We start from the raw sequence: 57102 nt of genomic DNA on the forward strand, positions 1-57102 counted from the left end.
CGCCTCGCCCCCCTCCTGGACAACGACCGCAACCAGATCGAGCTGTTCACCGCCCTCCTGCTCTCCCTGCCCGGCAGCCCGATCCTCTACTACGGCGACGAGATCGGCATGGGCGACAACATCTGGCTCGGCGACCGCGACGCCGTGCGCACCCCCATGCAGTGGACCCCCGACCGCAACGCCGGATTCTCCTCCTGCGACCCCGGCCGCCTCTACCTGCCCACCATCATGGACCCCGTCCACGGCTACCAGGTCACCAACGTCGAGGCGTCCATGTCCTCGCCCTCCTCGCTGCTGCACTGGACCCGCCGCATGATCGAGATCCGCAAGCAGAACCCCGCCTTCGGACTCGGCTCCTACACCGAACTCCCCTCCTCCAACCCCGCCGTCATCGCCTTCCTGCGCGAACACGAAGACGACCTCGTCCTCTGCGTCCACAACTTCTCCCGCTTCGCCCAGCCCACCGAACTCGACCTCAGCGACTTCCAGGGGCGAAACCCGGTGGAACTGATCGGCGGCGTCCGCTTCCCCGCCGTCGGCGAACTCCCCTACCTCCTCACCCTGGCCGGACACGGCTTCTACTGGTTCCGGCTGCGCGACGACGCCGTCGGGTAGCAGTCCGTGGTGGGGCGGTTTCCCCGCCCCACCACTGGGCACGCGAGAGTCACACCCGACTAGCGGATTGGACGCGACGCCATGTCGGACGCCATGTCCCAAGCAGTCACACGCTCTGTCCCCGCCGCCGGCTCCGGACTCCTCGCGTCGCTGGATCCGCTGCTGCGCGAGTGGCTGCCCCGCCAGCGCTGGTTCGCGGGCAAGGGACGGCCGGTCACCGGATTCTCGCTGGTCTCGGCCACCGAGCTGCTGCCCGGCGACGGGAAGCTGGGCCTCTACCACCTGCTCGTCCGCGCCCATCAGCCGCTCGCGCCCGCGCAGGGCGGCGTCCCCCACCCGGGGGACTGCTACCAACTGCTCATAGGCGTGCGCGAGGCGTTGCCGCCGAGGCTGGCGCCCGCGCTGATCGGCCATGTGCACGAGGGCCCGCTCGCCGGGCGCACCGTGTACGAGGCGCTGCACGACCCCCGTCCCGCCGAGGTGATCCTGGAGGCGATGCGCGGCCGGGCCCGCATCGGCGGACTGCGCTTCGAGCGGCGCGAGGAGATACGTCCCGACCTGGCGCCGCGCCTGGTGACCGCGGAGCAGTCCAACTCGTCGGTCGTCTACGGCGACACGTTCATTCTCAAACTGCTGCGCCGGGTGCTGCCCGGCGTCAACCCCGATCTGGAGCTGCCGCTCGCCCTGGCCCGGGAGGGCTGCCCGCGCGTGCCGCCGCCGACCGCCTGGATGACGGCCGACGTCCCGGACGCCGGGGCCGACGACCCCTACGTGCTGGGCGTGCTCCAGCCGTTCGTGCAGGGGGCGACCGACGGCTGGGAGCTGGCGCTGCGCGAGCTGGCCAAGGGCGAGGACTTCACCGCCGAGGCGCGCGCGCTGGGCCGCGCCACCGCCGAGGTGCACACCGCGCTCGCCCACGCGCTGCCCACCGTCACCCTGGCCCACCTCCAGCTCCAGTCGCTGGTCGACGGCATGACCGAGCGGCTGGACGCGGCGGCGCAGGCGGTCCCGGCGCTGCGGCCGTACGCCCCCGGGCTGCGCTCCGCCTTCGAGGCGCTGGCCGATCTGGCCGCCGAGGGGCACACCTGGACCGCCCAGCGCGTGCACGGCGACCTGCACCTCGGGCAGTGCCTGCGCTCGCCCTCCGGCGAGTGGTCGCTGATCGACTTCGAGGGCGAGCCGGCCAAGCCGCTGGCCGAGCGGCGGATGCCCCAGCCCGCGGTCCGGGACGTCGCCGGGATGCTGCGCTCCTTCGACTACGCCGCGCACGCGGCCGGCGGCCCGCCCGCGCCCGGCTGGGCGGCGGCCTGCCGGGCCGCCTACTGCGCCGGGTACGCGGAGGCCGCCGGGAGCGACCCGCGCACCGACCCGGTGCTGCTGCGCGCCTACGAGACCGACAAGGCGGTCTACGAGGTCCTCTACGAGGCCCGGCACCGCCCCGACTGGCTCGCCGTCCCGCTCTCCGCGGTCCGGCGGCTGGCCGGTCCGGACCCGGTCTGACCCGCGGCCGCCGCTCCTGTCCCCCCACTCCGACCTGTCTCGTCCTGCGCCGAGGAGGCTGCACCCGTGACTGACCGCCCCCCGACCAGCGGTTCGGATCCGCACGCGACGGCCGCGGCCGCCCGCGCCGAGCAGCCGGCGGCCGCGAAGAAGACCGCGAGGAAGGCCCCCGCGAAGAAGGCCGCGGCCGAGAAGACGGCGACGAAGAAGACGGCCGCCACGAAGACGGCGAAGACGGCCGCGAAGAAGACGACGACGGCCGCCAAGGCGGCGAACCCGGAGAAGGCGGCGAAGAAGACGGCCACGGCGAAGAAGACAGCGGTGGCGAAGAAGGCTGTGGCGAAGAAGGCTGTGGCGAAGAAGGCGGTGGCGAAGAAGGCGGTGGCGAAGAAGGCGGTGGCGAAGAAGACCGCCGCGAAGACGGCCGGCGCCGCGGGGAAGGCGGCGGCCGAGACGGCCAAGGCCGCCAAGGGCGCGAAGGCCGCGCCCGAGAAGGCCGCCGCGAAGAAGGCCCCGGCACGGCAGACGCCCACGCGGCAGCCCACCGCCCGCACGACCGCCACGGCCACGACCGCCGCGGCCACGACCGCCGCGAAGAAGACAGCGGCGAAGAAGTCGGCCGTGAAGAAAACGGCGGTGAAGAAAACGGCGGTGAAGAAGACAGCCGCCCCCAAGACGGCCGCGCGGAAGACCGCGGTGGCGAAGACGGCGGTCACGGCTCCCGCCGCGGCCCCGTCGCCCGCCGCCGCGCCCGCTCCGGCGGCGCCCGCGGCGGCGCCCGTCTCCCCCGCCGTCGACGCCGCGGACCGGTACCGTCTGCTCGACGGGACGCATCACGACCCGCACGCGGTGCTCGGCGCGCATCCCGTGCCCGGCGGGGTCGCCGTACGGGCGTACCGGCCCTACGCGCTGGGCGTCGCCGTGGTCGCCGGGGACCGGCAGGTGGAGCTGCGGCACGACGGGGAGGGGTTCTTCTCGGGGCTGCTGCCGCTGGCGGACGTGCCCGAGTACCGGCTGGAAGTGGCCTACGAGGGGACCGTGCAGGTCGTCGAGGACGCCTACCGGTTCCTGCCCGCGCTCGGCGAGCTGGACCTGCACCTGATCGGCGAGGGACGGCACGAGGAGCTGTGGCGCGCGCTCGGGGCGCAGCCGATGACGCACGAGGGCGTGGAGGGGACCCGGTTCACGGTGTGGGCGCCCAACGCCCGGGGCGTGCGCGTGGCGGGCGACTTCAACCTCTGGGACGGCGCCGCGTGTCCGATGCGGTCGCTGGGCGGCACGGGCGTGTGGGAGCTGTTCGTGCCCGGGGTCGGCGAGGGCGAGCTGTACAAGTTCGAGATCACCCGGCCGGACGGGTCGAAGACGCTGCGCGCCGACCCGATGGCCCGCCGGACCGAGACGCCGCCCGCCACCTCGTCCGTCGTGCACGCCTCGCACCACGCGTGGGAGGACGGGGAGTGGATGGCCCGCCGGGCGGAACGGCCCGCCCACGAGGCGCCGTTCTCCGTGTACGAGGTGCACCTCGCCTCATGGCGGCCCGGACTGACGTACCGTCAGCTCGCCGAGCAACTGCCCGCCTATGTCAAGGACCTGGGCTTCACGCACGTGGAGCTGATGCCGGTCGCCGAGCACCCCTTCGGCGGCTCCTGGGGCTACCAGGTCACCGGGTTCTACGCGCCGACGGCCCGCCTGGGCACGCCGGACGACTTCAAGTACCTGGTGGACGCGCTGCACCAGGCGGGCATCGGCGTGATCATGGACTGGGTGCCGGCGCACTTCCCGCGCGACGCGTGGGCGTTGGCCGAGTTCGACGGGCGCCCGCTGTACGAGCACGCGGACCCGCTGCGCGCGGCCCACCCGGACTGGGGGACGCTGGAGTTCGACTTCGGCCGCCGCGAGGTGCGCAACTTCCTGGTCGCCAACGCCGTCTTCTGGTGCGAGGAGTTCCACATCGACGGCCTGCGGGTGGACGCCGTGGCCTCCATGCTCTACCTGGACTACTCGCGCGAGCCGGGCCAGTGGACGCCCAACGAGCACGGCGGCCGGGAGAACCTGGACGCGGTGGCGTTCCTCCAGGAGATGAACGCGACGGTGTACCGCAGGGCGCCGGGCGTGGTGACCGTCGCCGAGGAGTCGACCGCGTGGGACGGCGTCACCCGGTCCACCCACCACCGGGGGCCGTCCGGCTTCGGCGGCCTGGGGTTCGGCCTGAAGTGGAACATGGGCTGGATGCACGACTCGCTGGACTACATGAGCCACGAGCCCGTGCACCGCAGGTACCACCACGGCGAGATGACGTTCTCGATGGTGTACGCCTACAGCGAGAACTACGTGCTGCCGATCTCCCACGACGAGGTGGTGCACGGCAAGGGCTCGCTGGTGTCGAAGATGCCCGGCGACTGGTGGCAGCAGCGGGCCAACCTGCGCGCCTACCTGGCCTTCATGTGGTCCCACCCGGGCAAGCAACTGCTGTTCATGGGACAGGAGTTCGCGCAGGGGGCCGAGTGGTCCGAGATGCGCGGCCCGGACTGGTGGCTGCTCGACCCGAACTGGGGCGCGGCGGCCGACCACCGGGGCGTGCTGGACCTGGTGCGCGACCTCAACGCCGTCTACCGCGACACTCCCGCGCTGTGGGAACGGGACGTGCACCCCGACGGCTTCCAGTGGGTGGTCGCGGACGGGGCGGAGGACAACGTCCTGGCCTACCTCCGCTACGACGCGGACGGCGCCCCGCTGCTGGCGGTGTCCAACTTCGCCTCGGCGCCCCGCCACGACTACCGTCTCGGCGTCCCCGACGACGTGCCCGCCTGGGTGGAAGTGCTCAACACCGACGCGGGCCGGTACGGCGGCAGCGACGTGGTCCACCCGGACCCGGTCAAGCCGGAGCCGCAGGGCTGGCACGGCCGCCCCGCGAGCATCCGGCTGACGCTGCCGCCCCTGGCGACGGTCTGGCTGCGCCCGGCGTAAGTTCGCAACCGGCCCGGACGCGGATCAGGCGGTCGGCGCCAGGGCGTCCGCGAGGGCCTCGGGCAGCGGCTCGGAGTGCAGCACGCCGAGCCGCTGCGTGGCCCGGGTCAGGGCGACGTACAGGTCACTGGCGCCGTACCGGCCGGGCTCGACGACCAGCACGGAGTCGAACTCCAGGCCCTTGGCCTGACGCGGGTCGAGCAGGACGACCGGGCGCGTCAGGTCGGGCTCGGCGCCGGCGCGCACGCCGTCCAGCCGGGCGGCCAGCCCGCCGTGCAGCTCGCGCGGGGCGATGACCGCGAGCCTGCCCTCGCGCGGGGCGAGGTCGGCGACGGCCTGCTCCAGCGCGCCGGGCAGGTCGTCGGCGGCGCGGGCCCAGGGCCGCACACCGGTGGAGCGCACGGAGCTGGGCGGCTCGAAGCCGGGGCGCTCGGCGCGCACCACGGCCGCCGCCACGTCCATCACCTCGGCCGGGGTGCGGTAGTTCACGCCGAGCCGGGTGTGCTCCCAGCGGTCCTCCACGTACGGCCGCAGGATGTCCTCCCAGGCGCCGACGCCCGCCGCCTCCGCGGTCTGCGCGGGGTCGCCCACCAGGGTCATGGAGCGGGTGGGGCTGCGCCGCATCAGCATCCGCCAGGCCATCGGGGACAGCTCCTGCGCCTCGTCGACGATGATGTGCCCGAACGCCCAGGTGCGGTCGGCCGCCGCGCGCTCGGCGGCGCCGCGATGGTCGTCCTCCTCGTGGCGTTCGGCGAACCGCTCGGCGTCGATGACGTCGTGCGCCGACAGGATCTCGGAGTCCTCCTCGTCCTTGTCCTCGAACTCGTAGGTCCGCGAGGCGTAGGACACGTCCAGCACGCCCTGCGCGTACGCCACCTGGGACGCGCGCTCGCGTGCGGCGCGGGCGCGGGCGAGCCGGTCGTCCTCGCCCAGCAGTTCGGCGGCCTCGTCGAGCAGGGGGACGTCCGCGACGGTCCACGCTCGGGTGACCGGGCGGCGGACGGCGGCGGCGTCCTCGTCGGACAGGTGACTCCCGGGGGCGGCGAGGAAGTCCGCGACCAGCCGCTGCGGGGTCAGGCGCGGCCACAGCCGGTCGATCGCCGCCCAGACCTCGGGGTTCTCGGCCAGTTCGTCGCGGATCTGGGTGATGTCGCTCGGGTCCAGCAGGTTCGAGCCGTCGAAGGGGTCGGTGCCGACGCGCTCGGCGACCATGTCGGTGAGCGTGTTCAGGATGTGGCCCTCGAAGTGCTCGCGGGCCGCGTTGTGCGGCAGCTTCGCGGCGCGGGTGCGCTCCCGGGCGACGTCCACCAGGCCGTCGTCGAGCATCAGCACCTCGCGGTCGTGCTCCACGGCGATCACCGGTTCGGGCAGCGCCTGGCGGTCCCGGACGGCGGCGGCGAGCACGTCGGCCATGTCCGCGCGGCCCTTCACGGCGGCGGCCTCCGGGGTGTCGGCGGCCGTCGCCTTCACCCCGGGGAACAGCTCCCCGACCGTGGCGAGCAGCACGCCGGTCTCGCCGAGAGAGGGCAGCACCTCGCCGATGTAGCCGAGGAACGCCGGATTGGGGCCGACGATGAGCACGGCCCGGCGGGCGAGCAGTTCCCGGTGCTCGTAGAGGAGATAGGCGGCGCGGTGCAGCGCCACCGCCGTCTTCCCGGTGCCCGGACCGCCCTCCACGACCATCACGCCGCGGTGCGGGGCGCGGATGACGCGGTCCTGGTCGGCCTGGATGGTGCGCACGATGTCGCCCATCCGGCCGGTGCGCGCGGAGTTCAGCGCGGCCAGCAGCACGGCGTCGCCGGACGGGTCCTCGTGGCCGGTGCGCGTGGCGTCTGCGAGGTCGAGGATCTCGTCGTGCAGCGCGGCGACCCGGCGGCCCTCGGCGGAGATGTGCCGGCGGCGGCGCAGGCCCATCGGCGTGTGGCCGGTGGCCAGGTAGAAGGGGCGGGCGACGTCGGCGCGCCAGTCGATCAGGAGCGGGGTGCGCTCGGCGTCGTCGGCGCGCAGGCCGATGCGGCCGATGTGGTGGGCGGCGCCGTCGGCGCGGTCGATCCGGCCGAAGCAGAGCGAGCCGTCCACGGCGTTCAGCGCGGCCAGCAGCCCGGAGCGCTCGGCGACCAGGATGTCCCGCTCCAGCCGGGCCTGCATGGGCGTGTCGCCCTGGGCGAGCGCGTCCTGGACGGAGTCCTCGGCGGCGGCGCGCAGCGCGTCGACGCGTGCGTACAGTCCGTCGATGAATTCCTGTTCCCGCCGCAATTCATCGTCTGGAAAACCGGTGTTTGACAATTCCGCTCCCGCCCGCATATACTGTGCTCAGTGAAATTCGCTGCGACCTTTTTATTCGCAAGTCGCGAACCACTCAATATACCGAAAGAAATCCCCCGGGCACAATTGCCCGGGGGATTTCTTCATGGCCGCCGTCCGCGACCTGGGCGGACGCCCGCTGGATCACAGCACGTCGGACAGTTCCTCAAGCAGCCGCCGCTTGGCCCGTGCGCCCACCATCGACGTCACCGGCTCGCCGTCCCGGAACACCATGAGCGTCGGAGTCGCCATCACCCGGTACGCGAGCGTAGTCCCGGGACTGCGGTCCACGTCCAGTCGCACCACCTTCAGCTTCTCGCCGTGCTCGGCGGCGAGATCGCGCAGCACAGGCGCCAGTTGCCGGCACGGCCCGCACCACTCGGCCGTGAACTGCACCAGCACCGGACGCTCCGCTGCGAGCACCTCGACCTCGAAGTCCTCGTCGGTCACCTCGGCCACCCCGGCCGCCCGTTCGGTCATCGCTTCCGCCCTCCCAGTTCGCACACCGGTTCCGGACCCCCCGGAACCAGCGCCTCGGCGGCCAGCCCGTCCCGCGCCCGCTCGGCCCGCGCCAACTGCGCGCGCACCTCGGCGCGCACCGCCCGCAACTCGTCGATCAGCGCGTCCAGCGCGTCCAGCTTGCGCCGGTAGACCGCGAGCGACGCCGGGCAGGAGTCGCCCTGGGGATGCCCGGCCCGCAGGCACTCCACGAAGGGCCGGGTCTCCTCCAGGTCGAACCCGAAGTCCTGGAGCGTCCTGATCTGCCGCAGCAGTTCCAGGTCGCGCTCGTCGTACGCGCGATGCCCCTTCGCGTCGCGCCGCGCGGGCAGCAGCCCCCGCGCCTCGTAGTAGCGCAGTGCGCGCGTCGTGGTCCCGGCCCGCGCGGCCAGCTCGCCGATTCGCATGGGGACGAACGTAAGCCTTGACGTCGGGGTCAAGGCAACGCCTGACCGCTCCCGTGTCTCACACCAGCGCGCCGGCCGACTCCTCGACCTCCAGCAGGGAGGCGCCGCGGCGCTCCTCCTCGAACGCCCGGCGCCCGCCGCGCAGGCCGAACAGCCGCTTGGCGAGGGCGATGTAGACGACGGCGAGGACGTTGAGGACCAGGGTGGCGATCTTCACCGCGCTGACGTGCTCGGTGAGTTCGTAGACCTCCAGCGGCAGGAACGCCGCGGTGGCGACCACCGTCAGATACTCCGCCCAGCGCTTCGCGTACCAGAGGCCGACCGCCTCGACCAGTTCGATCAGCGCGTAGGCCAGCAGCAGCGAGGCGACCAGGAGCAGCGTGGAGTGCCGGTAGCCGAACGTCTTCTGGACGGTGCCGACCACCGGCGAGTGGTCGAGGTCGTAGTGGAAGTGCTGGAAGACGGGCCGGAACACGTTCAGGTACTCGTCGAACAGCCGTCGTACCGCGTCCTGGCTGTTGCTGAACTTCCACACCGCCACCGCGACCAGCACGATGAACACCCCGCGCAGCGCCCGTTCGATCGCCAGGAACCGCAGGATGAACAGGTCCCGGAGGACCTTGCCGCGCGGCGTCAGCGGCGCGTCGGCGGCCGGTCCCGAGCCGCGCGGCGCCCCGAGCACGAAGTCGCCGCAGCGCAGGCAGCGCCACGCCTCGCCCACGGCGGTGTCGGCGCGCAGCCGGACGCGCAGCCGGGGGTCGTCCGGCGCGTAGGTCACATGGCCCTTGCGCGCGCAGGTGCGCCGGTCCCAGTCGATCTTCATTCCCCCGTGCCTCTCTGCCGTGCCGTCTGACGGGACGCCGTGCCGTTCCCTGCCGCTGTGCCGTTCCCGACCACCGTGCCGTGCCGGTCGGCTCCCGGCACGGCACGGTAGTCCATCACGAGGACGGAGACGACGCGGGGACGGTCTCAGTTCGCCCGGCTGTCCACGGGCTCGGCAAGATCGGCGGGCTTGGCGGCGCTCTCGGTCGCCGGGCCGTCCACCGGCTCGGCGGCGGCGCCGGACTCGCTAGCGGTTTCCTCCAGGGCGTGCGGGGGTTCGGGCTGGGGGGCGGCGTCCGGCTCCTCCGCCGTTTCCGGCTTCTCCGCCGCTTGCGGGGCCTTCGCGGGCTCGGGCCTCGTCGCCTCCGTCGGCTTCTCCGCCGTTTCCGGCTTCTCCGCCGCTCGCGGGGCCTCCGGCGACGTGGCCGGCGCCGCGTGCCGGGCGGCGCCGCGCGGGAGCAGCAGGGCCACGGCGAGCGTGCCCACGCCGAGGATCACCGCGCCGACCAGGCTGGTGTGGGCGACGGCGTGGGCGAACGAGGAGGCCACCGCGTCCTTCATCTGCCCGGCCCCGTGCCCCAGCCGGCCGGCCTGCGCCCTGAGCTGGGCGGCCTGGTGGGGGTCGGTGGCGTGGGCGGCCTGCTGGGCGAGTCGCCGGGCCTTCCCGCCGATGCCCTGGGCGACCGCGTATCCGGCGCCGACCGAGTCCTGCGCGGCGGACAGGGCGCTCGCCGGGAGTCCGCTGCCTGCGGTGGCATGGGCCAGGCGGTCGGAGTACGAGGTGGACAGCAGCGAGCCGAGGATCGCGATGCCCAGGGAGCCGCCCAGCTCCAGCGAGGTGTCGTTGACGGCGCCGCCGACGCCCAGTTCGGACTCCGGGAAGGCGCCCATGATCGCGTCGGTGCAGGGCGAGAGGGCGAGGCCGATGGCAAGGCCCAGGATCACCAGGGGCGCCACGAGGTCGCCGTAGGTCGACGCGCCGTCCACCCGGGTGAGCAGCGCCAGCGCCGCCGTGCCGCCGACCATGCCCGCGCTCACGGTCCACTTCATGCCGACGCGCGGAGTGAGGTAGCCGGTCAGCCCCGAGCCGACGAAGACCGCGCCGGCCAGCGGCAGCATGCGCACGCCGGTGCCCAGGGCGTCGTAGCCGAGGACGAACTGGAGGTGCTGGGTGAGGTAGTAGAACGCGCCGAAGACGGCGAGGAAGAACAGGGCGACGGCGAGGTTGGATCCGGCGAAGCGGCGGTCGGCGAAGCGGCGCACGTCGAGCAGGGGGCGCGGGCAGCGCAGCTCCCACACGACGAACGCGACGAGGCCCGCGCCCGCCACGACGGCCGCGGTGACCGCCTTGGCGTCCCAGCCGAAGTGCGGTCCCTCGATGATCATGTAGACCAGGGCGCCGACCCAGACCACGGACAGCAGTCCGCCGGCGTAGTCGACGCGGTCGTGGTGGCCGGCCCGGGACGGCGGCACCAGGACGAAGGCCGCGACCAGGGCGACCGCGGCGATCGGCACGTTGATCAGGAACGTCGAGGCCCAGCCGTGGCCGCGCAGCAGCACGCCCGCGACGACCGGGCCGGCCGCGATGGCGAGTCCGGCGGTGGCGGTCCACAGGGTGATCGCCTTGGCGCGTTCGGCGCGCGGGAAGGTCGCGGCGAGCAGGGAGAGGGTGGCGGGCATGATCAGCGCCGCGCCGACGCCCATCACGGCGCGGGCCGCGATGACGGTCGCCGCGCCGCCGGCCAGCGAGCCGAAGACGGCGCCGCCGCCGAAGACGACCAGGCCGAGGACGAGCGCGCCGCGCCGGCTGTACTTGTCGCCGATCGCGCCGAGCAGCAGCATCAGCGCCGCGTAGGGGACGGTGTAGCCGTCGATCACCCACTGGAGGTCGGCGCTGGACAGGCCGAGGTCCCGGGTCATGTCGGGCGCGGCGACGGTGAGGGCCGTGTTGGCCATCACGATGATCAGCAGGCTCAGGCAGAGCACCAGGAGGGCCTGCCAGCGCCGGGCGTAGGGGCGGTCCGTCCTCTCGACCGGTTCGTTCACGACGAGTCGCATGACAGGGGTCGCCTTCCTCGGATGCGCGACGGGATGTGCACGGATGGACTTGCACAGCCATGTGCAGTTGCACAACGATGTGCAATGTACGTCCCTGCACACCTCTGTGCAAATCGCGAGGGGGGCAGAATGGCGGGCATGACCACGGGTAACACCAGCCGCGCCGACGCCAACCGGCGCCACCTCATCGACGTCGCCCACGCCGAGCTGCTGCGCGATCCCGACGCGTCCATGGACCAGATCGCCCGCGCGGCGGGCGTCGTACGGCGCACCGTGTACGGCCACTTCCCCAGCCGCGAGGCGCTGATCGGCACGCTCGTCGACGAGGCGGTGCGGACGCTGTCCGCGGCGCACGCGGCGGGGCGCGCGGGGGTCGCGGACCCCGCGGAGGCGCTGGCCCGCTCGGTGCTGGCCATCTGGCCCATCGCCGACCGCTACCGGCTGCTGGTGGCGCTCGCCCAGCGCACGGTCACCATGACGGGCATCCGCGAGCGGCTGGCGCCGGTCCGCGACGACTGCGCCGAGCTGATCGAGCGCGGTCTCGCCGCGGGCGCGTTCAGCTCCGCGCTGCCCGCGCCGGCGCTCGCCCACGTGCACGAGCAGATGCTGTTCGCTCTCATGGAGGCCGTGAACGACGGCCTGCTCCCGGCCCACGAGGCGGGCCGCTCGGCCGCGCTCACGGTCCTGGCGGCCTCGGGCGTCCCAGCCGCCCGAGCCGAGACGCTGGTGGCCAGGGCGAGCGCCTGAGCGGCCGTCGTCGCGGGGGGGCGTGGGAGTGCGTCCGGCGGACGTGGCGCGAAGACGTGAAAAGCGGACGTGGCGCGAAGACGCGAAAAGGAGCGCCCGGCTCGGGTTCAGGTCGAGCCGGGCGCCCTGTCGGGGGGGGACGCCGGGGCGCGGCCTCTAGGCCGCGGTGGGAGCGGACGCCAAGGTACGGCCGCTAGTCCCGGTGGGAGCGGACGCCGGGGTGCGGCCGCTGAGGCCGCGGGCGGTCGGCGGAACCCCGGAGCAGAGCCGGAGGCGGCCACCGGGGGCGCGGTCCCGGCGCCTGGCCACTGCGCCCAGCCGCCGCAGACCGGACGAGGTGCGGGCGGCGGACGTCAGGCTGAGGTCAGCTCCTTCTCGCCGTCCCCGCCCTCGGGGCCGTCGGGCCCTTCCGTCGCGGCGCCGTTCCCGGCGTCGCCTTCGGCGTCGTCCAGCAGCGTGGTCTCGTCGAAGGGCAGCCGCCCGGACAGCACCCGTTCGACCCGCTCCCGGTCGATCTCCTTGGTCCAGGCGCCGATCATCACGGTGGCCACCGCGTTGCCCGCGAAGTTCGTCAGGGCGCGGGCCTCGCTCATGAAGCGGTCGATGCCGACGATCAGCCCGACGCCGTCGACCAGAGCGGGCCGGTGCGACTGGAGAGCGCCCGCGAGGGTGGCCAGCCCGGCGCCGGACACTCCCGCGGCGCCCTTGGAGGCGACCATCATGAACAGCAGCAGCGTGATCTGCTCGCCCAGGCGCAGCGGCTCGCCCAGGGCCTCGGCGATGAAGAGGGAGGCCATGGTCAGGTAGATCATGGTGCCGTCGAGGTTGAAGGAGTATCCGGTCGGCACGGTGACGCCGACGACCGGCCGGCTCACGCCCAGGTGCTCCATCTTCGCGATCAGGCGGGGCAGGGCGGTGTCCGACGACGACGTGGACAGGATCAGCAGGAACTCCCGGCCGAGGTAGCGCAGCAGCCGGAGGATGTTCACGCGGGCGACGAACCACAGCAGCGGGCCCAGCACCAGGCCGATGAAGAGCACGCAGGTGAGGTAGAAGCCGAGCATGATCGTGCCGAGCGCCTTCAGCGCGTCCGCGCCGGTCTCGCCGACAACCGCGGCCATCGCGCCGAACGCGCCCGCGGGCGCCGCCCACATGATCATGGACAGCACCCGGAACACCAGCTTCTGGAGATGTCCGACGCCCCGCAGCACCGGCTCCCCGGACCGGCCCATGGCCTGCACCGCGAACCCGACCAGCAGCGCCACGAGCAGCGTCTGGAGCACCACCCCGGAGGTGAACGCCGAGACGAGGGTGGTCGGGATGACGCTCAGCAGGAAGTCGACCGGGCCCTCGCCGCCCGCCTTCGCCTGGGTGTGGCCGACCTGCCGGACCGACTCGCTCAGGTGCATGCCCGCGCCGGGGTGCAGGACGTTGCCGACGACCAGGCCGATCGCCAGCGCGACGAACGACATGGCGACGAAGTAGCCGAGCGCCAGACCGCCCAGCTTGCCGACCCGGGCGGCGCTGCGGATCGAGCCGACCCCGGTCACGATGGTGCAGAAGATGATCGGTGTGATCATCATCTTGATCAGGTTCACGAACCCCGTGCCCAGCGGCTTCAGCTCCCGGGCGAAGCCCGGCGCCGCGAAGCCCACCGCGATGCCGAGGACCACCGCGGCGATCACCGCCAGATAGAGCAGGTGGGTGCGGTCCCTCCTGGGCGGGGGTGCGGCGGGCGCCGTAGCGGCTGCGCTGGTCACAGCGGTCTCCTTGACGGCTCGTCGGCGTCACCGGCGTGCGGCTCACGTCCGGGGTCCTCGCGGATCCCGGGGTGCGCGAGGTCTGTGGGGACGGCGGGGATCGCCGTACTGTCTCCCGTCGGAGCAGGGCGGTCACGCTTGCGTTCATTGAGTTCACGGCGGAACGGGGAGGCACACTGACGCCATGCGCCTACCCGCCCTTCCGAGACCGCGCAGTCTGGCGGGCCAGCTCTTCGCCGCGCAGGCCGTGCTGCTGGCCCTCGTCGTGGCCGGGTCCGCGCTGTACGCGGGCGTCGGCGAGCGCCGCCAGGCCGAGGACGCGGCCCGGCGGCAGGCCGCCGCGGTGGCCCGCTCGGTCGCCGACTCCCCCTCGGTGCGCTCCGCGATCCGCGGCGCGGACCCCACGGCGCGGCTCCAGCCGTACGCGCTGACCGTGCAGCGGGACACCGGGGTCGACTTCGTGACGATCATGACCCCCGACGGCGTCCGCTGGACCCATCCCGACCCGCGCCAGATCGGCCGGCGCTTCCTCGGGTCCATCTCCCGCGCCCAGCACGGCCAGACCCTGACCGAGACCTACACCGGCACCCTCGGGCCGTCCGTCCGCGCGGTCACGCCCGTCGAGGACAGCGGCCGCGTCGTCGGCCTGGTCAGCGCGGGCATCCGGGTCGAGGCCATCAGCGAGCGGGTCCGGGAGCAGGTCGTCGCGCTGTCCGCGGTCGCGGCCTGCATCCTCGCGCTCGGCGCGCTGGCCGCGTACGCGGTGGGCGCCCGGCTGCGTCGGCACACGCACGGGATGAACGCCGCCGAGCTGGGCCGGATGCACGCCTACCACCAGGCCGCGCTGCACGCGGTGCGCGAGGGGCTGCTGATGCTGGACGCGCACGGCCGGGTGGCGCTGATCAACGACGGCGCCCGGGAGCTGCTGCGCCTCGGCGCGGCGGACGCCGGGGGCGATCCGGTGGGCAGGCCGGTCGCGGACCTGGGGCTGCCGTCGCCGCTGACGGACGCGCTGCTGGCCCCGGAGCCCCGGGTGGACGAGGTGCACCTGACGGACTCGCGCGTCCTGGTGGTGAACACCTCGCCGGTCTCCGGCGGCGAGCGCCGGGGCGCCGTGGCCACCCTGCGGGACGTCACCGAGCTCCAGGAGCTGACAGGGGAGCTGGACTTCGAGCGCGGTTTCACCCGGGCGCTGCGCTCGCAGGCGCACGAGGCGGCCAACCGGCTGCACACGGTGGTGTCGCTGATCGAGCTGGGCCTGGCCGAGGAGGCGGTCGCGTTCGCCACGGCGGAACTGGAGCTGGCCCAGGCGCTGACCGACCAGGTGGTGGCGGCGGTGCGCGAACCGGTGCTCGCCGCGCTGCTGCTGGGCAAGACGGCGCAGGCCGCGGAACGGGGCGTGGAGCTGCTGGTGGACGGCGAGAGCGGCGGCCTGGACGACGGGCTGCTGCCCACGGCGCTTGAAGCGCGGGATCTGGTGACGATCCTCGGCAACCTGGTCGACAACGCGGTGGACGCGGCCCAGGGCGGCACGCCTGCGCGGGTGACGGTGACGGTGGAGACGGAGGGCGCCGGCCCCGGCGCCGCACTGGTGCTGCGGGTGGCCGACACCGGGCCCGGCGTCGACCCGGCCCACGCCGACCTGGTCTTCCGCGACGGCTTCTCCACCAAGCCGACCGGTCCCGGCGGCCGGGGACTCGGGCTGGCGCTCGCCCGGCAGGCGGTGCTGCGGCGCCGCGGGACGCTGACGGTGGCCCGCGCGGAGGGCGGCGGCGCGGTGTTCGAGGCCCGGCTGCCGACCGCGACCGGCCCGCACCGGTCCGCGCCCCACCCCGCCCCAACGGCGGAACCCGCCCCCGAGCCGGAGCCCGCCGCCGGACGGCCAGCCCACCTCGCCGACGAATCCACGACGGCGAGCGGCTCGCCGAGAGGTGAGGACGACCTGCCGAGGAGCGCGGACGGCCCGCCGGGGAGCGCGAGCGGCCCGCCGGGAGGCGTGGGCGGTCTGCCGGGGAGCACAGGCGGCCTACCGGGAGGCACGGCGTGACGGAGCACGGGTCGGCCGGTCGTATTGTCACCAGCCCCGCGGACGGCGGACACGACGGCACCTGGACCGACGGACCGAACGGACGCGGCCGCGCTGCGATCGGCGTGGCGGACGGCGGACCGGCCGGACATGGCGGCGCTGCGACCGGCCGCGCGGACGACAGGCCGCACGGGCACGACCGAGCCCCCACCGGGCAAGCGGGCGACGGGCCGCACGGGCACGACCGCGCCGCGACCGGCCGCGCGGACGACAGGCCGGACAGGCACGACGGCGCCCCGACCGAGCGCGCGGACGGCAACCCGTATGGGCACGACCGCGCCCCGACCGGGCGCGTGGGCGGTGGGCCGGTCGGCGCTCCCATCCGTGTTCTCGTGGTCGAGGACGATCCCGTCGCGGCGGACGCGCATGTGAGCTACGTGGGCCGGGTGCCGGGCTTCGTCGCCGTCGGGGCGGCGCACACGGGCGCCGAGGCGCGGCGGGCGCTGGAGCGCACCCCCGTGGACCTGCTGCTGCTCGATCTCTGTCTGCCGGACGTGCACGGCCTGCAACTCGCCCGTGCCCTGCGGGCCGCCGGGCACCGGGCGGACGTGATCGCGGTGACCTCCGCACGGGACCTGGCGGTGGTGCGCGAGGGAGTCTCGCTCGGCGTGGTCCAGTACGTGCTGAAGCCGTTCGCCTTCGCCGCTCTGCGGGACCGCCTGGTCCGCTACGCCGCGTTCCACGCGGCGGCCGGTGAGGCCGGCTGCCAGGAGGAGGTGGACCGGGCGCTGGCGGCGCTGCACGCACCGGGACCGGCCGCCCTGCCCAAGGGCCTGAGCGAGCCGACCCTGCTACGGGTCACGAGCGCGCTGCGCGCGGCGGACGAGGGCCTGACCGCGGCCGGACTCGCCGAGGCGGCAGGCGTCTCCCGGATCACCGCCCGCCGCTACCTGGAGCACCTGGTCCACACCGGCCGCGCCGCCCGGCACCCGCTGTACGGCCAGGTCGGCAGACCGGAGCTGGTGTACCGGTGGCTGCCGGCGCCGGAAACGGGCGGCCAGCTCATCCCGTCGTCGCTCCCGCCGACGTAAGGGACCTCTCCCGCACCGCACGACGGACGTCCCGGCCCGGACGGCGCCCCGACCCGGACCAGAACCGCCCCCGCCCCGGAGGGCGCCGGACCTCTCCCGGAAGCGGCGCCGCACCTTCCCTGGGAGAAGTCGCGCCGCACCCTCCCTAAAAGACGGACTCCGCCTCGTCCATGCGGTGCTCAGGCACCGTCTTCAGCTCGGCGACGGCCTCGGCGAGCCGGACCATCCGGATCTCCGTGCCGCGCAGCGCGGTCATGCGGCCGAACCGGCCGCGGTGCGCGGCCTCCACCGCGTGCCAGCCGAACCGGGTGGCGAGCACGCGGTCGTAGGCCGTGGGCACGCCGCCGCGCTGGACGTGGCCGAGGATGACCGGCTTGGCCTCCTTGCCGAGCCGCCGCTCCAGCTCGAACGCCAGCGCCGTGCCGATGCCCTGGAAGCGCTCGTGGCCGTAGAGGTCGATCTCGCCCTTGCCGTAGTCCATGGTGCCGTCCATCGGGTGGGCGCCCTCGGCGACGCAGATCACCGCGAACTTCTTGCCGCGGGCGAAGCGCTCCTCGACCATCTTGACCAGGTCCGCCGGGTCGAAGGGGCGCTCGGGCAGGCAGATGCCGTGGGCGCCGGCCGCCATGCCGGAGTCCAGGGCGATCCAGCCCGCGTGCCGGCCCATGACCTCGACCACCATCACGCGCTGGTGCGACTCGGCGGTGGTCTTCAGCCGGTCCATCGCCTCGGTGGCCACGCCGACCGCCGTGTCGAAGCCGAAGGTGCGGTCGGTGGCCGAGATGTCGTTGTCGATGGTCTTGGGCACGCCCACCACGGGCAGGCCGGCCTCCGACAGCATGTGCGCCGCGGTCAGCGTGCCCTCGCCGCCGATCGGGATGAGCGCGTCGATGCCGAACTGGTGGATCATGTCGGAGGCGTTCTCGCACGCCTCCCGGAGCCGGTCGCGCTCCAGCCGGGAGGAGCCGAGGATGGTGCCGCCGCGGGCGAGGATGCCGCTGACGGCGTTCAGGTCGAGGGCGCGGTAGCGCCCGTCGAGCAGTCCGGCGTAGCCGTCCTCGAAGCCGATGACCTCGTCGTCGTACATCGTGACCGCGCGGTGCACGACCGAACGGATCACGGCGTTCAGTCCCGGACAGTCGCCGCCTGCCGTGAGAACTCCGATACGCATCGCGCTGTGTCTCCTGCTCACTGTTGATACCGGGGATCTCACCCGATTCTTCCACGCCCTGTCGGCGCTCACGTCTTGGCGGGCGTCGGGAAGAGCGGCGGGGGTATCGTCAAGAGGGTTCCGCTCAGCTCAGCGGGCGTTTTTCTGCCTGCCCAGGCCGCGCCCGGCGCCGCGCCCGCGGACTCGCGGACCCTCCGGGCGTCCCGGACGCGTCAGAGGCGGCCGACTCCGACGGACGCAGCCGAACCCGCCGCACCCAGCCGGACCCCGCCGGACCAGAACGACCGCCTCCACCGCCCGCAACGAAACGGAGAGCCCGCGTGACCCGCAGCGTGTACGTGACCGGCGTCGAGCGCGGCGACGGCCGCCAGATCGTCGAGCTGGGAGTCATGGAGCTGCTGACCCGGCAGGTCGACCGGGTGGGCGTCTTCCGCCCGCTCGTGCACGACGGCCCGGACCGCCTCTTCGAACTGCTGCGCGCCCGCTACCGGCTCTCCCAGGACCCGGCGACCGTCTACGGCATGGACTACCGGGAGGCGTCCGCGCTCCAGGCCGAGCAGGGCGCCGACGAACTGGTCTCCGCCCTCGTCGAGCGCTTCCACCGCGTGGCCCGCGACTACGACGTGGTCCTCGTCCTCGGCACCGACTTCGCCGGCGCCCAGCTCCCCGACGAGCTGTCCCTCAACGCCCGGCTCGCCAACGAGTTCGGCGCCTCGGTGATCCCCGTCGTGGGCGGCCGCAGGCAGAGCGCGGAGGCCGTGCTCGCGGAGACCCGCAACGCCTACCGCGCCTACGACGGCCTGGGCTGCGACGTGCTGGCCATGGTCGCCAATCTGGTGGCGCGGGAGGACCGGGACGCGGTCGCCGGACGGCTGGCGGGCCGGCTGCCCGTGCCCTGCTGGGTCGTGCCCGACGAACCCGCGCTGTCCGCGCCGACGGTCGCGCAGATCGTCCAGACCCTGGACGGGAAGGTGCTGCTCGGCGACGACTCGGGGCTGGCCCGGGACGCGCTCGACTTCGTCTTCGGCGGGGCCATGCTGCCCAACCTGCTCAAGGCCCTGACCCCGGGCTGCCTGGTCGTCACCCCCGGCGACCGGGCCGACCTGGTGCTCGGCTCGCTCGCCGCGCACAGCGCCGGCACCCCGCCGATCGCCGGCGTGCTGCTCACCCTGGACGAGGAGCCGGGCGAGGAGATCCTCACCCTGGCCGCCCGGCTCGCCCCGGGCACCCCGGTCGTCTCGGTGTCCGGCGGCAGCTTCCCCACCGCCGAGCGGCTGTTCACCCTGGAGGGCAAGCTGAACGCCGCCACTCCGCGCAAGGCCGAGACCGCGCTCGGCCTGTTCGAGCGGCACGTCGACACCGCCGACCTCAGCAAGCGCGTCTCCGCGCCGAGCAGCGACCGGCTCACCCCGATGATGTTCGAGCACACCCTGCTGGAACGGGCCCGCTCCCAGAAGCGGCGGGTGGTCCTGCCGGAGGGCGCCGAGGAGCGCGTGCTGCGCGCCGCGGAGGTGCTGCTGCGCCGGGGCGTGTGCGACCTGACGCTGCTCGGCCCGGTGGACACGGTCCGCAAGAAGGCCGCCGACCTCGGCATCGACCTCGGAGACTCGCAGCTCATCGACCCGGCCGCGTCTCCGCTGCGGGATTCCTTCGCCGAGCGGTACGCCGCCCTGCGCGCCCACAAGGGCGTGACCGCGGAGCTGGCCTACGACGTGGTCCGCGACGTGAACTACTTCGGCACGCTGATGGTGCAGGAGGGGCTGGCCGACGGCATGGTGTCGGGGGCGGTGCACTCCACGGCCGCGACTGTCCGCCCCGCCTTCGAGATCATCAGGACCGAGCCGGGGGCGTCGATCGTCTCCTCGGCGTTCTTCATGTGCCTGGCCGACAAGGTGCTCGTCTACGGCGACTGCGCGGTCAACCCCGACCCGGACGCCGAGCAGCTCGCCGACATCGCCGTCCAGTCGGCCGCCACCGCCGCCCAGTTCGGCGTGCGGCCGCGGATCGCGATGCTGTCGTACTCCACCGGCGCCTCCGGGTCGGGCGCCGACGTGGACAAGGTGCGCGAGGCCACCGAGCTGGTGCGACGGCGCCGCCCGGACCTGCCGGTCGAGGGCCCGATCCAGTACGACGCGGCGGTCGAGCCGTCGGTGGCCGCCGCCAAGCTGCCGGACTCGGAGGTCGCGGGGCAGGCGAGCGTGCTGATCTTCCCGGATCTGAACACCGGCAACAACACCTACAAGGCCGTGCAGCGCTCGGCCGGCGCCGTCGCGGTCGGCCCGGTCCTCCAGGGGCTGCGCAAGCCGGTCAACGACCTCTCCCGGGGCGCGCTCGTCCAGGACATCGTCACCACCGTGGCCATCACGGCGATCCAGGCCCAGGCCCAGACCCCCGCCAGGTGACCGCACGGAAGAAGGCTCAGGGAACACCGTGAACGCGACCCGCGTCCTCGTCCTCAACTCCGGCTCCTCGTCGGTGAAGTACCAACTGCTCGACATGCGCGACGGGCGCCGGCTGGCGGTCGGCATGGTGGAGCGGATCGGCGAGCAGACCTCCCGGCTGAAGCACACCCGCGTCTCCTGCGGGCAGACCCGCGAGCTGAACGGCCCGATCGCCGACCACGACGCCGCCCTCAAGGCCGTCGCCGGGGAGCTGGCCCGGGACGGTCTGGGCCTGGACTCCCCCGAGCTGGCCGCGATCGGGCACCGGGTCGTGCACGGCGGCCTGTTCTTCACCGAGCCGACCGTCGTCGACGAGGCCGTGATCACCGAGATCGAACGGCTGATCCCGGTGGCCCCGCTGCACAACCCGGCCAACCTCACCGGCATCCGCACGGCCATGGCGCTGCGGCCCGACCTGCCCCAGGTCGCGGTCTTCGACACCGCCTTCCACACCTCCATGCCGGAGTCCGCGGCCCGCTACGCGATCGACACGAAGATCGCTGACCGCCACCGGGTGCGGCGCTACGGCTTCCACGGCACCTCGCACGCCTACGTCTCCCGGGCCGCCGCCGAGCTGCTGGGCAAGGCGCCCGAGGACGTCAACGTGATCGTGCTGCACCTGGGCAACGGGGCGTCCGCCTCGGCGGTGCGGGGCGGGCGGTGCGTGGACACGTCCATGGGGCTCACCCCGCTGGAGGGACTGGTGATGGGCACCCGTTCCGGTGATCTCGACCCGGCCGTCATCTTCCATTTGCGGCGCGTCGGCGGAATGTCCATGGACGAGATCGACACTCTGCTGAACAAGCGGAGCGGCCTCTTCGGCCTGTGCGGCGACAACGACATGCGGGAGATCCGGCGCCGGATCGAGGCGGGCGACGAGCAGGCGCGGCTCGCCGTCGACGTCTACGTCCACCGGCTGAAGAAGTACATCGGCGCCTACTACGCGGTACTCGGCACGGTGGACGCGGTCGTCTTCACCGCCGGAGTCGGGGAGAACGCGGACTTCGTGCGCGAGGCGGCCGTGGCGGGCCTGGAGGGGCTGGGCCTGGCGGTGGACGGCGCGCGCAACGCGGTGCGCGGCGACCACGCGCGGCTGATCTCTCCCGAGGGCGCGCGGGTGGCGGTGGCCGTGATCCCGACGGACGAGGAAGGGGAGATCGCCACGCAGACCTACGCTCTGGTGGGAGAAGACGAACGCGGCGAACACGACGATCGCGGCGGCCGCAGCGACCTCGGCGACTGAATGCGACGGCACTCGCCTGAGCGCGGACCCGCCCAATTGTATTTTCCGCCAGACGGAATATTCCGCAGCGAAACAAACCGATAGGATCGCCCCATGCGCCGTTCGAAAATCGTCTGTACTCTGGGCCCCGCGGTCGACTCCCGCGAGCAGCTCGTCGCACTGATCGAGGCCGGCATGAACGTGGCCCGGTTCAACTTCAGCCACGGCACGCACGCCGAGCACCAAGGGCGTTACGACCGCGTCCGGGCGGCCTCCAAGGAGACCCACCGGGCCGTCGCCGTCCTCGCCGACCTCCAGGGCCCGAAGATTCGGCTGGAGACCTTCGCCGAGGGCCCGGTGGAGCTGGAGCGGGGCGACGAGTTCACCGTCACCACCGAGGACGTCGCGGGCGACAAGCAGATCTGCGGCACCACGTACAAGGGGCTGCCGGGCGACGTCTCGCGCGGCGACCAGATCCTGATCAACGACGGCAACGTCGAGCTGAAGGTCCTGGACGTCGAGGGCCCGCGGGTGAAGACGATCGTCATCGAGGGCGGCGTGGTCTCCGACCACAAGGGCATCAACCTGCCCGGCGCCGCGGTGAACGTGCCCGCGCTGTCCGAGAAGGACGTCGACGACCTGCGCTTCGCGCTGCGCATGGGCTGCGACCTGGTCGCGCTGTCCTTCGTGCGGGACGCCAAGGACGTCGACGACGTGCACCGCGTCATGGACGAGGAGGGGCGCCGGGTCCCGGTCATCGCCAAGGTGGAGAAGCCGCAGGCGGTGGAGAACATGGAGGACGTCGTCGCGGCGTTCGACGGCGTGATGGTGGCCCGCGGCGACCTGGCCGTGGAGTACCCGCTCGAGAAGGTCCCGATGGTGCAGAAACGCCTGATCGAGCTGTGCCGGCGCAACGCCAAGCCGGTGATCGTGGCGACCCAGATGATGGAGTCGATGATCACCAACTCGCGTCCGACCCGCGCCGAGGCGTCCGACGTGGCCAACGCGATCCTGGACGGCGCCGACGCGGTGATGCTGTCCGCCGAGTCCAGCGTGGGCGCGTACCCGATCGAGACCGTCAAGACGATGTCGAAGATCGTCGTCGCCGCCGAGGAGGAGCTGCTCTCCCGGGGCCTCCAGCCGCTGGTGCCGGGCAAGAAGCCGCGCACGCAGGGCGGTTCGGTGGCCCGTGCGGCGGCCGAGATCGCCGACTTCCTGGGCGGCAGGGCGCTGGTGGCCTTCACCCAGTCCGGCGACACCGCCCGCCGGCTCTCCCGCTACCGCGCGGCGCAGCCGATCCTCGCCTTCACCCCGGACGAGGCCACCCGCAACCAGCTCGCGGCGAGCTGGGGCGTGGAGCCTTACGTCGTGCCGCTCGTCGACAGCACCGACGCGATGGTCGACCTGGTGGACCAGGAGCTGATCAAGCTCAAGCTGTTCAACGAGGGCGACGTCGTGGTCATCACGGCCGGCTCCCCGCCCGGGATGCCGGGCACCACGAACATGGTCCGGGTCCACCACCTGGGCGGCGGCGACCGCGACTGACTGACGCCGCGGCACGTCTCCCGCGACGTGTCCCGCGACCTCTCCTGCGAAGACGAGGGCGCCCCCGCCGGTCCGGCGGGGGCGCCCTCGGTCTGCGCGGCTCCCGGTGCGATCGGCGCCGGCCCGGCGCACGGGGCCGGGCCGGGGTTCAGCCGGTCGTGGTGTACACGTGCATCCCGGGCACGTGCAGATTGCCGCCGAACTGGCCGGCCTGGACCGCCTTCACCTTGGTGAAGTAGATCAGCGGGATGTTCAGCGGGGGCGGGTTGTCCGGGCTGAACGTGATCGGGATCAGACCCAGCAGGTTGCCGGAGATGCTCTCGGTGTACATCACCGTGTCGCCGCCGCGGATGGTGGACGTCGACCCCGCGGACGCCTGCACGTGGTAGGTCTTGCCCGCCTGCTTGTCCTGCACCTCCTGGTGCAGGTCGCCGATGTCGGTGCCGCCGGAGATGACGTACTTCAGCACCTTCTTGACGGTGCCGTCGGCGGTCCTGACCTCGACGACGCCCTTGTAGTCGGCGCCCTTCAGCAGCAGCGAGCTGGCGTTCAGGTACCACGGGTCGTCCGCCAGGGGCACCTTGTTGTCGACGCCGCCCTCGGCGTCGGTGGCCTTCGGGCAGTCCTCGGGGTCCGTGCTGGGACTCGCGGACGGACTCGGCGAGGCGGTGGCCTCCCCGGCGGCGTCTTCGGCCGTCTTCGTCGCGTCCCCGGCCGTCTTGGCCGCGTCCCCGGCCGCCTTGCGCGCCGCGCCCGCGGTGTTCTTCACCGCGCCGCCGACCGTGCCGGCCGCCTTCCCGACGGTGTCCTTGAGCGCGCCCCCGGCCCCGTCCGCGCCCCCGGTCCCGGCCGAACCGCCGGACCGGCCGGACGCGCCCGCGCCCGCGGACCCGGCGCCCGGTGAGGCGTCCGTGGTCCGGCGCCCCGACGGCGAGGCGTCCTTGGACCCGCTCTTCGACGGCGAGGCGGACGGCGCGGCCGAGGACGGCTGCGCCTTCGAGCCGGCCGCCGACCCCGAGGCGCCGCCGGTCAGGATGTCTCCGAGGCGGCCGCCGAGCGTGTCCAGCAGCCCGCCGCCCGCGCTCGGGCTCGCCGAGGGGGCCGGCTCGGACGTCTGGCCGCCGGACGGCGGCGTGCTGGCGGACGGCGTGGGCGCGCCCTTGCCGCCGGCGCCCGACGCCGGAGCGGAGGGGTGCTGCGAGGGCTTCTGCGGCGTCCCGGCCGCGGGCGGCGCGGGGGCGTCCTCGCCGCCCTCGCCGTGTGCGCCGCCGTCGCCGTCTGAGCCGCTGTCGCTGGAGGCGCTGTCGCTGGAGGCGCTGTCGTGCTGCGCGCCCTTGGCCGCGTCGCCCGTGGCCTTCTCGGCGCCCTTCGTGGCGCTCGCGGAGGGCGACGGCGAAGGCGAGGCCGAGGAGCCGTCCTTGGCGCCCAGCGCCGTCACGCAGTCCTTGTACTCGTCGGCCGTCAGCGTCTTGGACGGCGAGGGCGACGGCGCCGAGCCGTTGTTGTCCGCGAGGGCCAGGGAGGACGTGAAGCCCATGCCCACGAGGACGGCCGTCGGCATCGCCACGCTGGCTATCGCCTTGCCGGCCGGCATGTGGAACCTGGTGAACAGCGGCTTCCTGGGCCCCGCGTGGCGCGGCCCGGATCTGACGCGGGACTCCTCCAGGTCCGTCCCGCGGGTCACCTCGTCAGCCGGCACTGTGCCTCCCGTTCGCCCCGTTCGCCGGGCTCGTTCCTGAAAGGTCGTTCGTCTCGCCCAGCCCGTCCCTCGTCCCGTCGGCCGCGGGGGCGGCGCTCTGGTCCCGGCCGGCGTCCTCGGCGTCCTCGGCGCGCTCGGGCGCGTCGGCGCCTTCCGCGCCCGGGGCCCAGGACACGGCCATCGCGCCGCCGATGAGCGCGAGCAGGAAGCCGATGACGAAGCCGCCGAAGTTGGACACGGGGAGGGAGACCAGAGCCAGCAGGATCGCGGCGACTCCCGCGAAGACCCGCACGTGCTTCTGGAACCAGAGGCTGAAGCCCAGGACGACGAGCAGCACGCCGATGATCAGTGATCCGGCTCCCGCGGTGGTCGCCATCGCCAGGGCCAGGTGACCGATCTGGAGGCGGGCGTACGGGAAGTACATGATCGGAAAGCCGCTGAGCAGGACGAACAGACCGGCCCAGAACGGCCGGGTGCCCCGCCAGGCGCGGAACTGCTGCCTCCGGCGGACGAACTGGCCAGGGCCGGCGGAAGTCTCGGCGCTCATGGAAAACAGCTCCCTGGTGCGGCGTTGCTGTGGGTGGTGCTCAGGCGTGTGGGGGGTGTGTGAAGAAGGGGGTGAAGGCGGAACGGGCGGGGGCGCCGTCGGCTCCCCCGCCCGTCACCGAGTGCTCAGTAGCACTCCTTGGCCCCCGTCGCCAGCGACATCTTCAGGCCGCTGAGCTTGAAGGTTCCGGCGGTGGTCGCCCACGCCGTCTGCTTCACGTCGGTCAGCGTGGCCGAGTCGGCCTGCTGGGCGAACCCGTAGGGGTTGGCCATCTCGCCGTTGCCCTTCATGCCGGGACCCTTGGCGGCGTCCTTGGCGGCAACACCGATGTCGATGTTGTTGAAGACGGCGTCGGCGTTGAGGTCGGCGACGTCGATGTAGAGGTTGTCCGCCTCCACCGGCTTGTCGCCGCCCGCCCGCAGCATCAGGCTGACCGATCCCAGCAACGGGATGTTCGGCGTGACGACGGACTGGCACATGTTGTTGATCGACGCCGACTTGAACGACGACACCGCGACCGGGTGGATCGTCTTCTGGCCGTCGAGGGTGTAACCCGAGTCAAGCGCCCCGTACTGGGCGAAGCCCTGGCCGGTCAGCTTGTCGGCCGACACCTTGAACGACTGCCCGGAGACGCTGAACGACGCGGCGAGCGCACCCTGTGCCAGGGCCACGCCGATCGCCGCCGTGGCCGCCACGCTGGGCACCATGACGACGGCGAACCGCTTCCATCTGGTCCCGCCACGCACCTGGGACTCCATATTTCCTCCTTCTCGGACGTACATCTCCTGGCCTCGGCTCGCCCCGAATCGACGGCTCAGCCGGGCAGGGATGGGAGAAGTGCTACGTCCTCGGAAAGGAGAGCGCCCGCGGTCGGCGGCGCGAACCGCGCCCGAATCACCGGCGATCACCCCCGAGCGACAACCACTGGTCGCGCCTGACACGCATCACGCACAACCTGCTGGACAGGCTTCGCCGGACGGCGAAGACCCCCCTGCCCAAGGGCCGGCGCCACTGCCGCCGCCCCTGCTCGGTGGGGACCCATGCATCCCGTGCCCCGACCGGATGTCGGGGTGGGGAAATGGACCGAGCGTGGCCGATCGTGGTGCATTCTCGCCGCCTGCACAAGGGGGTTCGTTACTCGCTAGTAACGGCGCGATAACCACACGACGACGCAGTGCCGCCGCACGGCGACACTGGGTGGCGGCAGGGGGCAGCGCAAAGCAGTTGACGACTGGACAGATCAGGGCAGACCGACGCCCCCGACTTACTCGCAGTAACAGCGGCCGCGATTACCAAGTTTTGGCAAAGCGCGGCCGCTGTGACGGTTCGTCAGCGGATATTTCGCCTGGGCGTCACGCGTCCCGGCGTTTAGCGACTGGTCAACCGGCCCGTCCGGCGCGGCTCAGAACAGCGCCCGCGCGAGCGCCCGGCGCGCGGCCGCCACCCGCGGGTCCTCGGCCCCGACGACTTCGAACAGCTCCAGCAGCCGCAGCCGCGCGGCGTCCCGGTCCTCCCCGGCCGTGCGCTGCACCGCTTCGATGAGCCGGCCGAAGGCGTCCTCCACATGACCGCCCACCAGGTCCAGGTCGGCGGCGGCGATCTGCGCGGCGGCGTCGGCGGGCTTCTCGGCCGCCTCCCGGCGGACCGCCTGCGCGTCCAGCCCCTGCACCCGCTGGAGCAGTTCGGCCTGCGAGAGGCCCAGCTTGGCCTCGGGGTGGGCCGGGTCGTCGGCCAGCACGTTCTTGTACGCCTGGACCGCGCCGCCCAGGTCGCCCGCGTCCAGGGCCTGCGCGGCGGCGTTCAGCAGGGCGTCGTACGGGCCGGCCGGCGCCTCCGCGGGGGCCTCCGCGCCCGCCTGCGGGGCGTCCGGGTCGACGGCCAGACCGGTCAGCCCGAAGCGCTCCTCGGCGACCTGCACGAGCTGGTCCAGCGTCTGCCGGATCTGCGCCTCGCCCGCCGCCCCCTGGAACAGGGGCAGCGCCTGGCCGGCGACCACCGCGAAGACGGCGGGGATGCCCTGGACCCCGAACTGCTGCATCAGGAGCTGGTTGGCGTCCACGTCGATCTTGGCGAGGAGGAACCGGCCGCCGTACTCGACGGCCAGCCGCTCCAGGACGGGGCTCAACTGCTTGCAGGGCTCGCACCACTCGGCCCAGAAGTCGATGACGACCGGGACCTCGGCGGAGCGCTGGAGGACGTCGCTCTCGAACGTGGCCTCGTCGACGTCGATGACGAGATCGGCCGGCGAGACGGCGTGCGTCCCGCCCTCCCTGGCGGCTTGGGCGCGGGTCTGCTCCGCCTTCGCCTTGGCCTCTTGGGCCGCCTTCACCGCGGCGAGGTCGACGACTCCGCTCATGGACATGTTCCGTGGCTGCATGCGTCTATCCTCCCCCGTTCCGCGCGCCTGAGTGAAAACCGCCGTGAAAGCCGGACCGCGCCGGGCGTCCGGTCCCCACCGGGCGCCGGCGCCGCCGACGCGGAAGTCGCGCGGCGCTGCCGGGTGTTGCTGCGTGATACCGCTGTGTGGTCGTCGCTCGGCAGGGGCTCGCGCCCACGCTTTCGCTACGACCCGTAGCGTAATGGCAGACGGCGCCGCCGGGAAAGCGCGTTCCGGTGATCTCCCTCACGAGCGCACGGGAACCACCGGTCGGAGGCCGGTTATGGTCAGGGGATGCAGAGCCGCACCCCGCCCGCCCGCGCCGGCCGCCCGCGCGACGCCTCCGCGGACGCCGCGATCCTGGCCGCCACCCGGGCCGCCCTGGTGGAGCTGGGCTGGTCCAAGCTCACCCTGGGGGACGTGGCCACCCGCGCCGGGGTCGCCAAGACCACCCTGTACCGCCGCTGGGCGGGCAAGAACGAGCTGGTGGTCGACGCGGTGGCCGAACTCTTCGACGAGCTGCGCCTGCCCGACCTGGGCAGCCTGGCCGCCGACATCGAGGGCGTCGTGCTCCAGTTCGCGGCGATCCTCGCCCGCCCGGAGGCCAAGAGCGGTCTGATGGCGGTGGTCGCCGAGTCCACGCGCGACGACGCGCTGCGCGAACGCATCCGCGGCTCCGTCGTGGAGCGCCAGAAACGGCTGGTTCTGGAGGGCCGCAGGCGCGCGCAGGCCCGCGGCGAACTCCCCCCGGAGCCGGAGCCGGACGAGGCCGCCCGCACGGCCGACCTGATCTTCGACGTCGTCGCGGGCGCGGTGGTGCACCGCACCCTGGTCAGCGCGGAGCCGGCCGACGCGGAGTGGGTCCGCCGCTTCACCCAGATCCTGCTGGGCGGCCTGACGGCGGTGAGCCCGGCGGCCGGCCCCTTGGGGGCGTGAGGGGCCGCTCAGCGCCCCTTCGGCCCCCTAGGGGTACGCACCCGCTCGCCTCACCGTGCTCGACGGGGCCCGGCCCCGCTGCGGGCGGCCGGGCCCCTCGCCGCCCTGCTGGACGAGTTCGCCTCGCCGCTCAGGCCGACGAGCCGACAGGACGCCGAGGCGGGACGCCTGTTCGTCTGAGGCGGACGCCCGTTCAGAAGCCCGCGGGCTCCGTGTAGACGCCCCACTCGTCCCGCAGCACCCCGCAGATCTCGCCGAGCGTCGCCTCGGCGCGCACCGCCGCGAGCATCGGCTCGATCATGTTCGAGCCGTCCCGCGCGGCGCCCAGCATCGCCTCCAGGGCGGCGCGCACGGCCGCGTCGTCCCGCCCAGTCCGGCGCTCACCCAGCTCCCGGACCTGCTCGCGCTCCACCTCGTGGCTCACCCGCAGGATCTCCAGGTCCCCGGTGACCGATCCGGTGGCGACGTTGACGCCGACGACCTTCTTGTCGCCCTTCTCCAGCGCCTGCTGGTACCGGAACGCCGACTCCGCGATCTCGCCGGTGAACCAGCCGTCCTCGATGCCGCGCAGGATGCCCGAGGTGACCGGCCCGATCGGATGCCGGCCCTCGGGGTGGGCGCGCAGTCCCCGCTCCTTGATCTGCTCGAAGATCTTCTCCGCGTCCGCCTCGATCCGGTCCGTGAGCTGCTCGACGTACCAGGAACCGCCCAGCGGGTCGGCCACATTGGCGACGCCGGTCTCCTCCATCAGCACCTGCTGGGTGCGCAGCGCGATCTCCGCGGCCTGCTCGCTGGGCAGCGCGAGCGTCTCGTCCAGGGCGTTGGTGTGCAGGGAGTTGGTGCCGCCCAGCACCGCCGCGAGCGCCTCCACGGCCGTGCGCACCACGTTGTTGTAGGGCTGCTGCGCGGTGAGCGAGACGCCGGCGGTCTGGGTGTGGAAGCGCAGCCACTGCGCCTTGTCGGACCTCGCGCCGTAGACGTCGCGCATCCAGCGGGCCCAGATGCGGCGGGCCGCGCGGAACTTGGCGATCTCCTCGAAGAAGTCGACGTGCGCGTCGAAGAAGAACGACAGGCCGGGCGCGAAGACGTCCACGTCCAGGCCGCGGCTGAGCCCCAGTTCGACGTAGCCGAAGCCGTCCGCGAGGGTGTACGCCAGCTCCTGCGCGGCCGTGGCCCCGGCCTCGCGGATGTGGTAGCCGGAGACCGACAGCGGCTTGTACGCCGGGATGCGCGCGGCGCAGTGCTCCATCAGGTCGCCGATCAGGCGCAGGTGCGGCTCCGGCTGGAACAGCCACTCCTTCTGGGCGATGTACTCCTTGAAGATGTCCGTCTGGAGCGTGCCGTTGAGGACGGCGGGGTCCACGCCCTGCCGCTCGGCGGCCACCAGGTACATGCAGAAGACGGGGACGGCGGGCCCGCTGATCGTCATCGACGTGGTGACGTCGCCGAGCGGGATGTCCCGGAACAGCACCTCCATGTCCGCCGCGGAGTCGATCGCCACCCCGCAGTGGCCGACCTCGCCCAGCGCGCGCGGGTCGTCCGAGTCGCGGCCCATCAGGGTGGGCATGTCGAAGGCGACCGAGAGGCCGCCGCCGCCCGCGGCCAGGATCATCTTGTAGCGCTCGTTGGTCTGCTCCGCGTTGCCGAACCCGGCGAACTGCCGGATGGTCCAGGCACGCCCCCGGTAGCCGGTCGGATACAGGCCGCGGGTGAAGGGGTACTCACCGGGCCAGCCGATCCGCTCGAAGCCGTCGTACGCGTCCCCCGGACGGGGTCCGTACGCCGGCTCCACGGGGTCGCCGGAGAGCGTGGTGAAGTCCGCGTCGCGCTTGCGGGCGGCGTCGTAACGGGCCTGCCAGCGGCGGCGGCCCTCCTCGATGGCGTCAGCGTCCATGCTTCGAAGGTACTAGGACGTCCTAGTATCTGTCGACGCCCGGCCGCCGTACGCGTGCGTCCGTACGGCGGTCAGGTGAGCGGTCGCCTTCCCCGGGCCGCCCCCGGACCCTTTCGTCCGGATCGGCTCGCGAACCGCGATTTCACCCGAACGAGGGGTCTTCTACGCCTCGGCGGCCACGGGGGCGCCGTCCGCGATCCTGCTCTCCAGCTCGCGGGTGACCTTGCGCTCGACGAAGAACGCGGCGGTGGGGATGGTGCCCGCCAGCAGCACCCAGAGCTGGCGGCCGACCGGCCACTTCGCCTTGGAGCCCAGGTCGAAGGCCATGACCAGGTAAATGACGTACAGCCAGCCGTGCGCGATGCCGATGACGGTGGTGAACTTGGCGGCGCCGTCCATCTGGAGGCCGTACTTGGCGATCACGCCCAGGGTCAGCAGGACCAGCAGGACGCCCGTGACGTAGGCCATGACGCGGTAGCGGGTCAGCACGCTCTTCTTCATGGGGTCGAGCGTAACCGCCCGTTCCGGGAGATCTCGCCTGGGGTGCGGGCGGGGCGGAGGGCCCGCCGGGAGGCGCGGCCGGCGCGCGTCAGTCCTCGCCGAAGTCGTGCGCCGCGACCCGGAGCGGGCGCAGCATCGCGAAGATCTCCGCGCACTCCTCGGCGTCGTAGGCGCCCAGGCCGAAGTCCATCGCCATCAGGTCGCGGGTGGCCGCGTCGACCGCGTCGCGGCCCTTGGCGGTGATGACGGCGAGGGTGCCGCGGCCGTCCTTGGGGTTGGGACGCTTGTCCACCAGACCGGACCTGACCAGGCGGTCCACGGTGTTCGTCACCGACGTGGGATGCACCATGAGCCGCTCCCCGATCTTGGACATCGGCAGCTCGCCGGCCTGGGAGAAGGTGAGCAGCACCAGGGCCTCGTAGCGTGCGAACGTCAGCCCGTACGGCTTGACCACCGCGTCGACCTCGGCGAGCAGGATCTGCTGCGCGCGCATGATGGAGGTGATCGCCGCCATCGACGGCACGTTCCCCCAGCGCTGCTTCCAGAGCTGGTCGGCGCGGGCGATGGGGTCGAACGGGAGGCTGAGGGGCTTGGGCACGTCAGCAGACCCTACCCGCCGGTCATATCGCGGTCAGCCTCGTCTCGCCCTTCGGTCCGGGGCTGCGCGGCCGGACGGCCGGGCGGGGTCCAGCCGGACGGCCGGGCGGGGTCCAGCCGTCCGGCCGGGCGGGGTCCGGCCGGACGCCTCAAGGGGGCGGGCGGTCAGTCCGCCAAGTGACGTTCGATCGTCTCCACCTTGGCGGTGAGGCCGTTCGTCACGCCGGGGCGGATGTCCGCCTTGAGGACCAGGGAGACCCGGGGGGCGCGCGCCTCCACCGCGGCCACGGCGCGCTTGACGACGTCCATGACCTCGTCCCACTCGCCCTCGACGGAGGTGAACATCGCGTCGGTGCGGTGCGGCAGGCCGGAGGCGCGGACCACGCGGACCGCGTCGGCGACGTACTCGCCCACGTCCTCCCCCACGCCGAGCGGGGTCACCGAGAAAGCGACGATCATGCGTTCACGACCCCCTCGCGGCGGGCGCGAGAGGCGATCACCGCGTCCTCCGACTCGCGCTTGAGCCTGCGCTCGGCGAAGAAGCCGCCGGTGGGCAGGACCGAGAGGACGAAGTAGAGCGCGGCCGTCTTCAGCGACCACTTGGCGCGGTTCCAGGCGTCCGCCCAGAAGATCACGTACAGGATGAACAGGACGCCGTGGATCGAGCCCATCACGGGCACCGCGTCGAAGTCCGTGGTCCGCTTCAGCACCGAGCAGACGAGCAGCAGGAGGAAGGACACCGCCTCGGGGGCGGAGACCAGGCGGAGGCGGCGGAGGGCGGTGGCGGTCTTGTTGTCCACGGGTCACCTTCGAGAGGAGAGACGCTGGGCGGGCGCCCGGGTTTGTGAACGCGGGCACAAGGTGTCGCCCCATTGTGGCAAACCGACGGGGCGGCGCGCGGGAGGGGGTGCGCGGCCGCCGGGGTGCGCGTGGCCGCAGGGGGTGCGCCTCCCGCCAGGGTGCATGCAGCCGCCCGGGAGCCGTCCGTCGTGGCCTCTGTCCACCGCGCCCCGCGCGCCGCTACCTTCGCAGCGTGGCGATGTTCCGACTCCAAGGCAGCCGCGTGCTCGCCGTCGACCTGACCGGGGACGCCGTGAAGGCGAAGAACGGCTCGATGGTGGCGTACGACGGGCAGATGGCCTTCAAGAAGCTGACCGGCGGCGGTGAGGGGCTGCGCGGGATGGTGACGCGGCGGCTCACCGGCGAGCAGATGACCGTGATGGAGGTGCGCGGCCAGGGGACCTGCTGGTTCGCCGACCGCGCCGCGGAGATCAACCTCGTGCGGGTGCAGGGCGACCGGCTGTACGTCGAGTCGAGCAACCCGCTGGCCGCGGAGGCGGGGCTGCGGACGGGGACGGCCTTCACCGGGCTGCGCGGCGCCTCGCAGGGCAACGGGCTGTTCACCACCACCGTCGAGGGGCACGGGCAGGCGGCGATCACGTCGGACGGCCCGGCGGTGGCCCTCCGGGTCGCCCCGCAGCACCCGCTGATCGTCGACCCGGGGGCGTACGTCGCCCACCAGGGGAACGTGCGGCAGTCCTTCCAGTCCGGCGTGACCTTCCGCACCCTGGCGGGCGAGGGCGGCGGGGAGGCGTTCCAGATCCGGTTCGAGGGGGACGGCCTGGTGTACGTGCAGCCGAGCGAGCGGAACACGATCGCGGGGGACCTCTGACATGGCCTTCCGGGAGATCAACTCCAAGATCGTCGAGGCGGCCGTGGCGCCGGGGCAGCGGCTGTTCAGTCAGCGCGGGGCGATGCTGGCCTATCGGGGCGAGGTCTCCTTCACCCCCGACGTCCAGGGCGGCCAGGGCGGATGGACGTCCATGATCGGGCGGCGCGTCGCCGGGGAGGCGGCGCCGCTGATGCGCGTGGAGGGCAGCGGGACCGTGCTGTTCGGGCACGGCGGCCACCATGTGCACGTGATCCGCCTGAGCGGCGACACCCTGTACGTGGAGGCGGACCGGCTGCTCGCCTTCGAGGGCGGGCTGCGCCAGGGCACGGTGTTCCTGGGCTCGCAGGGCGGCGTCATGGGCATGGTGCGCGGCCAGGTCGCCGGGCAGGGCCTGTTCACCACCACGCTGCAAGGGGACGGCGCGGTGGCCGTGATGGCGCACGGGGGCGTCTTCGAGGTCCCCGTCACCCCGCAGCGGCCCGTCCACGTGGACCCGCAGGCGTACGTCGCGCACCACGGCGAGGTGCGCAACAGGCTGTCGGCCGCCCTGGGCTGGCGGGAGATGGTGGGGCGGGGCTCCGGCGAGGCGTTCCAGCTCGAACTGAGCGGCAACGGCACGGTCTACGTCCAGGCGTCGGAGGAGAAGCTGTGAGCGCGTACGGAACCCCCGGCGCCGGACCCGTGGTGTGGGACCCGGCGACCCTGCCCGTCGACGACAACGTGAACCCGTACGCCTTCTGCGTGGACCTCCAGGCGAGCCAGTGGTTCCTCCAGAAGGGGAAGATGATCGCCTACTACGGGGCGATCGAGTTCAACGGCTTCGGGCACGGGCGGCTCGACCGGCTGGTGCGCACGTCCTTCCATTCGCCACTGCACGCGGGCGACTGGGTGGTGGCCGAGGGGTCGGGCAAGATGCTGCTCGCCGACCGGGCCTTCGACGTCGACTCCTACGACCTGGACGACGGCAACCTGACCATTCGCTCGGGCAACCTGCTCGCTTTTCAGCCAAGTCTCGCCCTCAAGCAGTCGATCGTGCCGGGCTTCCTGACCCTTCTCGGAACCGGAAAGTTCGTGGCCGCCTCCAACGGTCCGGTGGTGTTCATGGAACCGCCGCTCCGGGTGGACCCGCAGGCCCTCGTCGGCTGGGCGGACTGCCCCTCTCCGTGCCACCACTACGACCACGGGTACCTGACCGGCGTGCTGGGCGGTCTACGTGCGCTGACGGGCCTCGGCGGGGCGTCCGGAGAAGAGCACCAGTTCGAGTTCGCGGGGGTCGGCACGGTGCTGCTCCAGTCGACCGAGACGCTGAGGCCCGAGCAGCCCGTCGGAGCCGTCCCGCACGAGCCCGGGACGCCCGGGGCGCCGGGCTCCGCGGGGCAGGCCGGCGCACCGCGCCTTCCCGGACAGCTAGGGGACCTCCCGCGTCGCTTCGGGCTGTGAGCGGTAGTCTGCGGAGGGTGACGTTTTCGAACGTGTGCGCACCGTCACTCCACCCTCATAAGTTAGATTTTCAACATTTTAGGTAGACTTCATTCATGGAGACCGAGACGGCCACGCACTGGCTGACCGACGCCGAGCAGTGCGCCTGGCGCACCCACCTGGAGGTCAACAGGCTGCTGACGTACCAGCTCGAGAAGGACCTCCAGCCGTTCGGCCTGACGATGAACGACTACGAGATCCTGGTGAACCTCTCCGAGTCGGAGGACGTGCGGATGCGGATGAGCGACCTCGCCGCCGCCACCCTCCAGTCCAAGAGCCGGCTCTCGCACCAGATCACCCGCATGGAGAACGCGAACCTGGTGCGCCGGGAGAACTGCGAGTCCGACCGGCGGGGGCTGTACGCGGTCCTGACCGATCAGGGCATGGAGACCATGCGGAAGGTCTCCCCGCAGCACGTGGCGTCCGTGCGCCGGCACTTCATCGACCTGCTGGACCCCGAGGCCCTGGCCGAGCTGGACAAGGCCCTCAAGCCCGTCGCCCAGCACCTGCGGGGGCAGCGGGGGCGCGTCTAGGGCCTCTGGCGAGCGCGGGACGGCGGCGGAGCCCTTGAGGGCTCCGCCGCCGTCCCGTGTGCTCAGGGCGTCCGTGCGGGGAGAGCGTCCGTGTGCGGAGGGCTCAGCCCTTAGTCAGGCCCGCGACCAGTTCGTCCGCCGCGCGGTACGGGTCGACCTCGCCGGCCACGACGCGCTCCGCGAGCGCGCCGAGGCGGCGGTCGCCGTGCAGGTCGCCGATGCGCTCGCGCAGCGCCGTGACGGCGATCGTCTCCACCTCGCGGGCCGCGCGGGCGCGGCGGCGCTCCGCGAGCACGCCCCGCTCCTCCATCCACGCCCGGTGCTTCTCCAGCGCCTCCACGACCTCGTCGACGCCCTCGGCGCGGGCCGCCACCGTCTTCACGATCGGCGGCCGCCAGTCGCCGGCGCCCCGCGCCTCGCCCAGGCCCAGCATGTGGTGCAGCTCGCGGGCGGTGGCGTCCGCGCCGTCCCGGTCGGCCTTGTTGACCACGTAGACGTCGCCGATCTCCAGGATGCCCGCCTTGGCGGCCTGGATGCCGTCGCCCATGCCGGGGGCGAGCAGCACCACCGAGGTGTCCGCCTGGGAGGCGATGTCCACCTCGGACTGCCCGACGCCGACCGTCTCCACCAGGACCACGTCGCAGCCCGCCGCGTCCAGCACCCGGATGGCCTGCGGGGCCGCCCAGGCGAGGCCGCCCAGGTGGCCGCGCGTGGCCATGGAGCGGATGTAGACGCCGGGGTCGGAGGCGTGCTCCGACATGCGGACGCGGTCGCCGAGCAGCGCGCCGCCGGAGAACGGCGAGGACGGGTCCACCGCCAGCACGCCGACCCGCTTGCCCTGCTTGCGGTACGCCGTCACCAGCGCCGTGGTGGAGGTGGACTTGCCGACGCCCGGCGAGCCGGTCAGGCCGACGACGTAGGCGTTGCCGGTGAGCGGCGCGAGCGCCGCCATGACCTCCCTGAGCTGCGGGGACGCCCCCTCCACCAGGGAGATCAGCCGGGCCACGGCCCGCGGCCTGCCGTCCCTGGCCTGGGCCACCAGAGAGGGGACGTCCTGCATCGCACAGCTCCGTTCGTATCGCTGACGTACTGGGTGACTCAGGCGCGGGGCACGCGCAGGATCAGCGCGTCGCCCTGGCCGCCGCCGCCGCACAGGGCGGCCGCGCCGGCGCCGCCGCCCCGGCGCTTCAGCTCCAGGGCCAGGTGCAGCACGAGCCGGGCGCCGGACATCCCGATCGGGTGGCCGAGGGCGATGGCGCCGCCGTTGACGTTCACCTGGTCGGAGGACACGCCGAGGTCCTTCATGGACTGCACGGCGACGGCGGCGAACGCCTCGTTGATCTCGATCAGGTCCAGGTCCGAGACCTCCAGGCCCTCCTTCTTCAGGGCGTGCAGGATCGCATTGGACGGCTGGGACTGGAGCGAGTTGTCCGGGCCGGCCACGTTGCCGTGGGCGCCGATCTCGGCGATCCAGTCCAGGCCCAGCTCCCGCGCCTTGGCCTTGCTCATCACGACCACGGCCGCGGCGCCGTCGGAGATCTGCGAGGAGGACCCGGCGGTGATCGTGCCGTCCTTGCTGAAGGCCGGGCGGAGCCTGCCCAGCGACTCGGCGGTGGTGTCGCCGCGGATTCCCTCGTCCTCGCTGAACAGGACCGGGTCGCCCTTGCGCTGCGGGATCTCCACCGGGGTGATCTCGGCCTCGAACAGGCCGTTGGCCTGGGCGGCGGCGGCGCGCTGGTGGGACAGCGCGGCGATCTCGTCCTGCTCGGCGCGGGCGATGCCCAGGCGGGTGTTGTGCTTCTCCGTCGACTCGCCCATGGCGATGTTCTCGAAGGCGTCGGTCAGGCCGTCGTAGGCCATCGCGTCGAGCATCTGCACGGCGCCGTACTTGTAGCCCTCGCGGGACTTGGGCAGCAGGTGCGGCGCGTTGGTCATGGACTCCTGGCCGCCGGCCACCACCACGTCGAACTCGCCCGCGCGGATGAGCTGGTCGGCCAGCGCGACGGCGTCCAGGCCGGACAGGCACACCTTGTTGATCGTGAGCGCCGGGACGCTCATCGGAATGCCGGCCTTCACCGCCGCCTGCCGGGCCGGGATCTGCCCCGCGCCGGCCTGGAGCACCTGCCCCATGATCACGTACTGCACTTGGTCGCCCGCGATGCCCGCGCGGTCGAGGGCCGCCTTGATCGCGAAGCCGCCGAGGTCGGCGCCGGAGAAGGACTTCAGCGAGCCGAGCAGGCGGCCCATGGGCGTACGAGCGCCCGCGACGATCACCGAGGTGGTCGTCTCCGAGGTTCCAGAAGACATGAGCTGCGATCCCCTTACCGGCCTGCACAGCCGAGGAGTGAACGAGGGTTTACTTCGAATGTACTGAGGGGCGGTCCGCGGCGTCATCGGGCTGTCGGTGTGATCGCGCGCACGTTGCGTAACCACCTCCTGGACGCTGCACTGAGACCATGCTGACGCGAATCGACCACATCGGAATCGCCTGCCGCGATCTCGACGCCACCGTCGAGTTCTACCGGGCCACCTACGGTTTCGAGGTGTTCCACACCGAGACCAACGAGGAGCAGGGCGTGCGCGAGGCCATGCTCAAGATCAACGAGACCTCGGACGGCGGCGCCTCCTACCTCCAGTTGCTGGAGCCGACCCGCGAGGACTCCGCGGTCGGCAAGTGGCTGGCCAAGAACGGCGAGGGCGTGCATCACATCGCCTTCGGCACCGCCGACGTCGACGCGGACGCCGCGGACGTCCGCGGCAAGGGCGTCCGGGTGCTGTACGACGAGCCCCGCACCGGCACGATGGGGTCCAGGATCACCTTCCTGCACCCCAAGGACTGCCACGGCGTCCTGACGGAACTCGTCACATCGGCGGCCGTCGAACCGGCCGAGCACTGACCTCCGTACAGAGGGGCCGGTAGGGTTGGGGGCGGTCGTCTCCGATGGACGGGGCGACCGCTTGCCGGGGTCCGGATTTCGGGGGACGAGCGACGGGGCAGCAGCGCATGCTCCGCCGTTGATCTGACACCATTCCCCGGGGGCCCCGTCCGGCGGATGGACGGGAGCTCGTTGGACAGGCTTGCGACCAGGGGACGGATGGGACCGCGCAGTGCGGGGCTACGAACGCCAGGAGCGAGAGCCGGCGGCTGACGTCGACCACCTCTCTCGGTTCGAGGCCGAGATGGAGCGGCTGAAGACCGAGCGAGAGAAGGCGATCCAGCACGCCGAGGACCTCGGCTACCAGGTCGAGGTGCTGCGCGCCAAGCTGCACGAGGCGCGCCGCACCATCATGTCGCGACCGGCCTACGACAGCGGCGGCGGCGACCTCGGCTATCAGGCCGAGCAGTTGCTGCGCAACGCGCAGGCGCAGGCCGACCAGGTGCGCGCCGACGCGGAGCGGGAGCTGAGCCAGGCGCGGGCGCAGACCCAGCGCATCCTCCAGGAGCACGCCGAGCAGGCCGCCCGCCTCCAGTCCGAGCTGCACCAGGAGGCGGTCGCCCGCCGCCAGCAGCTCGACCAGGAGCTGGCCGAGCGCCGCCAGACCGTCGAGTCGCACGTCAACGAGAACGTGGCGTGGGCCGAGCAACTGCGCGCCCGCACCGAGCAGCAGGCCCGCCGGCTGCTCGACGAGTCCCGCACCGAGGCCGACCAGGCGATGACCGCGGCCCGCGCCGAGGCCGAGCGGCTGACCTCCGAGGCCCGGCAGCGGCTCCAGGGCGACGCCGAGGCGGCCCGCGCGGAGGCCGAGCAGCTTCTGCGCCGCGCCCGCACCGACGCCGAGCGCCTGCTGGGCGCCGCCTCCGACCAGGCGCAGGAGGCCACCGACCACGCCGAGCACCTGCGCACCTCCACCGCCGCCGACTCGGACGCCGCCCGCCGCCAGTCCGCCGAGCTGAGCCGCGCCGCCGAGCAGCGCATGACGGAGGCCGACACCGCGCTGCGCGAGGCCCGCGCCGAGGCGGAGAAGCTGGTCGCCGAGGCCAAGGACGCCGCGGCCAAGGCGCTGTCGGGCGCCGAGTCGGCCAACGAGCAGCGCACGCGCACCGCCAAGGAGCAGGTCGCCCGGCTGGTCCAGGAGGCCACCAAGGAGACCGAGCAGACCAAGTCCGAGGCCGAGCAACTGGTCGCCGACGCCCGCGCCGAGGCCGAGAAGATCGTCGCGGAGGCGTCCGAGAAGGCCCGCACGCTCACCGCCGAGGAGGCGGCGACCCAGCTCTCGAAGGCGGCGAAGACCGCCGAGGACGTGCTGGACAAGGCGTCCGAGGACGCCCGGCAGACCACCCGGGCCGCGGCCGAGGAGGCCGAGCGGATCCGCGGCGAGGCCGAGACCGAGGCGGACCGGCTGCGCGCCGAGGCGCACGACATCGCCGAGGGGCTCAAGGGCGCCGCCAAGGACGACACCAAGGAGTACCGCGCCAAGACCGTGGAGCTCCAGGAGGAGGCGCGGCGGCTGCGCGGCGAGGCCGAGCAGTTGCGCGCCGACGCCGTCGCCGAGGGCGAGAGCATCCGCTCCGAGGCCCGGCGCGAGGCCGTGGGGCAGATCGAGGAGGCGGCCAGGACCGCCGAGGAACTGCTCGCCAAGACCAAGGCGGACGCGGACGAGCTGCGCAAGACCGCCGGCTCGGACAGCGAGAAGGTGCGCACCGAGGCGATCGAGCGCGCCACCGCGCTGCGCCGGCAGGCCGAGGAGACGCTGGAGCGCACCCGCGAGGAGGCCGAGCGGCGCCGCGCGGAGGCCGAGGAGCAGGCGGAGTCGGTCCGCACGGACGCCGAGCGGGCCGCCGAGGAGCTGCGCGAGCAAACCGAGCGGGCGCTGGCGGACCGTCACTCGGATGCCGCCGAGGAGGTGACCCGGCGGCACACCGACGCCGAGGAGCGCCTCGCCGGCGCCGAGCAGGCGCTGTCCGAGGCGCGCGAGGAGGCCGAGCGGATCCGCCGCGAGGCCGGCGAGGAGGCCGACCGGCTGCGCGGCGAGGCCGCCGAGCGCGTCCGCGTGCTGCGGGAGCAGGCGCAGACCGAGGCCGACCGGCTGCGCGACGAGGCCGCCGCGGACGCCGCCGCCTCCCGCGCGGAGGGCGAGTCCGTGGCCGTCCGGCTGCGGTCGGAGGCCGCCGCGGAGGCCGAGCGGCTCAGGACGGAGGCGCAGGAGAGCACCGACCGGGTCCGCGCGGAGGCGCAGGGCGCCGCGGAGCGGCTGGGCTCGGAGGCGTCCGAGACGCTGGCCGCCGCGCAGGAGGAGGCGGCCCGGCGCCGCCGCGAGGCCGACGAGCTGCTGGGTGCGGCCCGCCAGGAGGCCGACCAGGAGCGCGAGCAGGCCCGCGAGCGGAGCGAGGAGCTGCTGGCCGCGGCGCGCAGGCGGGTGGAGGAGGCCGAGACCGAGGCCGGCCGCCTGGTGGAGGAGTCCGACCGACGGGCGACCGAGACGGTGTCCGGCGCCGAGCAGCGCGCCCAGCAGGTGCGCGACGCCGTCGCCGGGCTGCACGAGCAGGCGCAGGAGGAGATCACCGGGCTGCGCGCCGCCGCCGAGCACGCGGCGGACAGCGCCCGCCGGGACGCCGAGGAGGAGGCGGACCGCGTCCGCTCCGACGCCTACGCCGAGCGGGAGCGGGCGGGCGAGGACGCGGCGCGGCTGCGGCGCGAGGCGCAGGAGGAGACCGGGGGCGCCCAGGCGCTGGCCGAGCGCACGCTGTCGGAGGCGGCCGCCGAGGCGGACCGGATCCGCGGCGAGGTCGCCGAGCACGCCCAGCGGGTGCGCACCGAGGCGTCGGACGCCACCGCGCAGGCCGAGCAGGACGCCGCGCGCACCCGTGCGGACGCCCGCGAGGACGCCAACCGCATCCGGTCGGACGCGGCCGGGCAGGCGGACGCCCTGATCAGCGAGGCCCGCTCGGAGGCGGAGCGGCTTCAGACGGAGACGGTCGCGGAGGCCGACCGGCTGCGGGCGGAGTCCGTCGCCGCGGCGGAGAGACTGATCTCGGACGCCACGGGGGACGCGGAGCGGCTGCGGGCCGAGGCCGCCGAGACCGTCGGCGGCGCGCAGAGCCGCGCCGAGCGGATCCGCACCGACGCGGAGCGGCTGAAGGCGGAGGCCGAGGCCGAGGCCGAGCGCGCCCTGTCCGCCGCCCGCGAGGAGGCCGAGCGCACCCTGGACGAGGTGCGCCAAGACGCCAACAAGCGGCGTTCGGAGGCGGCCGAGCAGGTCGACAAGCTGATCACGGAGACCGCCGCCGAGGCCGACAAGCTGCTCACCGAGGCGCAGGCGACCGCGGTCGAGACCACGGCGGACGCCGAGTCGCGCGCCGACGCCATGGTGGGCGCGGCCCGTCAGGAGGCCGAGCGGCTGGTGTCCGAGGCGACCGTGCAGGGCAACACCCGGGTGGAGAAGGCCCGTACGGACGCCGACGAGCTGCTCGTGGGCGCCCGCCGGGACGCCACCGCGATCCGCGAGCGCGCCGAGGAGCTGCGCGAGCGGCTGACCGGCGAGATCGAGGAGCTGCACGCGCGGGCCCGGCGCGAGTCGGCGGAGACGATGAAGTCGGCCGGCGACCGCTGCGACGCGCTGGTCAAGGCCGCCGAGGAGCAGTCGGCCAAGGCGCAGGTCAAGTCCAAGGAGATCGTCTCGGACGCCAACTCCGAGGCGGGCCGGGTGCGGATCGCCGCGGTGAAGAAGGCCGAGGGGCTGCTGAAGGAGGCCGAGCAGAAGAAGGCGGCGCTGGTGCGGGAGGCCGAGGAGCTGAAGGCCGAGGCGGTCCGCGAGGCCCGGCGCACGGTCGAGGAGGGCAAGCGCGAGCTGGAGGTGCTGGTGCGCCGCCGCGAGGACATCAACACCGAGATCTCCCGCGTCCAGGACGTGCTGGAGGCGCTGGAGTCCTTCGAGGCGCCGTCGGCCGGCAAGGACGGCGCAGTGAAGGCGGGCGCGACGGCAGGCGCTCCTCGCTCGGGTGGCAAGGCGTCAGAGGGTTAGCCTGGAGGGCGGGTTACGGGCCTTTTGGAAGCCCCTTGGGGCTTTTGGCCCGGACCTTGGCAAGCCGTCCATGGGTCCGCCACCCAAAAGAGGTGTCATTCTCCAGATCAAACACGTATCCGCTCGATGACACACCGCTGCGGCCCCTAGGATTCCGACTATCACCTCACCGGTCTCACTTGACAGGAACCCCATGAGCGACACTTCCCCCTACGGCTTCGAGCTTGTGCGGCGTGGGTACGACCGCGCTCAGGTGGACGAACGCATCTCCAAGCTCGTCTCCGACCGTGACAGCGCTCTCGCCCGCATCACCGCTCTGGAGAAGCGCATCGAGGAACTGCACCTCGAGACGCAGAACGCCCAGGCCCAGGTCAACGACGCGGAGCCGTCGTACGCGGGTCTCGGCGCGCGGGTCGAGAAGATCCTCCGCCTCGCCGAGGAGGAGGCCAAGGACCTGCGTGACGAGGCCCGGCACGCGGCCGAACAGCACCGCGAGCTGGCCGACTCCGCGGCCCAGCAGGTCCGCAACGACGCGGAGTCCTTCGCCTCGGACCGCAAGGCCAAGGCCGAGGACGAGGGCGTCCGGATCGTCGAGAAGGCCAAGAGCGACGCCTCGCAGCTCCGTTCGGACGCGCAGAAGGACGCGCAGTCCAAGCGGGAGGAGGCGGACGCCCTCTTCGAGGAGACCCGCGCCAAGGCCGCGCAGGCCGCCGCCGACTTCGAGACGAACCTGGCCAAGCGCCGCGAGCAGTCCGAGCGCGACCTGGCGTCCCGTCAGGCCAAGGCCGAGAAGCGGCTCGCGGAGATCGAGCACCGCGCCGAGCAGCTCCGCCTGGAGGCGGAGAAGCTGCGCACCGACGCCGAGCGCCGCGCCCGCCAGACGGTGGAGACGGCCCAGCGCCAGGCCGAGGACATCGTGGCCGACGCCAACGCCAAGGCGGACCGCATCCGTTCGGAGTCCGAGCGCGAACTGGCGGCGCTCACCAACCGCCGCGACTCCATCAACGCCCAGCTCACGAACGTGCGCGAGATGCTGGCGACGCTCACCGGCGCCGCGGTGGCCGCCGCGGGCGCCCCGGCCGAGGACGAGCCGGTCTCCCGCGGGGTCCCCGCCCAGCAGACGCGCTAGAACGCGCGACCGCCGAAGCAGCAGTCGCCCGCCCGCGAAGCCCCTCGCCGCCCTTCCGGTGGCGGGGGGCTTCGTCCGGTTCTAGCGTGGCCGCATGATCGAGATCTCGGGGCTGACCAAGCGGTACGGCGAGAAGACGGCGGTCGACGACCTCACCTTCACGGTCCGGCCGGGCATGGTCACGGGCTTCCTCGGCCCCAACGGCGCGGGGAAGTCCACCACCCTGCGGATGATCCTGGGACTCGACCGCCCCACCGCCGGCGAGGTGCGCGTGGAGGGCCGCCGCTACCGCGAGCTGACGGACCCGCTGACGTACGTCGGGGCGCTCCTGGACGCGGGGGCCGTGCACGGCGGCCGCCGGGCGTACGACCACCTGCTGTGCCTCGCCCAGAGCAACGGCATCCCGGCCGGGCGGGTGCACGAGGTGCTGGAGACCGTGGGCCTGACGTCGGTGGCCCGGAGGAAGACGAAGGGCTTCTCGCTGGGCATGAGCCAGCGCCTGGGCATCGCGGGCGCGCTGCTCGGCGACCCGCGGATCCTGATGTTCGACGAGCCGGTCAACGGCCTCGACCCCGAGGGCGTCCACTGGATCCGCGGGCTGATGAAGTCGCTGGCCGCCCGGGGGCGCACGGTCTTCGTCTCCTCCCATCTGATGAGCGAGATGGCGCTGACCGCCGACCACTTGGTGGTGATCGGCCAGGGCCGGCTGCTGGCCGACACGTCCATGGCGGACTTCGTCGCACGTCACTCCCGCCCCCGGGTACGGGTGCGCACCCCGGACCGCGAGCGGCTGCTCGACGCGCTGCACGGGGCGGGGATCACCGCCGAGCAGACGGGCGACGGGCTGCTGGAGGTGAACGGCGGCAAGGCGGAGCGCATCGGCGAGCTGGCCGCGCGCCACGGTGTGGTGCTGCACGAGCTGAGCTGCCGGACGTCCTCGCTGGAGGAGGCGTTCATGCGGCTGACCGCCGGATCGGTGGAGTACCGCGCGCGGGCGGACGGCCCGCCGCGGGCGTGGGAGGCGGACCGGGGCGCGGGGAGCGGGACGGCCGCCCCGACGGCGGAGCGGACGTCCGCGGCAGGAGCGAGGGCCGAGCAGACGACGGCGGCGAGGGCGAGGGCCGAGCGGACGGCGGCGGCGCGGACGAAGGCCGCGGCGCAGACGACGGCGGAGGACTGAGGCATGACGGCGACGCAGGTCATCCAGTCGGAGTGGACCAAGATCCGGTCGGTGGCGTCCACCAGGTGGACGCTGTCCCTCGCCGCGGTCGTCACGGTCGGCCTGGGCACGCTGGTCTCGGCGCTGTCGAAGGACGAGGTCGGCGACGTGGCCGCTCGGCAGCAGCGGGACTTCGACCCGACCCAGCTCAGCTTCGCGGGCATGACGCTCGGACAGCTCGCCATGATCGTGTTCGGGGTGCTGGCGGTGTCCCACGAGTACAGCACCGGCATGATCCGCACCTCGCTGGCCGCGGTCCCCCGGCGCGGCGCGTTCCTGGCGGGCAAGGTCGCCGTCGCGACCGGGCTGGCCCTGGCCGTCGGCCTGGCCACCGGCTTCGCCGCCTTCTTCCTCGGGCAGGCGGCGCTCGGACCGCTGCGGACCGATCTGGGCGCGCCCGGCGTGCTCCGCGCGGTCGTCGGCGGCGGCCTCTACATGGCGCTCATCGCGATGTTCGCCATGGGCGTCGCCGCGATGCTGCGCTCGCCGATGCTGTCGCTCGGCATCCTGACGCCGTTCTTCTTCCTGGTCTCCACCGTCCTCGCCGACGTCTCGGCGACGAGGGCGGTCGGCCGGTTCCTGCCGGACCAGGCGGGCAGCCGGATCATGCAGGTCGTCCCCCCGCTCGACGACGTCCCCTACGGCCCCTGGGGCGGCCTCGGGATCATGGCGCTGTGGGTGACCGCCGCGCTCGCGGGCGGCTACGCGCTGCTGCGCAGGCGGGACGCCTGAAGCGCCCCGTCCCCGGGCGCGGCGCCTCCGCGCGCCGCGACCTTTCGTCCCCGCGACCTTCCGTCCCCACGCGCGCCGTCCTCGCACGCGACGCGCCCGCTCCCCCGCTCCCTCGCGCCCCCCGCGTCTCCTCAGCGTTTTACCTTCCCTTGGCCGGAACCGCCGATGCACCGATATCCTCCTAGTCCTTACGGGGCATGCGCCCCGCTGTCCCGCGACGCCGGGACGAGTACCTTCCGATGGGACCGGAGCATGATCGAGGCAGTCGGCCTGACCAAGCGCTACGGCGACAAGACCGCGGTGCACCACCTCTCCTTCCAGGTACGGCCGGGCGCCGTCACCGGCTTCCTGGGGCCCAACGGCTCGGGCAAGTCGACGACCATGCGGATGATCCTCGGTCTGGACAACCCCACCGCGGGCACGGTGACGATCGGCGGCCACCCCTACCGCGAACTGCCCAACGCGCCCCGCCAGGTGGGTGCCCTGCTGGACGCCAAGGCCGTGCACGGCGGCCGGTCCGCGCGCAACCACCTGCTCAGCCTGGCGCAGCTCTCCGGCATCCCCGCGCGCCGGGTCGACGAGGTGCTGGGCGTGGTCGGCCTCCAAGACGTGGCCCGCAGGCGCTCGCGGGGCTTCTCCCTGGGCATGGGGCAGCGGCTGGGCATCGCGGCGGCGCTGCTGGGGGACCCGCGGGTGCTGCTCTTCGACGAGCCGGTCAACGGTCTCGACCCCGAGGGCATCCTCTGGGTGCGCAACCTGATGAAGTCGCTGGCCGCCGAGGGCCGGACCGTGTTCGTCTCCAGCCACCTGATGAGCGAGATGGCGCTCACCGCCGACCACCTGATCGTCATCGGGCGCGGGCAGTTGCTCGCCGACATGAGCGTGACGGACTTCATCTCCGCGAACTCCGCCGACTTCGCCCGGGTCCGCACCCCGGACGACGACCCGCAGGGCCGGGAGAAGCTGACATCGGCGCTGACCGAGGCCGGCGGCCACGTGCTGCCCGAGCAGAACGGCGCGCTGCGGGTGACGGGCCTGGCGCTGGCGCGCATCAGCGACGTCGCGCACCAGGCGGACGTGCGGCTGTGGGAGCTGTCGCCGCATCAGGCGTCCCTGGAGGAGGCGTACATGCGGATGACGCAGACCGCCGTCGACTACCGGTCGACCGTCGACCCGAAGGCCGGTCTGATGCTGCCGCCGCCGCCCGGCGCCCAGCCGCCGCTGCCGGTCCCGGGGCAGGGCCAGCCCGACTGGTACGCGCCGCCCCCGCCGCAGCCGGGCGGCGTGCCCTTCGCGCCCCCGCAGGGCCCGCCGCCCTCCGGCCAGGGCCCCTACGGCGCCTCGTACGCGCCGGGGCCGTACGGCGCTCCGGGCACGCCGAACCCGTACGCGCAGGACGCGCCCGGACCGGCCGCGGCGCAGGCCCCCGCCGCACCCCCGGCACCGTCCGCGCCCCCCGCGGCCCTGGCACCGTCCGCGCCCCCCGCCGCCCCGGCGCCCGCCGCACCCGCCGCGCCGCCGGCCTCCGCCGCGCCGCCCGCCCCCGCATCCACCGACCTGACCGAGTCCGAGGACGCCCGATGAGCACGCCGCAGACCCCGACGCCGCAGGCCGCGCCGCCCGCCTGGGAGGCGGCGGCCGGCGACCCGCGCTCCGGCCACCCCGACCTCCCCGGCTACACCTCGCCGATCCCCGTCGTCCGCACGCATCTCGGGCACGCCCTCGCCTCGGAGTGGACGAAGATCAGGTCCGTCCGCTCCACGATGTGGACGCTCGGCGTGTTCGTCCTGATCGTGGTCGGCGTCGGCCTGCTGACCGCCGTGGTGATCGACCACTCCTCGGCGAGCATGTCCGGCCCCGACGACCCGCTGTCGCTGGGCTTCTTCGGGGTGCTGCTCGGCAGCATCTGCCTCATCACCCTGGGCGTGCTGACCACGGCCTCGGAGTACGGCACCGGCATGATCCGCACGACGATGACGGCGTGCCCGAGCCGCGGACGGGTGCTCGCGGCGAAGGCGGCGGTGTTCTCGCTGACCGCCTTCACGGTCACGCTGGCGTCCACCGCGCTCGTCGCCCTCGCCCAGACGGCCCTGCTCGACGGCTCCGGGATACGGCGCCCGACCGGCGCGGAGTGGCTGCGGGGAACCGTCGGCGTCAGCCTCTACCTGGCCCTGCTCGGCCTGCTGTCGCTGCTCGTGGGCTCGCTGCTGCGGCGCTCGGCGGGCGGCATCACGATCATGATCGGGCTGGTGCTCGCCCCGCTGGTCGTCGCGCTGTTCATGTTCACGCCGTCGCTGGAGAGGGTGCGCACCGTCCTGTTCGAGTACTCCATCCCGAACCAGTTGAGCGTCTTCTACTCCAACTCCCTGGGCCAGGCGGGCCCTTCGGGCTGGGATCCGCTGTGGATCATGTTGGGCGCGGTGGCCGTCGCGTCCGCCGGCGCGTGGGCGCTGCTGCGCCACCGGGACGTCTGAGACGGGGGCGGCGGGCCCTGGGCCCTGGGCCCTGTGGAGGGTCTGCCCGGAACGCGGGCAGGCGGGCGCGTCAGTACCCGGGCGCGCCGCGGGGCCGCCGCACCCGCACGGTGCGGCGGTCCTTGGCGTTCCAGCACGCCTTGTGCCAGTGCCGGCGGTCGTCCGCCCCGGCGTACGCGGGCCAGGCCACCACGTGCGGGACGCCCGAGCCGATCATCTGGTCGCACCCCGGGCAGCGGTAGGTCTTCCCGGCCGCGCTGGCGCCCGCGACGTGGCGCACGCTCCAGTCCTCGCCCCGCCAGGTCTCCGTGGACTGCCAGCCGCCGTAGCGGCTCGCCGTCTCGTCCTCGGCACTCCGGCCGGACGAGTCGGGACCGTTCAGGCGGTTGCGGCGCGGGGACACGGGACACCTCACGGAGCTGGGCGAAAAGGGGCGGTTCTCACCCAGCGTACGCGGCGCCGCAAGGGGCCGGACGGCAGATGCCGGACGCCCGCCCGGCGCCCCATGTCGGCCGCCCGGACGCCCGGTTGCGCCGACAATCCGGAAATCCTTCCGCCAAGCCGTGTCCTTCGCGCCTGTCGTCCGGTTATGCCCGCTGGGGGAGCTCCGTGTCGGAGCCGAGGAAGCAGGAACTGCCATGCGCGTTGGAACATTCGTGTTGGCCGCCCAGTTCCCCGGGCAGAGCCAGGGGGAGGCGCTGTACCGCGCGGTCCGCACGGCCGAGGTCGCCGAGCAGGCGGGACTGGATTCGGCCTGGCTGGCCGAGCACCACTTCGTGCCGTACGGGACCTGTCCGTCGGCCGTCACCCTGGCCGCGCTGCTGCTCGGGCGCACCCGGCGGCTGCGGGTGGGGACGGCGGTCAGCGTGCTGCCCACCGTCCACCCGGTCGCGCTGGGCGAGCAGGCCGCGCTGCTGCACGTGACGAGCGGCGGACGCTTCTCGCTCGGCGTGGGGCGCGGCGGCCCGTGGGTCGACCTGGAGGTGTTCGGCGCGGGCCTGGAGGCGTACGAGTCCGGCTTCCCGGAATCGCTGGACCTCCTGCTCCGCTGGCTGCGCGAGCCCTCGGTGTCGGCCTCGGGAGAGAGGTTCGCCTTCCGCGAGGTCCCCGTCGTCCCCCGTCCCGCCCAGGCGCTGACCGACGACCCCGGCCCCGAGGTCGTCGTCGCCTGCACCTCCCCGGCGAGCGTGCGGCTGGCCGCCGAGCGCGGGCTGCCGATGCTGCTCGGGATGCACGTCGGGGACGAGGAGAAGGCCGAGGCGGTCGCCCTGTGGCAGGACTGCGCGCGGGCGGGCGGGCGGCCGGAGCAGGAGATCCGGGGCGCCGCGCACGTCTCGGCCGGCGTCTGCCAGATCGCCGACCGCCCCGCGGACGCGCGGGAGACCCTGCTGAAGGCGATGCCGGGCTGGCTGAGGCAGGGCCTGGACGCCCATGTCACGGTGGACGGCCGGGCCCGCCGGATGCGCGATCCGGCGGCCTACACGGAGCTGCTGTGCGGTCTGCACCCCGTGGGTCCCCCGGAGCTGTGCGCCGACCGGCTGGCCGCCTCCGCCGAGCGGACCGGGATCACCCGCTTCGCGCTGCTGGTCGAGGGCTCGGGCGATCTCGCGGCGACCGAGGAGAACGTACGACGGCTCGGCGCCGAGGTGCTGCCCCGGCTCGGCTGAACACCGGACGCCGGGCGCGTGAGCACCGGGACGCCGGGCACGCCTGCCGCTCCGGCCCTTCATGCACCTCCCGCGGGCGGAGCGGCAAGCGGACGGCCCGTCAGCAGTCCCGTAGCTCCGGCGACTGGTTGAGCAACTGGGCGCGTACCGAAGTGAACCGCGCCAGCCTCTCGTCGGACGAGGCGTCCAACGGGAAGACCGCCACCCGGTGGCAGTTCTGGAAGGCCAGGCGCACGCCGAAGTGCCGCTGGAGCGCGCCGCGTATCGCGTCACTCGCCAGCGCACGCAGGAGCTGACCGCGTGCCTGCTCGTCCGGCGGCGGCGTCTGGTTGTCGGCGAACTCTCCGCCGTCCACCTTCAGCTCGGCCACCAGGGAGCTGATCATCTCCCACGCGTAGGGCAGGGAGGTCCGGACGCAGTCGACGAAGGCAGCTTCGTCGACCTCGCCTCGCTCGGCCTGTTCGAGTAGGGCCGGTGAGACGTCGAGCGACATGGGTTCTCCTCTCACACCCCCGGACAGCAGGGGTTGGCGGACAGATGAGGGAGTCCGCGACGCCGAACACGGTGCGTACACAGATCGCGACCTCCCGTTCTCTACGGTAGGCAACGAAACGGGGCCCCACTAGGCGAATGCGTACACCGGACAGTCCAGTTGTGTACACAATCGGCCATGAGTGAACACGGGTGATCCAGTGGCAAATGGGGCGGCCCGCCGGAGGCGCCGGGCCGCCCGGGGCGGGACGCCGGCGGGCGAATCGCGCCGGGCGCGGTGCGTCGAGTAGCGTTGCCGACCATGCGTCTCGTCATCGCCCGGTGCTCCGTCGACTACGCGGGCCGGCTCACCGCCCACCTCCCGTCCGCGCCCCGCCTGATCCTGGTCAAGGCGGACGGCAGCGTCTCGATCCACGCGGACGACCGCGCCTACAAGCCCCTCAACTGGATGTCGCCGCCGTGCACCCTCAAGGAGGGCACGGGCGAGGAGCAAGGGGTGTGGACGGTCGTCAACAAGGCGGGCGAGAAGCTGATCATCACCATGGAGGAGGTCCTCCACGACTCCTCGCACGAACTCGGCGTGGACCCCGGGCTGATCAAGGACGGCGTGGAAGCCCACCTGCAAGAGCTGCTCGCCGACCGCATCGACACGCTCGGCGCGGGCTACACGCTCATCCGCCGCGAGTACATGACGGCCATCGGCCCGGTCGACATCCTGTGCCGGGACGCCGAGGGCCGGACGGTCGCGGTCGAGATCAAGCGACGCGGCGAGATCGACGGGGTGGAGCAACTCACCCGTTACCTGGAGCTGTTGAACCGCGACCCGCACCTGGCGCCGGTACGCGGCGTGTTCGCGGCCCAGGAGATCAAGCCGCAGGCCCGCGTGCTGGCCACCGACCGCGGCATCGGCTGCCAGGTACTGGACTACAACGCCCTGCGCGGCATCGAGGACGACAAACTCCGCCTGTTCTGACCGCCGCCGCGCCCTGGGCAGGCGGGGGCGCCCAGAAGGCCGGACGGCGGCGCGGGCCGGACGACAGGCGACGGCACAGGCGGGCGCCTAGGCGGCCAGCGGCGCGGGCGGGCGACGGCACGGGCCGGACGCGAGGCGACGGCAGAGGGCGAGTGCCTAGGCGGCCGGACGACGTGACGGCCCGGCCGACAGGCGACGGCACGGCCCGGCCGACAGGCGACGGCACGGCCCGGTCGGCAGGCGACGGCCCGGCCCGGCCGACAGGCGACGGCACAAGTGGGTGCCTGGGCGAGCGGACGCCGTCACGGATCGACTGGCAGGCGACGGCACCGGCGGCCGCTTGGGCGCCCAGCGGCGCGGGCGCCCGGACGGGCAGCGGCGCGGGCGCCCAGGCGGCCGGACGGCGACACGGCCCGGTCGGCAGGCGACGGCGGCAGGCGGGTGCCTAGGCCGCCGACGGCGCGGGCCGTCAGGCGGCGGGACGCCCTCGGCGCCGCGGAGGCGCGCAGCGCCGTGCCTCCCGTGCTCTCCGGCGCCCGGGGCGGCCCGTACTCGGGGCGTCCCGGGTGTCCGTGGCGGCCTCTCGGGCAGGAGGCGGCCCCGGGCCCCGTGGCGGCAGCCGGTCCCCCGGCCGCTGCTCTCCCCGCCCCCGCCCCCGCCTCGCCGCGGACGCTCAGAGCGCGGTGTCCCCCGCGGACGGGGTGTCCGTCGCGGGAGCGCCGGGCGACGTGGCGGCGCCCGCGGAGCGGCTGGGCGCCGAGACGCTGGCCGAGCCGGAGGTGTCCGAACTCCCCGGCGGGGTCGACGGCGGCGTGCTAGTGGACGGCGGGGGCGACGTGGGCGGCTTCGTCGACGGCGCGCTCGGCGAAGAGGGCGTCGTCGGCGGAGGCTTCGGCGAGGTCGGCGGCGCCGACGGGGGCGACGTCTGGGGCGTCGGCGAGGAGGGCGACGCGGGCGGCCTGCCCGAGCCGCCGGTCCCGCCCGGACCGCCCGACTGCTTCCCGCCGCCCGCCGCGGGCGTCTGGCCCTCCGGCGCGCCCCGCGTGCCGTCCGGACCAGGGTGCGCGGGACGGTGGACGGACGTGACCGGATCGGCGGCAGCGGGCTGCGTCCCGCCCGTCCCGTCCTGCGGCGGCGTCCCCGCGTTCAGGTCGCCGTCGTCGGCGCCCTGACCGGCGGTGCGGTCGGCGCCGCCCCTGCCGGTGGGGTCGTCGGCGTCGCTGCGGGAGGTCGCGCCGAGCGTCACCACCGTGCCGAGGACCGCCGCGAGCAGCGCGCCCGCGCCCACCGCCACCAGGTTGCGCCGGGCGACGCCCTTCAGGCCGCCGCGGTGCCGAGCGGGAGCGCGCGGCGCCGGGGCCGGGCGCGCGGGCGGGTAGACGATCAGGCCGATGGCGTCGTCGGAGGGCGGCTGGAGCGCCGGGAAGGGCACCGGCGCGGGCGGCGGGACCGTCGCCTTGGCCTCCTCGGCGCGCGGGTCGTACGCCTCCTCCTCCGTCAGCGCGAGGTCGGACAGCGCGGCCAGGCCGGGCGTCCTGCCGGAGCGGTCGTCGACCAGGGCGAGGGCGCGCCGCCCGGCGACGGTGCCGCGCCGGTCGGCGAGCGCGCCCCGCAGCCCGATGGACGTCTCCAGCTCGGCGCGGGCCCGGTCCAGCAGGCCGCGGCAGAGGGCGAGGACGCCCAGCTCGTGGTGGAAGTACGCCTGCTCGGCGACGTCTCCGGTCAGCCGGGCCGCCTCGGCGCCGTAGCGCAGCGCCCGCTCCCAGGCGGCCCAGTCGAGCGCGGCCGCGAACGCGGGGGCGGCCGTGCGGGCCAGCCGTACGGCGATGTTCTCCTCGCCGTCGCCGTCGCCCTCGGCGGGCGGCGCGGCGGCGGGGACCAGCACGGCGAGCGCGGCGAGCACCGCGTCGGCCTCGGCGCCGACCCGCTCGGGCGTGACCGAGGGGTGCCCGGCCCACCAGGCGTAGTGCCGGGCGGCGGTGCGGGCGTGCTCCTCGGCTTGGTCGGCGTATCCGGCGGCCTGTAGTTGGGTGAGGACTCCGGCGGCGAGCCGGTAGCGGGCGCCGGCCGGGGAGACCAGGCCGCAGCTCGCCAGCTCGCCCAGCGCGGCGTCGGCGTGGGTGTCGCCGACCAGCGCCGGCAGGTGCGACTGGTGGGGCGTCTCGCCGCCGAGCGCGACGGCCAGGCGGAGGGCGGCGCGCGCGGAGGCGCTGAGCCGGGAGGCGATCAGCGGTGCGGGCGCGGCGGCCTCGCCCAGCGGGGGCAGCGGCACGTCGACTCCGCCTCCCCCGCCCTCGCCGTCACCCTCGCCGGGGGCGGCGTCGGCGTCGGCACGGGCCTCGGCGAAGACGCCGAACTCCTCGACGGCGCTGGCGCCGGCCCGCAGCCTGTCGCGCTGGCGCAGCAGGGCGCCGGCCTGGACGAAGCGCAGCGGCAGGCCCTCGGACTCGAACCAGAGGTCGCCGGCCCAGTTGGCCTCCTCCTCGGTGAGGGCGCGGCCGGCGCCCCGCTCGATGAGGTCGGCGCCGCCGGCCCGGTCGAGTCCGCCGAGGACGATCTCCTCGACGGCGGACTCGGCGGACGGCGCGGGCACGCCGGGGGCGGCGGCGAACAGGTAGGCGCACTCGGGGGTGGCGTCGAGCAGTTCGTCGAGCGCGGCGCCGCCGAACTCCAGGTCGTCGAGGACGACGACCGCCCCGATGTCCCGTACGCAGGCGAGCAGTTCGTCGTGGTCGGGGCGGTAGCGGGGGGCGTGGCGCACGGCGTGGAAGAGGTCGTGCAGCAGGTCGCCCACACCGCGTCGGCAGCCGGTGAGGCGGACGACGCCGTCGGGGGCGAGGTCGGCGCAGTCCTCGGCGACGAGGTCGAGGAGGCCGGTGCGGCCGGAGCCGCCGGGGCCGGTCAGCCGTACGGAGCGGCCCTGGGCCAGCAGCCGTGCCAGCCGCTCGCGTTCCTCCGCGCGCTCCAGCAGCGGCTCGGGCGCCGGGGCGGGGCCGGAGGGAACCGGCGGCCTGGCCGCGCGGTCGGCTTCGGCGCGCTGGTCCAGGGTGTGCCTGGGGGGCCGGCCGGGGCGTTCGCCGGGCGGGCAGGGCTCTATCTCGCTGCCGTCGACGGGGTTGACGGTGAGCAGGAAATCGCCGCTGACCAGCCGTGACGTACGGGCCGGGGCGGGCGCGTGCGGGGCGAAGTCGGCCGCGAGCGAGTCCCGGGGGGAGCGCCGGGCCGACGCCGGGCGGTCGCCGTCCTGGGCGCCGTTCCCGGGGTCGTCGGGGTCCCAGGAGTCGTCGGGGTCCCAGGCAGTCGGGTCCGTGGCTTCCATCGGTTCCAAGCCCCCAAGAGCGTCTCGTGTGCTGGGCGGGGTCGGGTGACCGTGCCCACCCTCCGGCCGTGCCGCACACCGCGCTGTCGCCTCTGGTCCGGGCCCGCTGGAGGGTCGCGAGGGAGCGGGCGACCGAACCTTAGACTGTCGCACAGTATCCCCGACAGGCCGGGGCGCCGCGCTGTCCCGCTCGTCACAGTCTTGTGAGGATTGCGTGCGGCGTGCGGTGGGCGCGAACCGTTCAGGTCTCCCGCCTCGCCCGGTTCACACCCCCGGGGCGTCCCCGATCTGCCGCGGGGCTCAGACGCGGGGCTGCGACGGGGCCGCGACGGCGTCCTCGAAGGCGAGGATGCGGTGCAGCCGGGTGGCCACGAGCAGGCGCTGCATCTGGGGCGGCACGCCGCGCAGCACCAGGCGCCGGCCGCAGCGGCCGGCCCGCCGGTGCACCCCCATGATCACGCCGAGTCCGGTGGCGTCCCAGGAATCCAGCTCGGACAGGTCGAGGACCAGGTCGCCCACGCCGTCGTCCACGGCCGAGTGCAGGACCGTACGGGCGTCCGCCGCGCTGCGGACGTCGAGGCGGCCCCCGACGACCGCCTCGGCGTGGTCGCCCCTGATGTACATATGCGCTCCCCCGGACTGCGGCGGCGTGCTCCGATGGACGATGGGCTGTGCGACGTCTGATGACGACGGGCTGTGCAACGTCTGATGACGACGGGCTGTGCAACGTCTGACTGGCGGTGCGGCGACGCGGTTTCCGAGTGACGGCGAACCGACGCCGAATTCACCCTCACGGGTGAGGCGGGCGAGGCGCGCGGCCTCAGTGCTTGTAGAAGCCCTGCCCGCTCTTGCGCCCGATGTCACCGGCGTCAACCATCCGGCGCATCAGCTCCGGCGGCGCGAACTTCTCGTCCTGGGTCTCGGTGTAGATGTTGCCTGCGGCGTGCAGCAGGATGTCGACGCCGGTGAGGTCCGCGGTGGCCAGCGGGCCCATGGCGTGGCCGAAGCCCAGCTTGCAGGCCAGGTCGATGTCCTCGGCGGTGGCGACGCCCGACTCGTACAGCTTGGCCGCCTCCACCACGAGGGCCGAGATGAGGCGGGTGGTGACGAAGCCGGCCACGTCGCGGTTGACGACGATGCAGGTCTTGCCGACGGACTCGGCGAACTCCCGGGCCGCGGCGAGGGTTTCGTCGCTGGTCTTGTAGCCGCGCACGAGTTCGACGAGCTGCATCATCGGCACCGGCGAGAAGAAGTGCACGCCGACGACCCGTTCGGGACGCTCGGTGACGGAGGCGATCTTGGTGATCGGGATGGCGGAGGTGTTGGAGGCGAGCACGGCGTCCTCGCGCACCAGCTTGTCGAGCGCGCGGAAGATCTCGTGCTTGACGTCGAGCTTCTCGAAGACCGCCTCGACGACGACGTCGGCGTCGGCCGCCGCGTCCAGGTCCGTGGTGGCGGTGATGCGGGCGAGGGCGGCCTCGGCGGCCTCCGCCTCCAGCCTGCCCTTGGCGACGAACCTGTCGTACGAGGTCCGGATGCCCTCCGTGCCACGCCTGAGCGCCTCGTCGGTGACGTCCCGCAGGACGACGTCCCAGCCGGCCTGCGCGGCGACCTGGGCGATGCCCGCGCCCATGAGACCGGCCCCGATGACGGCGAGCTTCCGTGCCACTCCGACTCCCCTTCGAACGACTGCGCGATCGGCGCCGCGCGAGCGCTCACACGCTGTGTGCGTGTCGCTCCTGGGCGGACACTAGCGCTCGTTCGGGGCTGTGTGACCGGTAAGTAACGCGCGTCACGTCTGCGTTGACGCACATCACACCGGTGGGGGCTTTCGCGCTCCCCGCACGGCGCGGCCGGGCCGGTCGCCCATCCGGCGGGCGGGGTCGGAGTGTTCCGCGCGGCCGGGACGTAACTACGCTGGGAGCATGGTCAATCTGACGCGCATCTACACCAGGACCGGCGACCAGGGCACCACCGCCCTCGGGGACATGAGCCGGGTCGCCAAGACCGATTCGCGGATCGCGGCGTACGCCGACGCCAACGAGGCGAACGCGGCGATCGGCACGGCCGTCGCGCTGGGCGGTCTCGGCGCGGAGATCGTCACGGTGCTCACCCGGGTGCAGAACGACCTGTTCGACGTGGGCGCGGACCTGTGCACCCCGGTGGTCCAGGACCCGGAGTTCCCGCCGCTGCGGGTGGAGCAGTTCTACGTGGACCGGCTGGAGGCGGACTGCGACCGCTTCAACGAGGAGCTGGAGAAGCTGCGCTCCTTCATCCTGCCGGGGGGCACGCCGGGCGCGGCGCTGCTGCACCAGGCGTGCACGGTGGTGCGCCGGGCGGAGCGGTCGACCTGGGCCGCGCTGGAGGAGCACGGCGAGACGATGAACCCGCTCACCGCGACCTACCTCAACCGGCTCTCGGACCTGCTGTTCATCCTGGCGCGCACCGCGAACATCGAGAGGGGCGACGTGCTGTGGGCGCCGGGCGGGGAGCGGTGACCTCCGCTCCCCCGCCCGGCACGGCCCGGCGTCAGCGGTCGTCGTCGCTCGCCGCGTCCTTGTCGGCCGCCGACGCGGCGGACTCGGCGGCGTCGACCTTCTTCTGCATGTCGGCGTAGCCCTGGCCCGACCCGGAGGGGGCGGACTGCTCAGGCGACGCCGACGACGCGGGCGGCGCGGACTTGCCGGCGCCGTCCTGGTGCGCGCAGCCGGCGCTCAGCAGGGCG

48 protein-coding genes (1 of these 48 only partly in view) are annotated in these 57102 nt (G+C 73.7%); 24 read left to right on the plus strand and 24 right to left on the minus strand.

The genetic code is table 11. The annotated features are described in order from the left end of the window. The 3 genes from ABZ861_RS00005 to glgB all read left to right on the plus strand — a co-directional run. Positions 1-615, plus strand: a 615-nt coding sequence (locus ABZ861_RS00005) for an alpha-glucosidase C-terminal domain-containing protein (protein WP_361621017.1), incomplete at its 5' end; no start/stop codon positions are given. 93 nt (positions 616-708) lie between these two features. Further along, positions 709-2115 carry a maltokinase gene (locus ABZ861_RS00010; RefSeq protein WP_361621019.1) on the plus strand — a complete coding sequence of 469 codons (1407 nt, stop codon included), beginning with the start codon at positions 709-711 and terminating at the stop codon, positions 2113-2115. Between the two features lie 66 nt (positions 2116-2181). Further along, positions 2182-5082 carry a 1,4-alpha-glucan branching enzyme gene (gene glgB / locus ABZ861_RS00015; protein ID WP_361621021.1) on the plus strand — a complete coding sequence of 967 codons (2901 nt, stop codon included), beginning with the start codon at positions 2182-2184 and terminating at the stop codon, positions 5080-5082. A 24-nt stretch (positions 5083-5106) separates the two neighbouring features. On the opposite strand, the gene ABZ861_RS00020 is transcribed toward glgB, so the two are convergent. From ABZ861_RS00020 to ABZ861_RS00040, 5 genes are all read right to left on the minus strand, one after another. Continuing rightward, a complete protein-coding gene (locus ABZ861_RS00020; RefSeq protein WP_361621023.1) occupies positions 5107-7386 on the minus strand; it encodes an ATP-dependent DNA helicase in 2280 nt (759 codons plus the stop codon). 144 nt (positions 7387-7530) lie between these two features. Then, entirely contained in the window at positions 7531-7866 is a 336-nt protein-coding gene (gene trxA, locus ABZ861_RS00025) for a thioredoxin (RefSeq protein ID WP_361621025.1), read from the minus strand. Then, complete coding sequence (locus ABZ861_RS00030) at positions 7863-8291, minus strand: MerR family transcriptional regulator (protein ID WP_361621027.1); 429 nt, start codon at positions 8289-8291, stop codon at positions 7863-7865. The genes trxA and ABZ861_RS00030 overlap by 4 nt, the downstream gene beginning before the upstream one ends. Before the next feature lie 58 nt (positions 8292-8349). Continuing rightward, positions 8350-9114: a DUF2127 domain-containing protein gene (locus ABZ861_RS00035; protein ID WP_361621029.1), complete on the minus strand. Its 765-nt coding sequence runs from the start codon at positions 9112-9114 to the stop codon at positions 8350-8352. A gap of 146 nt (positions 9115-9260) precedes the next feature. Further along, positions 9261-11171, minus strand: coding sequence for an MFS transporter (locus tag ABZ861_RS00040; protein WP_361621031.1), 1911 nt, complete (start codon positions 11169-11171; stop codon positions 9261-9263). A 129-nt stretch (positions 11172-11300) separates the two neighbouring features. Between ABZ861_RS00040 and ABZ861_RS00045 the strand changes: the two genes are divergently transcribed. Further along, entirely contained in the window at positions 11301-11918 is a 618-nt protein-coding gene (locus ABZ861_RS00045; protein ID WP_361621033.1) for a TetR/AcrR family transcriptional regulator, read from the plus strand. A gap of 353 nt (positions 11919-12271) precedes the next feature. Here ABZ861_RS00045 and ABZ861_RS00050 read toward each other — a convergent pair whose 3' ends face one another. Next, the gene (locus ABZ861_RS00050; protein WP_361621035.1) at positions 12272-13678 is read right to left on the minus strand and encodes a cation:dicarboxylase symporter family transporter; all 1407 of its coding nucleotides are present in this window, start codon (positions 13676-13678) and stop codon (positions 12272-12274) included. Positions 13679-13862: 184 nt separating this feature from the next. On the opposite strand from ABZ861_RS00050, the gene ABZ861_RS00055 reads away from it, so the two are divergent. Continuing rightward, positions 13863-15725, plus strand: coding sequence for a sensor histidine kinase (locus tag ABZ861_RS00055; protein ID WP_361621037.1), 1863 nt, complete (start codon positions 13863-13865; stop codon positions 15723-15725). 332 nt (positions 15726-16057) lie between these two features. Further along, positions 16058-16795, plus strand: a complete 738-nt coding sequence (locus ABZ861_RS00060; protein ID WP_361622378.1) for a response regulator — start codon at positions 16058-16060, stop codon at positions 16793-16795. 145 nt (positions 16796-16940) lie between these two features. On the opposite strand, the gene ABZ861_RS00065 is transcribed toward ABZ861_RS00060, so the two are convergent. Beyond that, complete coding sequence (locus ABZ861_RS00065; RefSeq protein WP_361621039.1) at positions 16941-17966, minus strand: ATP-dependent 6-phosphofructokinase; 1026 nt, start codon at positions 17964-17966, stop codon at positions 16941-16943. A gap of 320 nt (positions 17967-18286) precedes the next feature. On the opposite strand from ABZ861_RS00065, the gene pta reads away from it, so the two are divergent. From pta to pyk, 3 genes are all read left to right on the plus strand, one after another. Then, positions 18287-20368, plus strand: a complete 2082-nt coding sequence (gene pta / locus ABZ861_RS00070; protein ID WP_361621041.1) for a phosphate acetyltransferase — start codon at positions 18287-18289, stop codon at positions 20366-20368. Between the two features lie 28 nt (positions 20369-20396). Continuing rightward, positions 20397-21650, plus strand: coding sequence for an acetate kinase (locus ABZ861_RS00075; RefSeq protein ID WP_361621043.1), 1254 nt, complete (start codon positions 20397-20399; stop codon positions 21648-21650). A 93-nt stretch (positions 21651-21743) separates the two neighbouring features. Then, positions 21744-23174, plus strand: coding sequence for a pyruvate kinase (gene pyk, locus ABZ861_RS00080; RefSeq protein ID WP_361621045.1), 1431 nt, complete (start codon positions 21744-21746; stop codon positions 23172-23174). A 148-nt stretch (positions 23175-23322) separates the two neighbouring features. Here pyk and ABZ861_RS00085 read toward each other — a convergent pair whose 3' ends face one another. The 4 genes from ABZ861_RS00085 to ABZ861_RS00100 form a co-directional block, all read right to left on the minus strand. Then, complete coding sequence (locus ABZ861_RS00085; RefSeq protein ID WP_361621047.1) at positions 23323-24873, minus strand: hypothetical protein; 1551 nt, start codon at positions 24871-24873, stop codon at positions 23323-23325. Continuing rightward, the gene (locus ABZ861_RS00090) at positions 24863-25420 is read right to left on the minus strand and encodes a DUF6114 domain-containing protein (protein ID WP_361621049.1); all 558 of its coding nucleotides are present in this window, start codon (positions 25418-25420) and stop codon (positions 24863-24865) included. The genes ABZ861_RS00085 and ABZ861_RS00090 overlap by 11 nt, the downstream gene beginning before the upstream one ends. A 125-nt stretch (positions 25421-25545) precedes the next feature. After that, positions 25546-26178 carry a DUF6230 family protein gene (locus ABZ861_RS00095; protein ID WP_361621051.1) on the minus strand — a complete coding sequence of 211 codons (633 nt, stop codon included), beginning with the start codon at positions 26176-26178 and terminating at the stop codon, positions 25546-25548. Positions 26179-26822: 644 nt separating this feature from the next. After that, a complete protein-coding gene (locus ABZ861_RS00100; protein WP_361621053.1) occupies positions 26823-27797 on the minus strand; it encodes a tetratricopeptide repeat protein in 975 nt (324 codons plus the stop codon). Positions 27798-28091: 294 nt separating this feature from the next. On the opposite strand from ABZ861_RS00100, the gene ABZ861_RS00105 reads away from it, so the two are divergent. After that, entirely contained in the window at positions 28092-28733 is a 642-nt protein-coding gene (locus tag ABZ861_RS00105) for a TetR/AcrR family transcriptional regulator (protein ID WP_361621056.1), read from the plus strand. A 193-nt stretch (positions 28734-28926) separates the two neighbouring features. Here the strand turns inward: ABZ861_RS00105 and ABZ861_RS00110 are convergent, their stop codons facing one another. The 5 genes from ABZ861_RS00110 to ABZ861_RS00130 all read right to left on the minus strand — a co-directional run bounded on the left by ABZ861_RS00110 (position 28927) and on the right by ABZ861_RS00130 (position 32525). Beyond that, the gene (locus ABZ861_RS00110; protein ID WP_361621059.1) at positions 28927-30627 is read right to left on the minus strand and encodes a methylmalonyl-CoA mutase family protein; all 1701 of its coding nucleotides are present in this window, start codon (positions 30625-30627) and stop codon (positions 28927-28929) included. 162 nt (positions 30628-30789) lie between these two features. After that, positions 30790-31128 carry a DUF3817 domain-containing protein gene (locus tag ABZ861_RS00115; protein ID WP_361621062.1) on the minus strand — a complete coding sequence of 113 codons (339 nt, stop codon included), beginning with the start codon at positions 31126-31128 and terminating at the stop codon, positions 30790-30792. Between the two features lie 88 nt (positions 31129-31216). Further along, a complete protein-coding gene (locus ABZ861_RS00120) occupies positions 31217-31726 on the minus strand; it encodes a MarR family transcriptional regulator (protein ID WP_361621065.1) in 510 nt (169 codons plus the stop codon). A 164-nt stretch (positions 31727-31890) separates the two neighbouring features. Next, a complete protein-coding gene (locus ABZ861_RS00125; RefSeq protein ID WP_361621068.1) occupies positions 31891-32184 on the minus strand; it encodes an MTH1187 family thiamine-binding protein in 294 nt (97 codons plus the stop codon). Then, entirely contained in the window at positions 32181-32525 is a 345-nt protein-coding gene (locus ABZ861_RS00130; RefSeq protein WP_361621071.1) for a DUF3817 domain-containing protein, read from the minus strand. The genes ABZ861_RS00125 and ABZ861_RS00130 overlap by 4 nt, the downstream gene beginning before the upstream one ends. A gap of 239 nt (positions 32526-32764) precedes the next feature. Here ABZ861_RS00130 and ABZ861_RS00135 point away from each other — a divergent pair, with 239 nt between their 5' ends. The 4 genes from ABZ861_RS00135 to ABZ861_RS00150 all read left to right on the plus strand — a co-directional run bounded on the left by ABZ861_RS00135 (position 32765) and on the right by ABZ861_RS00150 (position 35409). Further along, positions 32765-33397 (plus strand): AIM24 family protein, encoded by a 633-nt coding sequence (locus ABZ861_RS00135; RefSeq protein WP_361622381.1) that lies wholly within the window; start codon positions 32765-32767, stop codon positions 33395-33397. Between the two features lies 1 nt (position 33398). Further along, a complete protein-coding gene (locus tag ABZ861_RS00140; protein ID WP_361621074.1) occupies positions 33399-34049 on the plus strand; it encodes an AIM24 family protein in 651 nt (216 codons plus the stop codon). After that, a complete protein-coding gene (locus tag ABZ861_RS00145; RefSeq protein ID WP_361621077.1) occupies positions 34046-34837 on the plus strand; it encodes an AIM24 family protein in 792 nt (263 codons plus the stop codon). Before ABZ861_RS00140 ends, ABZ861_RS00145 begins: the two co-directional genes overlap by 4 nt. Before the next feature lie 95 nt (positions 34838-34932). Beyond that, entirely contained in the window at positions 34933-35409 is a 477-nt protein-coding gene (locus tag ABZ861_RS00150; protein ID WP_361621080.1) for a MarR family transcriptional regulator, read from the plus strand. Positions 35410-35512: 103 nt separating this feature from the next. Here the strand turns inward: ABZ861_RS00150 and meaB are convergent, their stop codons facing one another. Beyond that, a complete protein-coding gene (gene meaB / locus ABZ861_RS00155; protein WP_361621083.1) occupies positions 35513-36469 on the minus strand; it encodes a methylmalonyl Co-A mutase-associated GTPase MeaB in 957 nt (318 codons plus the stop codon). 38 nt (positions 36470-36507) lie between these two features. Further along, a complete protein-coding gene (locus ABZ861_RS00160; protein WP_361621086.1) occupies positions 36508-37716 on the minus strand; it encodes an acetyl-CoA C-acetyltransferase in 1209 nt (402 codons plus the stop codon). Positions 37717-37865: 149 nt separating this feature from the next. Here ABZ861_RS00160 and mce point away from each other — a divergent pair, with 149 nt between their 5' ends. The 7 genes from mce (at position 37866) to ABZ861_RS00195 (ending at position 47926) form a co-directional block, all read left to right on the plus strand. After that, positions 37866-38306, plus strand: a complete 441-nt coding sequence (gene mce, locus ABZ861_RS00165; protein ID WP_361621089.1) for a methylmalonyl-CoA epimerase — start codon at positions 37866-37868, stop codon at positions 38304-38306. Between the two features lie 211 nt (positions 38307-38517). Further along, positions 38518-42372, plus strand: a complete 3855-nt coding sequence (gene scy / locus ABZ861_RS00170; RefSeq protein ID WP_361621092.1) for a polarized growth protein Scy — start codon at positions 38518-38520, stop codon at positions 42370-42372. A 193-nt stretch (positions 42373-42565) separates the two neighbouring features. Next, positions 42566-43501 (plus strand): cellulose-binding protein, encoded by a 936-nt coding sequence (locus ABZ861_RS00175; protein ID WP_361621095.1) that lies wholly within the window; start codon positions 42566-42568, stop codon positions 43499-43501. Positions 43502-43595: 94 nt separating this feature from the next. Further along, positions 43596-44681, plus strand: a complete 1086-nt coding sequence (locus ABZ861_RS00180; protein WP_361621098.1) for an ATP-binding cassette domain-containing protein — start codon at positions 43596-43598, stop codon at positions 44679-44681. Positions 44682-44684: 3 nt separating this feature from the next. Further along, entirely contained in the window at positions 44685-45452 is a 768-nt protein-coding gene (locus ABZ861_RS00185; RefSeq protein WP_361621101.1) for an ABC transporter permease, read from the plus strand. Between the two features lie 252 nt (positions 45453-45704). Further along, on the plus strand, positions 45705-47036 hold the full coding sequence (locus ABZ861_RS00190) for an ABC transporter ATP-binding protein (protein ID WP_361621105.1): 1332 nt from the start codon (positions 45705-45707) through the stop codon (positions 47034-47036). Then, positions 47033-47926, plus strand: a complete 894-nt coding sequence (locus tag ABZ861_RS00195; protein ID WP_361621108.1) for an ABC transporter permease — start codon at positions 47033-47035, stop codon at positions 47924-47926. The genes ABZ861_RS00190 and ABZ861_RS00195 overlap by 4 nt, the downstream gene beginning before the upstream one ends. A gap of 70 nt (positions 47927-47996) precedes the next feature. On the opposite strand, the gene ABZ861_RS00200 is transcribed toward ABZ861_RS00195, so the two are convergent. After that, positions 47997-48329 carry an ATP/GTP-binding protein gene (locus tag ABZ861_RS00200; protein WP_361621111.1) on the minus strand — a complete coding sequence of 111 codons (333 nt, stop codon included), beginning with the start codon at positions 48327-48329 and terminating at the stop codon, positions 47997-47999. Between the two features lie 235 nt (positions 48330-48564). Here ABZ861_RS00200 and ABZ861_RS00205 point away from each other — a divergent pair, with 235 nt between their 5' ends. Beyond that, positions 48565-49593, plus strand: a complete 1029-nt coding sequence (locus ABZ861_RS00205; protein ID WP_361621114.1) for an LLM class flavin-dependent oxidoreductase — start codon at positions 48565-48567, stop codon at positions 49591-49593. A 100-nt stretch (positions 49594-49693) separates the two neighbouring features. Here ABZ861_RS00205 and ABZ861_RS00210 read toward each other — a convergent pair whose 3' ends face one another. Then, positions 49694-50086, minus strand: a complete 393-nt coding sequence (locus ABZ861_RS00210) for an SCO5389 family protein (RefSeq protein ID WP_361621117.1) — start codon at positions 50084-50086, stop codon at positions 49694-49696. Between the two features lie 300 nt (positions 50087-50386). Here ABZ861_RS00210 and nucS point away from each other — a divergent pair, with 300 nt between their 5' ends. Continuing rightward, a complete protein-coding gene (gene nucS / locus ABZ861_RS00215) occupies positions 50387-51058 on the plus strand; it encodes an endonuclease NucS (protein ID WP_361621120.1) in 672 nt (223 codons plus the stop codon). Positions 51059-51731: 673 nt separating this feature from the next. Here nucS and ABZ861_RS00220 read toward each other — a convergent pair. From ABZ861_RS00220 to ABZ861_RS00230, 3 genes are all read right to left on the minus strand, one after another. Further along, the gene (locus ABZ861_RS00220; RefSeq protein ID WP_361621123.1) at positions 51732-54377 is read right to left on the minus strand and encodes an ATP-binding protein; all 2646 of its coding nucleotides are present in this window, start codon (positions 54375-54377) and stop codon (positions 51732-51734) included. A gap of 300 nt (positions 54378-54677) precedes the next feature. Next, a complete protein-coding gene (locus ABZ861_RS00225) occupies positions 54678-55001 on the minus strand; it encodes an STAS domain-containing protein (protein ID WP_361621126.1) in 324 nt (107 codons plus the stop codon). A gap of 196 nt (positions 55002-55197) precedes the next feature. Continuing rightward, positions 55198-56046 (minus strand): 3-hydroxyacyl-CoA dehydrogenase family protein, encoded by an 849-nt coding sequence (locus tag ABZ861_RS00230; RefSeq protein WP_361621129.1) that lies wholly within the window; start codon positions 56044-56046, stop codon positions 55198-55200. Positions 56047-56302: 256 nt separating this feature from the next. Here ABZ861_RS00230 and ABZ861_RS00235 point away from each other — a divergent pair, with 256 nt between their 5' ends. Then, entirely contained in the window at positions 56303-56875 is a 573-nt protein-coding gene (locus ABZ861_RS00235; RefSeq protein WP_361621132.1) for a cob(I)yrinic acid a,c-diamide adenosyltransferase, read from the plus strand. A gap of 31 nt (positions 56876-56906) precedes the next feature. Here the strand turns inward: ABZ861_RS00235 and ABZ861_RS00240 are convergent, their stop codons facing one another. Beyond that, positions 56907-57102: the 3' portion of a hypothetical protein gene (locus ABZ861_RS00240; RefSeq protein ID WP_361621135.1), read on the minus strand. 47 nt of this gene lie beyond the right edge of the window; only the last 196 of its 243 coding nucleotides appear in the window; the start codon falls outside the window, past its right edge; its stop codon occupies positions 56907-56909.

Origin of the sequence: Streptomyces sp. NPDC046985 (genome assembly GCF_040644415.1) — a bacterium.
Taxonomy (GTDB): domain Bacteria; phylum Actinomycetota; class Actinomycetes; order Streptomycetales; family Streptomycetaceae; genus Streptomyces.

Bases quoted from the DNA above. Each gene is read 5' to 3' on its own strand.
- ABZ861_RS00010 (WP_361621019.1), top strand. From the start codon at position 709: ATGTCCCAAGCAGTCACACGCTCTGTCCCCGCCGCCGGCTCCGGACTC.
- ABZ861_RS00020 (WP_361621023.1), bottom strand. From the start codon at position 7,386: ATGCGGGCGGGAGCGGAATTGTCAAACACCGGTTTTCCAGACGATGAA.
- trxA (WP_361621025.1), bottom strand. From the start codon at position 7,866: ATGACCGAACGGGCGGCCGGGGTGGCCGAGGTGACCGACGAGGACTTC.
- ABZ861_RS00030 (WP_361621027.1), bottom strand. From the start codon at position 8,291: ATGCGAATCGGCGAGCTGGCCGCGCGGGCCGGGACCACGACGCGCGCA.
- ABZ861_RS00035 (WP_361621029.1), bottom strand. From the start codon at position 9,114: ATGAAGATCGACTGGGACCGGCGCACCTGCGCGCGCAAGGGCCATGTG.
- ABZ861_RS00040 (WP_361621031.1), bottom strand. From the start codon at position 11,171: ATGCGACTCGTCGTGAACGAACCGGTCGAGAGGACGGACCGCCCCTAC.
- ABZ861_RS00045 (WP_361621033.1), top strand. From the start codon at position 11,301: ATGGCGGGCATGACCACGGGTAACACCAGCCGCGCCGACGCCAACCGG.
- ABZ861_RS00055 (WP_361621037.1), top strand. From the start codon at position 13,863: ATGCGCCTACCCGCCCTTCCGAGACCGCGCAGTCTGGCGGGCCAGCTC.
- ABZ861_RS00065 (WP_361621039.1), bottom strand. From the start codon at position 17,966: ATGCGTATCGGAGTTCTCACGGCAGGCGGCGACTGTCCGGGACTGAAC.
- pyk (WP_361621045.1), top strand. From the start codon at position 21,744: ATGCGCCGTTCGAAAATCGTCTGTACTCTGGGCCCCGCGGTCGACTCC.
- ABZ861_RS00090 (WP_361621049.1), bottom strand. From the start codon at position 25,420: ATGAGCGCCGAGACTTCCGCCGGCCCTGGCCAGTTCGTCCGCCGGAGG.
- ABZ861_RS00095 (WP_361621051.1), bottom strand. From the start codon at position 26,178: ATGGAGTCCCAGGTGCGTGGCGGGACCAGATGGAAGCGGTTCGCCGTC.
- ABZ861_RS00100 (WP_361621053.1), bottom strand. From the start codon at position 27,797: ATGCAGCCACGGAACATGTCCATGAGCGGAGTCGTCGACCTCGCCGCG.
- ABZ861_RS00105 (WP_361621056.1), top strand. From the start codon at position 28,092: ATGCAGAGCCGCACCCCGCCCGCCCGCGCCGGCCGCCCGCGCGACGCC.
- ABZ861_RS00110 (WP_361621059.1), bottom strand. From the start codon at position 30,627: ATGGACGCTGACGCCATCGAGGAGGGCCGCCGCCGCTGGCAGGCCCGT.
- ABZ861_RS00115 (WP_361621062.1), bottom strand. From the start codon at position 31,128: ATGAAGAAGAGCGTGCTGACCCGCTACCGCGTCATGGCCTACGTCACG.
- ABZ861_RS00125 (WP_361621068.1), bottom strand. From the start codon at position 32,184: ATGATCGTCGCTTTCTCGGTGACCCCGCTCGGCGTGGGGGAGGACGTG.
- ABZ861_RS00135 (WP_361622381.1), top strand. From the start codon at position 32,765: ATGTTCCGACTCCAAGGCAGCCGCGTGCTCGCCGTCGACCTGACCGGG.
- ABZ861_RS00140 (WP_361621074.1), top strand. From the start codon at position 33,399: ATGGCCTTCCGGGAGATCAACTCCAAGATCGTCGAGGCGGCCGTGGCG.
- ABZ861_RS00150 (WP_361621080.1), top strand. From the start codon at position 34,933: ATGGAGACCGAGACGGCCACGCACTGGCTGACCGACGCCGAGCAGTGC.
- meaB (WP_361621083.1), bottom strand. From the start codon at position 36,469: ATGCAGGACGTCCCCTCTCTGGTGGCCCAGGCCAGGGACGGCAGGCCG.
- ABZ861_RS00160 (WP_361621086.1), bottom strand. From the start codon at position 37,716: ATGTCTTCTGGAACCTCGGAGACGACCACCTCGGTGATCGTCGCGGGC.
- mce (WP_361621089.1), top strand. From the start codon at position 37,866: ATGCTGACGCGAATCGACCACATCGGAATCGCCTGCCGCGATCTCGAC.
- ABZ861_RS00175 (WP_361621095.1), top strand. From the start codon at position 42,566: ATGAGCGACACTTCCCCCTACGGCTTCGAGCTTGTGCGGCGTGGGTAC.
- ABZ861_RS00180 (WP_361621098.1), top strand. From the start codon at position 43,596: ATGATCGAGATCTCGGGGCTGACCAAGCGGTACGGCGAGAAGACGGCG.
- ABZ861_RS00185 (WP_361621101.1), top strand. From the start codon at position 44,685: ATGACGGCGACGCAGGTCATCCAGTCGGAGTGGACCAAGATCCGGTCG.
- ABZ861_RS00190 (WP_361621105.1), top strand. From the start codon at position 45,705: ATGATCGAGGCAGTCGGCCTGACCAAGCGCTACGGCGACAAGACCGCG.
- ABZ861_RS00195 (WP_361621108.1), top strand. From the start codon at position 47,033: ATGAGCACGCCGCAGACCCCGACGCCGCAGGCCGCGCCGCCCGCCTGG.
- ABZ861_RS00205 (WP_361621114.1), top strand. From the start codon at position 48,565: ATGCGCGTTGGAACATTCGTGTTGGCCGCCCAGTTCCCCGGGCAGAGC.
- ABZ861_RS00210 (WP_361621117.1), bottom strand. From the start codon at position 50,086: ATGTCGCTCGACGTCTCACCGGCCCTACTCGAACAGGCCGAGCGAGGC.
- nucS (WP_361621120.1), top strand. From the start codon at position 50,387: ATGCGTCTCGTCATCGCCCGGTGCTCCGTCGACTACGCGGGCCGGCTC.
- ABZ861_RS00220 (WP_361621123.1), bottom strand. From the start codon at position 54,377: ATGGAAGCCACGGACCCGACTGCCTGGGACCCCGACGACTCCTGGGAC.
- ABZ861_RS00225 (WP_361621126.1), bottom strand. From the start codon at position 55,001: ATGTACATCAGGGGCGACCACGCCGAGGCGGTCGTCGGGGGCCGCCTC.
- ABZ861_RS00235 (WP_361621132.1), top strand. From the start codon at position 56,303: ATGGTCAATCTGACGCGCATCTACACCAGGACCGGCGACCAGGGCACC.